56 protein-coding genes and 1 pseudogene (1 of these 57 only partly in view) are annotated in these 55,863 nt (G+C 65.2%); 22 read left to right on the top strand and 35 right to left on the bottom strand.

The window, feature by feature from the left end; translation table 11 throughout:
• Nucleotides 1-1,030: the 5' portion of a glycosyltransferase 87 family protein gene (locus tag J2T23_RS18460; protein WP_307362386.1), read on the bottom strand. The gene continues 227 nt to the left of window position 1, outside the view; only the first 1,030 of its 1,257 coding nucleotides appear in the window; its start codon is at nt 1,028-1,030; its stop codon lies beyond the left edge, outside the window.
• A gap of 28 nt (nt 1,031-1,058) precedes the next feature.
• Nucleotides 1,059-2,312 carry a glycosyltransferase family 87 protein gene (locus J2T23_RS18455; protein ID WP_307362383.1) on the bottom strand — a complete coding sequence of 418 codons (1,254 nt, stop codon included), beginning with the start codon at nt 2,310-2,312 and terminating at the stop codon, nt 1,059-1,061.
• A gap of 397 nt (nt 2,313-2,709) precedes the next feature.
• On the opposite strand from J2T23_RS18455, the gene J2T23_RS18450 reads away from it, so the two are divergent.
• Nucleotides 2,710-2,910, top strand: a complete 201-nt coding sequence (locus tag J2T23_RS18450; protein WP_141182887.1) for a hypothetical protein — start codon at nt 2,710-2,712, stop codon at nt 2,908-2,910.
• A gap of 100 nt (nt 2,911-3,010) precedes the next feature.
• Here J2T23_RS18450 and J2T23_RS18445 read toward each other — a convergent pair whose 3' ends face one another.
• Complete coding sequence (locus J2T23_RS18445; protein WP_141158746.1) at nt 3,011-3,271, bottom strand: DUF3072 domain-containing protein; 261 nt, start codon at nt 3,269-3,271, stop codon at nt 3,011-3,013.
• A gap of 137 nt (nt 3,272-3,408) precedes the next feature.
• Here J2T23_RS18445 and J2T23_RS18440 point away from each other — a divergent pair, with 137 nt between their 5' ends.
• On the top strand, nt 3,409-4,281 hold the full coding sequence (locus J2T23_RS18440; protein WP_307362380.1) for an NAD(P)-dependent oxidoreductase: 873 nt from the start codon (nt 3,409-3,411) through the stop codon (nt 4,279-4,281).
• A gap of 201 nt (nt 4,282-4,482) precedes the next feature.
• Entirely contained in the window at nt 4,483-5,859 is a 1,377-nt protein-coding gene (locus J2T23_RS18435; RefSeq protein WP_307362377.1) for an MFS transporter, read from the top strand.
• Between the two features lie 67 nt (nt 5,860-5,926).
• Here J2T23_RS18435 and J2T23_RS18430 read toward each other — a convergent pair whose 3' ends face one another.
• The gene (locus tag J2T23_RS18430) at nt 5,927-6,895 is read right to left on the bottom strand and encodes an IS481 family transposase (RefSeq protein WP_307362374.1); all 969 of its coding nucleotides are present in this window, start codon (nt 6,893-6,895) and stop codon (nt 5,927-5,929) included.
• Between the two features lie 173 nt (nt 6,896-7,068).
• Here J2T23_RS18430 and J2T23_RS18425 point away from each other — a divergent pair, with 173 nt between their 5' ends.
• Both J2T23_RS18425 and J2T23_RS18420 read left to right on the top strand, forming a co-directional pair.
• Nucleotides 7,069-7,734 carry a GntR family transcriptional regulator gene (locus tag J2T23_RS18425; protein ID WP_307362371.1) on the top strand — a complete coding sequence of 222 codons (666 nt, stop codon included), beginning with the start codon at nt 7,069-7,071 and terminating at the stop codon, nt 7,732-7,734.
• Nucleotides 7,731-8,900 (top strand): MFS transporter, encoded by a 1,170-nt coding sequence (locus tag J2T23_RS18420; RefSeq protein ID WP_307362369.1) that lies wholly within the window; start codon nt 7,731-7,733, stop codon nt 8,898-8,900. The genes J2T23_RS18425 and J2T23_RS18420 overlap by 4 nt, the downstream gene beginning before the upstream one ends.
• Before the next feature lie 148 nt (nt 8,901-9,048).
• On the opposite strand, the gene J2T23_RS18415 is transcribed toward J2T23_RS18420, so the two are convergent.
• Nucleotides 9,049-9,849 (bottom strand): IclR family transcriptional regulator, encoded by an 801-nt coding sequence (locus J2T23_RS18415; protein ID WP_141158741.1) that lies wholly within the window; start codon nt 9,847-9,849, stop codon nt 9,049-9,051.
• A gap of 120 nt (nt 9,850-9,969) precedes the next feature.
• Here J2T23_RS18415 and J2T23_RS18410 point away from each other — a divergent pair, with 120 nt between their 5' ends.
• From J2T23_RS18410 to J2T23_RS18375, 8 genes are all read left to right on the top strand, one after another.
• Complete coding sequence (locus J2T23_RS18410; protein WP_141158740.1) at nt 9,970-10,473, top strand: tripartite tricarboxylate transporter TctB family protein; 504 nt, start codon at nt 9,970-9,972, stop codon at nt 10,471-10,473.
• Nucleotides 10,474-10,475: 2 nt separating this feature from the next.
• The gene (locus J2T23_RS18405) at nt 10,476-11,978 is read left to right on the top strand and encodes a tripartite tricarboxylate transporter permease (RefSeq protein WP_307362365.1); all 1,503 of its coding nucleotides are present in this window, start codon (nt 10,476-10,478) and stop codon (nt 11,976-11,978) included.
• Between the two features lie 51 nt (nt 11,979-12,029).
• Nucleotides 12,030-13,037: a tripartite tricarboxylate transporter substrate binding protein gene (locus J2T23_RS18400; protein WP_141158738.1), complete on the top strand. Its 1,008-nt coding sequence runs from the start codon at nt 12,030-12,032 to the stop codon at nt 13,035-13,037.
• A gap of 25 nt (nt 13,038-13,062) precedes the next feature.
• On the top strand, nt 13,063-13,689 hold the full coding sequence (locus J2T23_RS18395; protein WP_307362361.1) for an RraA family protein: 627 nt from the start codon (nt 13,063-13,065) through the stop codon (nt 13,687-13,689).
• Between the two features lie 55 nt (nt 13,690-13,744).
• Complete coding sequence (locus J2T23_RS18390; protein WP_307362359.1) at nt 13,745-14,524, top strand: NAD(P)-dependent oxidoreductase; 780 nt, start codon at nt 13,745-13,747, stop codon at nt 14,522-14,524.
• 79 nt (nt 14,525-14,603) lie between these two features.
• Nucleotides 14,604-15,941, top strand: coding sequence for a TRAP transporter large permease subunit (locus tag J2T23_RS18385; protein WP_307362357.1), 1,338 nt, complete (start codon nt 14,604-14,606; stop codon nt 15,939-15,941).
• Between the two features lie 9 nt (nt 15,942-15,950).
• Nucleotides 15,951-16,208, top strand: a complete 258-nt coding sequence (locus tag J2T23_RS18380) for a hypothetical protein (RefSeq protein WP_307362355.1) — start codon at nt 15,951-15,953, stop codon at nt 16,206-16,208.
• The gene (locus J2T23_RS18375; protein ID WP_307362353.1) at nt 16,205-17,185 is read left to right on the top strand and encodes a cyclase family protein; all 981 of its coding nucleotides are present in this window, start codon (nt 16,205-16,207) and stop codon (nt 17,183-17,185) included. The genes J2T23_RS18380 and J2T23_RS18375 overlap by 4 nt, the downstream gene beginning before the upstream one ends.
• 182 nt (nt 17,186-17,367) lie before the next feature.
• On the opposite strand, the gene J2T23_RS18370 is transcribed toward J2T23_RS18375, so the two are convergent.
• Entirely contained in the window at nt 17,368-17,940 is a 573-nt protein-coding gene (locus tag J2T23_RS18370; RefSeq protein ID WP_307362422.1) for an MOSC domain-containing protein, read from the bottom strand.
• Between the two features lie 61 nt (nt 17,941-18,001).
• On the opposite strand from J2T23_RS18370, the gene J2T23_RS18365 reads away from it, so the two are divergent.
• Entirely contained in the window at nt 18,002-18,976 is a 975-nt protein-coding gene (locus J2T23_RS18365) for an alpha/beta hydrolase (RefSeq protein WP_307362351.1), read from the top strand.
• 19 nt (nt 18,977-18,995) lie between these two features.
• Here J2T23_RS18365 and J2T23_RS18360 read toward each other — a convergent pair whose 3' ends face one another.
• The 3 genes from J2T23_RS18360 to J2T23_RS18350 all read right to left on the bottom strand — a co-directional run bounded on the left by J2T23_RS18360 (nt 18,996) and on the right by J2T23_RS18350 (nt 22,342).
• Entirely contained in the window at nt 18,996-21,365 is a 2,370-nt protein-coding gene (locus J2T23_RS18360) for an ATP-binding cassette domain-containing protein (RefSeq protein WP_307362420.1), read from the bottom strand.
• Nucleotides 21,366-21,476: 111 nt separating this feature from the next.
• The gene (locus J2T23_RS18355; protein ID WP_141158731.1) at nt 21,477-21,896 is read right to left on the bottom strand and encodes a VOC family protein; all 420 of its coding nucleotides are present in this window, start codon (nt 21,894-21,896) and stop codon (nt 21,477-21,479) included.
• Entirely contained in the window at nt 21,893-22,342 is a 450-nt protein-coding gene (locus J2T23_RS18350; RefSeq protein WP_307362347.1) for a helix-turn-helix transcriptional regulator, read from the bottom strand. The genes J2T23_RS18355 and J2T23_RS18350 overlap by 4 nt, the downstream gene beginning before the upstream one ends.
• Before the next feature lie 221 nt (nt 22,343-22,563).
• On the opposite strand from J2T23_RS18350, the gene J2T23_RS18345 reads away from it, so the two are divergent.
• On the top strand, nt 22,564-22,953 hold the full coding sequence (locus J2T23_RS18345) for a CBU_0592 family membrane protein (RefSeq protein ID WP_307362345.1): 390 nt from the start codon (nt 22,564-22,566) through the stop codon (nt 22,951-22,953).
• A gap of 7 nt (nt 22,954-22,960) precedes the next feature.
• Here J2T23_RS18345 and J2T23_RS18340 read toward each other — a convergent pair whose 3' ends face one another.
• The 17 genes and pseudogenes from J2T23_RS18340 to J2T23_RS18260 form a co-directional block, all read right to left on the bottom strand.
• On the bottom strand, nt 22,961-23,596 hold the full coding sequence (locus J2T23_RS18340; protein ID WP_307362342.1) for a PAS and ANTAR domain-containing protein: 636 nt from the start codon (nt 23,594-23,596) through the stop codon (nt 22,961-22,963).
• Between the two features lie 74 nt (nt 23,597-23,670).
• Nucleotides 23,671-24,612: an NAD(P)-dependent oxidoreductase gene (locus J2T23_RS18335; RefSeq protein ID WP_307362340.1), complete on the bottom strand. Its 942-nt coding sequence runs from the start codon at nt 24,610-24,612 to the stop codon at nt 23,671-23,673.
• Nucleotides 24,609-25,958, bottom strand: coding sequence for an MFS transporter (locus J2T23_RS18330; RefSeq protein WP_307362338.1), 1,350 nt, complete (start codon nt 25,956-25,958; stop codon nt 24,609-24,611). Before J2T23_RS18330 ends, J2T23_RS18335 begins: the two co-directional genes overlap by 4 nt.
• A 158-nt stretch (nt 25,959-26,116) precedes the next feature.
• A complete protein-coding gene (locus J2T23_RS18325) occupies nt 26,117-26,914 on the bottom strand; it encodes an IclR family transcriptional regulator (RefSeq protein WP_307362335.1) in 798 nt (265 codons plus the stop codon).
• A 91-nt stretch (nt 26,915-27,005) separates the two neighbouring features.
• Nucleotides 27,006-27,743 (bottom strand): fumarylacetoacetate hydrolase family protein, encoded by a 738-nt coding sequence (locus J2T23_RS18320; protein WP_307362332.1) that lies wholly within the window; start codon nt 27,741-27,743, stop codon nt 27,006-27,008.
• A gap of 14 nt (nt 27,744-27,757) precedes the next feature.
• Nucleotides 27,758-28,810: a D-2-hydroxyacid dehydrogenase gene (locus tag J2T23_RS18315; RefSeq protein ID WP_307362328.1), complete on the bottom strand. Its 1,053-nt coding sequence runs from the start codon at nt 28,808-28,810 to the stop codon at nt 27,758-27,760.
• Nucleotides 28,811-29,840: 1,030 nt separating this feature from the next.
• On the bottom strand, nt 29,841-30,515 hold the full coding sequence (locus J2T23_RS18310; protein ID WP_307362326.1) for a haloacid dehalogenase type II: 675 nt from the start codon (nt 30,513-30,515) through the stop codon (nt 29,841-29,843).
• 769 nt (nt 30,516-31,284) lie between these two features.
• A complete protein-coding gene (locus tag J2T23_RS18305) occupies nt 31,285-31,482 on the bottom strand; it encodes a zinc transporter permease (RefSeq protein WP_307362324.1) in 198 nt (65 codons plus the stop codon).
• 880 nt (nt 31,483-32,362) lie between these two features.
• Nucleotides 32,363-32,527: pseudogene (locus tag J2T23_RS18300) on the bottom strand (NAD(P)-binding protein); the annotation flags it as partial.
• Nucleotides 32,524-34,377: a glycoside hydrolase family 15 protein gene (locus J2T23_RS18295; RefSeq protein WP_307362322.1), complete on the bottom strand. Its 1,854-nt coding sequence runs from the start codon at nt 34,375-34,377 to the stop codon at nt 32,524-32,526. The pseudogene J2T23_RS18300 and the gene J2T23_RS18295, both read right to left, overlap by 4 nt.
• Nucleotides 34,370-35,002 carry a hypothetical protein gene (locus J2T23_RS18290; RefSeq protein ID WP_307362320.1) on the bottom strand — a complete coding sequence of 211 codons (633 nt, stop codon included), beginning with the start codon at nt 35,000-35,002 and terminating at the stop codon, nt 34,370-34,372. The genes J2T23_RS18295 and J2T23_RS18290 overlap by 8 nt, the downstream gene beginning before the upstream one ends.
• Before the next feature lie 21 nt (nt 35,003-35,023).
• On the bottom strand, nt 35,024-35,779 hold the full coding sequence (locus J2T23_RS18285; protein WP_307362317.1) for a ZIP family metal transporter: 756 nt from the start codon (nt 35,777-35,779) through the stop codon (nt 35,024-35,026).
• A gap of 84 nt (nt 35,780-35,863) precedes the next feature.
• A complete protein-coding gene (locus tag J2T23_RS18280) occupies nt 35,864-36,970 on the bottom strand; it encodes an enolase C-terminal domain-like protein (RefSeq protein WP_307362315.1) in 1,107 nt (368 codons plus the stop codon).
• Nucleotides 36,971-36,973: 3 nt separating this feature from the next.
• Nucleotides 36,974-38,764, bottom strand: a complete 1,791-nt coding sequence (locus J2T23_RS18275) for a thiamine pyrophosphate-requiring protein (RefSeq protein WP_307362312.1) — start codon at nt 38,762-38,764, stop codon at nt 36,974-36,976.
• Nucleotides 38,765-38,766: 2 nt separating this feature from the next.
• Nucleotides 38,767-40,422 (bottom strand): GMC oxidoreductase, encoded by a 1,656-nt coding sequence (locus J2T23_RS18270; RefSeq protein ID WP_307362309.1) that lies wholly within the window; start codon nt 40,420-40,422, stop codon nt 38,767-38,769.
• Nucleotides 40,419-41,060 (bottom strand): gluconate 2-dehydrogenase subunit 3 family protein, encoded by a 642-nt coding sequence (locus J2T23_RS18265; protein WP_307362307.1) that lies wholly within the window; start codon nt 41,058-41,060, stop codon nt 40,419-40,421. The genes J2T23_RS18270 and J2T23_RS18265 overlap by 4 nt, the downstream gene beginning before the upstream one ends.
• A complete protein-coding gene (locus J2T23_RS18260; protein WP_307362306.1) occupies nt 41,057-41,524 on the bottom strand; it encodes a hypothetical protein in 468 nt (155 codons plus the stop codon). The genes J2T23_RS18265 and J2T23_RS18260 overlap by 4 nt, the downstream gene beginning before the upstream one ends.
• Nucleotides 41,525-41,613: 89 nt before the next feature.
• On the opposite strand from J2T23_RS18260, the gene J2T23_RS18255 reads away from it, so the two are divergent.
• Nucleotides 41,614-42,114 carry a MarR family winged helix-turn-helix transcriptional regulator gene (locus J2T23_RS18255; RefSeq protein WP_307362304.1) on the top strand — a complete coding sequence of 167 codons (501 nt, stop codon included), beginning with the start codon at nt 41,614-41,616 and terminating at the stop codon, nt 42,112-42,114.
• 123 nt (nt 42,115-42,237) lie between these two features.
• Here the strand turns inward: J2T23_RS18255 and J2T23_RS18250 are convergent, their stop codons facing one another.
• Nucleotides 42,238-43,200: an aldose 1-epimerase family protein gene (locus J2T23_RS18250; RefSeq protein WP_307362301.1), complete on the bottom strand. Its 963-nt coding sequence runs from the start codon at nt 43,198-43,200 to the stop codon at nt 42,238-42,240.
• Nucleotides 43,193-44,269, bottom strand: a complete 1,077-nt coding sequence (locus J2T23_RS18245) for a glucose 1-dehydrogenase (protein ID WP_307362299.1) — start codon at nt 44,267-44,269, stop codon at nt 43,193-43,195. Before J2T23_RS18245 ends, J2T23_RS18250 begins: the two co-directional genes overlap by 8 nt.
• A 274-nt stretch (nt 44,270-44,543) precedes the next feature.
• Here J2T23_RS18245 and J2T23_RS18240 point away from each other — a divergent pair, with 274 nt between their 5' ends.
• A complete protein-coding gene (locus J2T23_RS18240) occupies nt 44,544-45,611 on the top strand; it encodes a YihY/virulence factor BrkB family protein (RefSeq protein ID WP_307362418.1) in 1,068 nt (355 codons plus the stop codon).
• A gap of 24 nt (nt 45,612-45,635) precedes the next feature.
• Here the strand turns inward: J2T23_RS18240 and J2T23_RS18235 are convergent, their stop codons facing one another.
• The 5 genes from J2T23_RS18235 to J2T23_RS18215 form a co-directional block, all read right to left on the bottom strand.
• The gene (locus J2T23_RS18235) at nt 45,636-46,502 is read right to left on the bottom strand and encodes a phosphatase PAP2 family protein (protein WP_307362296.1); all 867 of its coding nucleotides are present in this window, start codon (nt 46,500-46,502) and stop codon (nt 45,636-45,638) included.
• Between the two features lie 99 nt (nt 46,503-46,601).
• Nucleotides 46,602-46,901 carry a DUF4193 domain-containing protein gene (locus tag J2T23_RS18230; protein ID WP_236821878.1) on the bottom strand — a complete coding sequence of 100 codons (300 nt, stop codon included), beginning with the start codon at nt 46,899-46,901 and terminating at the stop codon, nt 46,602-46,604.
• A gap of 32 nt (nt 46,902-46,933) precedes the next feature.
• Nucleotides 46,934-47,344, bottom strand: coding sequence for a low affinity iron permease family protein (locus tag J2T23_RS18225; RefSeq protein WP_307362293.1), 411 nt, complete (start codon nt 47,342-47,344; stop codon nt 46,934-46,936).
• Between the two features lie 104 nt (nt 47,345-47,448).
• Nucleotides 47,449-47,796: a hypothetical protein gene (locus J2T23_RS18220; protein ID WP_307362291.1), complete on the bottom strand. Its 348-nt coding sequence runs from the start codon at nt 47,794-47,796 to the stop codon at nt 47,449-47,451.
• Nucleotides 47,793-48,812: an SDR family oxidoreductase gene (locus J2T23_RS18215; protein ID WP_307362289.1), complete on the bottom strand. Its 1,020-nt coding sequence runs from the start codon at nt 48,810-48,812 to the stop codon at nt 47,793-47,795. The genes J2T23_RS18220 and J2T23_RS18215 overlap by 4 nt, the downstream gene beginning before the upstream one ends.
• 279 nt (nt 48,813-49,091) lie before the next feature.
• Between J2T23_RS18215 and J2T23_RS18210 the strand changes: the two genes are divergently transcribed.
• The gene (locus J2T23_RS18210) at nt 49,092-49,811 is read left to right on the top strand and encodes a DUF6789 family protein (RefSeq protein WP_307362288.1); all 720 of its coding nucleotides are present in this window, start codon (nt 49,092-49,094) and stop codon (nt 49,809-49,811) included.
• A gap of 166 nt (nt 49,812-49,977) precedes the next feature.
• Here the strand turns inward: J2T23_RS18210 and J2T23_RS18205 are convergent, their stop codons facing one another.
• Entirely contained in the window at nt 49,978-52,086 is a 2,109-nt protein-coding gene (locus J2T23_RS18205) for a transglycosylase domain-containing protein (protein ID WP_307362285.1), read from the bottom strand.
• A gap of 332 nt (nt 52,087-52,418) precedes the next feature.
• Here J2T23_RS18205 and J2T23_RS18200 point away from each other — a divergent pair, with 332 nt between their 5' ends.
• The 4 genes from J2T23_RS18200 to J2T23_RS18185 all read left to right on the top strand — a co-directional run bounded on the left by J2T23_RS18200 (nt 52,419) and on the right by J2T23_RS18185 (nt 55,200).
• Nucleotides 52,419-52,802 (top strand): DUF1622 domain-containing protein, encoded by a 384-nt coding sequence (locus tag J2T23_RS18200; protein WP_307362283.1) that lies wholly within the window; start codon nt 52,419-52,421, stop codon nt 52,800-52,802.
• Between the two features lie 118 nt (nt 52,803-52,920).
• Nucleotides 52,921-53,658, top strand: a complete 738-nt coding sequence (locus J2T23_RS18195) for a GAF and ANTAR domain-containing protein (protein ID WP_307362281.1) — start codon at nt 52,921-52,923, stop codon at nt 53,656-53,658.
• Between the two features lie 844 nt (nt 53,659-54,502).
• Nucleotides 54,503-54,733 (top strand): hypothetical protein, encoded by a 231-nt coding sequence (locus tag J2T23_RS18190; RefSeq protein ID WP_307362279.1) that lies wholly within the window; start codon nt 54,503-54,505, stop codon nt 54,731-54,733.
• A complete protein-coding gene (locus J2T23_RS18185) occupies nt 54,730-55,200 on the top strand; it encodes a hypothetical protein (protein ID WP_307362277.1) in 471 nt (156 codons plus the stop codon). The genes J2T23_RS18190 and J2T23_RS18185 overlap by 4 nt, the downstream gene beginning before the upstream one ends.
• A 170-nt stretch (nt 55,201-55,370) precedes the next feature.
• Here J2T23_RS18185 and J2T23_RS18180 read toward each other — a convergent pair whose 3' ends face one another.
• Nucleotides 55,371-55,805: a hypothetical protein gene (locus tag J2T23_RS18180; protein WP_307362275.1), complete on the bottom strand. Its 435-nt coding sequence runs from the start codon at nt 55,803-55,805 to the stop codon at nt 55,371-55,373.
• Nucleotides 55,806-55,863: the final 58 nt, after the last annotated feature.

The raw sequence follows: 55,863 nt of genomic DNA, 5'->3' as shown, positions 1-55,863 counted from the left end.
GGGTCAGGCCGGCGATGATCACCGGTGCCAGCCAGATGATGAACTGCGGCGAGCCCACCTTGTTGAACACAATGAACGCCGTGACCATCATGAGGGAGCCCTCGAGGAACAGCTCCTCACGTTCGGCGCCCCGCCGCATGGCGCGCACCAGCAGGATGGCTGCAATCACGGCGGCCAGGACCAGCAACGGCTGCATCAGGAAAGCTGCGGTACTGGCTCCCGGACCGTAAACCTCGGTGGAGTTGATGGCCGTGTTGTCCGCCATCTTCGAGCCGGCAATGTGGAACACGCTCAGCCAGACCCACGGTGTGGAGAACGTGGCCTCAAGCTGCATGCCGCGCTCGCCCTGGTTCAACAGGAAGTCCATGATGTGCGGCAGGCCGCCGGTCAGCCAGGTCCCCAGGCCCACGACGGCGGTCACGGCGGCGCCGGCGAGCACCACTTGGACGCGCTTGTGGCTGGCGATGGCGATGGGTACCAGCACCGCTGCCGGCCACACCTTGATCCACGTGGCGATGCTGAGCAGGACGCCCGCCACCACGGGCCGCTCCGCGGCGTAGATCAGCGCGATCAGCACGATCGGTGCGGTGATGCCTTCCACCCTGGCGAAGCTCAGGTAGCCCATGAAGACGGTGAAGAACAGCCACCACCACGCCGGGGCCACGCCCGTCACCCTCCGCTGGCCGCGGGTCAGGTAGAGCAGGCCGACGGCATTGAGTGCCGCGATAATCAGGAACCACACCAGCAGGTAGAGGCTGGGCCCGGCGATGTTGGCGAGGAAAATGGGGATCTGCGCCAGCACCGGGTAAACCCACGGGCTGATCTTCCCGGTGAGGTCCGCCGGGTTGTACCCGGCCGTGGCCCACTGCCGGTACTGCTCGGTGTCGCTGAACGTTTCGCCGTTCAGGAAGAAGGACGCCATCCAGCCCAGGAAGTACAGATGGACGACGGCGAAGCCCCACCACACGCTGGACGGGCGGGCGAACCAATCCACTGCTTTGGCCGGCAGGACCTTGCTGCGGACCGTCACCAAACGGTCAAAGAACCTTGTGGAAATCTCAGGTCTCCTTGAGTGCGGGGGCGGGTGCGGCAGTCTTCTTGCCCAGCGAATACAGGCGCCGGACGCTCCACAGGAACAGGACCACCACCAGGATGTTGCGGATGGTCAGCACCAGCGCCATCCACGGGTTGTTGTGGCTGAGGGCATCGTAGAAGAGCGGGTAGATGAAGTAGGTGGCCACAGCGATGGCGATCAGCATCAATGCCGGGACGCGCCATTCGCGCCAGCTGTGCGCGAGGCCGACGGCGACGGCAGGGCCCAGCCACACCATGAACTGGGGCGAACCCACCTTGTTGAACACCACGAAGGCGGCTGCCAGGGCGAGGGCGCCGGCCAGAAGCAATTCAGTCCGATCCACGCCGCCGGCCACCTTGTGCTGCTTGCCGTTGTGGAGCGCCCAGAAAGCCAGGCCAGCCACCAGCAGGGCGGCCAGGACCAGGAGCGGCTGCATCAGCACGGACATGGTGGCGGTGCCCGGACCGTCCACCTGCATGGAGTTGATGTCCGTGTTCATGTACATCCGGGAGCCGCCCACGTTCAGGACGGAAAGCCACAGCCACGGGGTGGTGAAGGTGGCTTCGAGCTGCATGCCGCGGTCGCCCTGCTGGGTGAGGAAGTTAAGGAGCTTGGGGACGCTGCCCAGGGCTGCCGCCACCGCAATGACGCCCGCCGTCGCCGCGATTCCAGCCAGTACCACCAGCAGGCGGTTCTTTACGACGGCGAAGAGGGCCAGCATGATGGCCGCCGGCCACACCTTCACCCAGGTGCCGATGGCCAGCAGGACCGAGGCAATGAACGGGCGCTGGACGCCGTATGCCAGCGCCACGAGGACCAGGGGGGCGGTGAGGCCGTCAACGCGGGCGAATCCCAGCCAGCCCATAAGGAACGTAAAGGCCAGCCACCACCAGCCCGCGGGGATGGCGTTGGCGTTGCGGCCCCGTGCGGTGAGTTTCAGCAGCGCCCAGCCGTTGAGCAGTGTTGTCATGAGGACCCAGAGGAAGAAGAACGGTCCTGGACCTGCGAGGCCCGCAATGGCCATGGGGAACAGGGCCAGGATGGGGTATACCCAGGGGCTGGGCCCGCCCCTCAAGTTCGCGTCGTTGAAGCCGGCCATGGCCCAGTCACGGTAGATGAACGTGTCGCTGAAGGCTTCCCCGCGCAGGGAGAGGGAAGCGGCGAAGACCAGGAAGACAAGGTGCACTACGATGAAGCCGCCCAGCAGTCCGCGCCCGGAATTCAGTGCGCTGCGCACGGGGGTGGGGAGGATGACGTTGCGGATCCTGGTCAGGTTGCCGAAGAGGGCGTCGGTGGAAATGGCGGATCCTTGTCAGGTCGTGGCACACGTGTGGTGTCGTGCTGGTGGCTGGGTTCTGCCGCAGGGCTGGGTCAGGGCAGCGGAGCCGTTCGGAAACAGCTTCCACTCCTGTCCAACTCTAATTCACGGTGCTTTGGCGCCCGTAATTGCCGAGGCAGGCTCCAGCCGTCATGCCTTGACCTGCGGCGACTTATTACTTGATTTTTCAAGTTGCTGGTGATCCATCACTCGGGCATCATGAGCTGGGCACAAAGGTTCCCAACTTCGCCTGCAGCCTTGGGGAGCGCAGGCGTTGGATATCACCCCCTACCCCCAACACACAAAGGCTAGACCCATGAACTTCCCGCTGACCCTCACCGTGTCCGACCGCCAGAGCATGGACACCGAGCTCGACGCCGCCGTCACAGCCGCCAAGGCACATGCACTCATCGGCCGGCGCGGCATTTTGGTGACCCGCCATGGCGCGGATAAGTTCACGGTGGACCTCAGCGACGCCGTCCCCTTCGGCCTCACCCGCGAACACCAGGTCTGGTAAGCCATTGGCTGGCGCCTGATCCAGCCAGCCCCAACGCAGCCAGCCCCTGAGGGGGTTCCTTTGGAACCGCCGTCACTTCCGGCGTCGACCGTAAATGCGCCTAACTGCCGGCGTTGTTGTCCCCATCGCCGCCCACGCGGTTGCTGCGCTGCTGCAGCCGGTCGATGTGCTTTGACGCGTCCGCCTTGCTCAGGTCCGCGGGAAGTTCCTCGCCCGCCTCGCGTGCGAGGGTATCGAGGTAGCTTCGCTGCGCCGCCGTCATGGGCTCATCCCCGGTCACCCAGTCTTCCGGGTCCCTGTTGAGTCCTGCATTCGGTTCCGGTTCGGGGCTGCCGATTGTTTCCTGGTTGCTGTCGCTCATGGGTACGAGTCTAGGTCGGGGCGCCGCCATTCTGCCGGAGCGTGCGTGCCGAAATGCATTGGCATGAATAAGTCGGGAAATCATGGAGACGTTGAGTAGGTAGACGCAGACCCCAACGCAGCCAGGAGAAGGACTCGATGGATACCAAGCTCAAAGTCGCAGTGCTCGGGACGGGAATCATGGGAGCGGCCATGGCCCGGAACCTCCTGCGGGCCGGCCATGAAGTCTCGGTATGGAACCGGGACAGGGCCAAAACGGAACCCCTGGCTGCTGACGGCGCCCGGCGTGCCGCCAACCCTTCCGACGCCGTCAAGGCGGCCGACGTGGTCCTGACCATGCTCTTCGACGCGGCCGCGGTGGAAGATGTCATGCGGGCTGCGGCCCCCGGCGTCCGGCCCGGCATGGCCTGGGTGCAGTCCACCACGGTGGGCGTCCAGGACGTTCCCGTTTTGGCCAAACTGGCCGCGGAGCTCGGCCTGGACCTGGTGGAGGCGCCCGTTTCCGGCACCCGGGCCCCGGCCGAAGCCGGCCAGCTCCTGGTGCTTGCCGCCGGACCCGATTCGGTGCGCCGGCGGGTGGCGCCGGTGCTGGATGCCATCGGGGCCCGGACCATCTGGACGGGGCAGGACCCTGCCGAAGGTTCCGCTACCCGGCTGAAACTCGTGGTGAACAGCTGGGTCATTGCTGCCTCCAATGCCGCCGGTGAGGTGGTTGCCCTGGCGGAGGCGCTGGGCGTCGATCCGCAGCAGTTCCTCAACGTGATCGACGGCGGCGGCCTGGACCTTCCCTACCTGCGGACCAAGATGGGGCTCATCCTGGACGGGGGACTTGAGCCGGCGTCCTTCGCCGTAGACACCGCCTGCAAGGACGCCCACCTGATTGTCGATGCCGCCGCCGAGCAGGGCTTGAAGCTTGACGGTGCCGAAGCGTTCGCCGCAAGGCTGGACCGGGCAGCCGGGCAGGGCCGCAGCAAGCAGGACATGGCCGCGGCTTACTACTCCAGCCGGTAGCAGTGGTGTCCCGGAGGCTTCCGCAGCAGGCCGGATAGCGCTTGCCCATTGACGTAACGAAGGTCACCTTCTATATTGGGTGAATCGATTCAAGAGCTGCGCGCCATCCTCTGTCCGGGGGATGCGGCCCAGTCACCGCCCGGCCCCAACTGCGGCCAGCGGTCCGGTTCCTTGCCAATGAAGACGAAGGACAAAAGCATCATGAGCACCACCCCAACCCGCGTCGTCCATGCAGGCCAGGAAGGCGCAACCGGTCCCCGGGACCCGCGGAAAGCGGCGATGAGCGGCTGGATTGGAAGTGCCCTTGAGTACTACGACTTCGCGCTGTACTCGCTGGCCGCCACGCTTATCTTCCCCACCATCTTCTTCCCGGTCGAAAACCCGACCGTGGGGATCATTGCTTCCCTGGCAACCTATGCGGTGGGCTACGTCTCCCGCCCGGTAGGCGCCGTCGTCCTGGGGGCATACGGGGACAGGCATGGGCGCAAGAAGGTGCTTGTGTTCGCCATGCTGCTCATGGGCTTCGCGACCTTCGCCGTCGGGCTCCTGCCCACGTACGGGCAGGTGGGCCTCCTCGCCCCCGCCCTGCTGGTGATCCTCCGGCTGATCCAGGGCTTCGCGGTGGCCGGAGAACTGGGCGGCGCCAGCGCCATGATCGTCGAACACGCGCCGGACGCCCGGCGCGGATTCTTCGCCAGCTTCAGCCTGCAGGGCACGCAGGTGGGGTCAATCCTTGCCACCGCCGTCCTGCTGCCGCTCGCCGCCCTCCTTCCGGCTGACCAGTTCGGTGCCTGGGGCTGGCGCATCCCATTCCTGCTCAGCGCCGTCGTCATTTTCGCCGGCTACCTCATCCGCCGCCGGGTGACCGAACCCCCTGCGTACGCCGCGCAGTCCGGGCCGGCCCAGGCGCGGCAGCGCTTTCCGCTGGCCGAACTCCTGCGCACCCGGCCGGGCGCACTGCTCCGCTGCATCCTGATGACCTTCACCAACGTCATCGGCATGGCCACCCTGATCTTCGGCGTCTCCTTTGCCACCCAGAAGGGCTACGGTAACGGCTTCTCCAGCAGCGAGTTCCTGTGGGTGACGCTGGTGGCCAATATCGCGGCAGTGGCCACCATTCCGGTGTTCGGCGCACTGTCCGACAGGATTGGCCGGCGGATGCTGATGGCGGCCGGCGGCGTCATCGGTGGCGTACTGGTGACCGGATACCTCTGGGCCATCGAGCAGGGGAGCCTGCCGCTGGTCTTCGTCTGCGTGGTGATCGTGCAGGGCATCTTTTTCCAGATGTGGAACGCAACCTTCGCCACGTTCTTCCAGGAGCAGTTCCCCATGCGGATCAGGGTCACCGGCTTCGCGGTGTCGCAGAACATCGGACTCATGATTGCGTCGTTCTTCCCGAGCATCTTCACGGCGATCGCCCCTCCTGGCTCCGCCGACATCCCGCTGACCATCGGGCTGGCCACGCTCGGCATCTGCCTGGTCTCGGCCGTGGCCACCCTGATGTCCTCCGATACCCGGGGCACCACCCTGGAGGACCTCGAGGGACGGAAGGCCGGGCGGACCGCGGAGCCCGCTTAGTCCCAATAGGAAACGAAGAAGGGGCAGCACTTGCTGCCCCTTCTTCGTGTGCCTGCACGCGGCCCCGCTAGCTGTATTGACCTGAGAGGTTGATGACGCGGCTGGCCGGTGTCTTACCTTTGAGTGCAGTGTGGGCTCGATGGTGATTGTAAGCATGGAGCCAGTCGGGGAAAGCAGCAACTCGCTCGGCTTCTGAGCGGTAGGGGCGGATGTAGGCCCATTCCTCAAGCATGGTGCGGTTGAACCGTTCGACTTTGCCGTTGGTTTGTGGTCTGTAGGGGCGGGTGCGTTTGTGTTTGATATTCGGACCCAGCGCTTCGGCGAAAGCATGGGACCGGTAGCAGTTCCCGTTGTCAGTCAGAACACGTTGGACGGTAACTCCGTGTTCTTTGAACCAGGCGTTTGCCCGCACCCAGAAGCCTGCTGCCATTTCCTTGGTTTCGTCAGTGAGGATCTCGGTGTAAGCCAGTCGTGAGTGGTCATCCACGGCATTGTGGAGGTAGTGGTAGCCGGGCCGGCGGTTGGCCTTGGTGCCGGTCTTGTTCTTCCAGCCAGCGGTCCTGCCCACGACTCGATGTCCGCCGCCATCGGGGATCCGGCCCAGCTTCTTGATGTCCACGTGGACCAAATCCCCCGGCCTGTCGTGTTCATAACGGCGGATCACTCGTCCTGTGCCGCGATCGAGCCAGGTTAGTTTCGCCAGCCGGTAGCGGGACAGTACCCGGTGGACGGTCGAGGGGTGCAGACCCAGCAGATAGCCGATCCTGGCAGGGCCCCACCGGCGGTTCACACGCACGGCGATGATCCTCCGTTCGGTACGCGTAGCAGTCCTGCGGGGCGAGGAATGTGGCCGACTCGAACGGTCCACCATTCCTTCGGGTCCCTCCTGGCGGTAGCGCTTCGCCCAACGTTCAGCAGTCGGGACCGAAACCTGAAACCGCTCCGCGGCACGGCGCAGGCTCCAGCACTGATCAACAACACACTGCGCGAGCTGTAACCGGCCACGAGGAGTGAGGAAAGCATTAGGGTGGGACACGAAGACCTCCGTGTGTGGAAAAAGGACTCTAGACAAGCCCCACTCCACCCGGAGGTCTTCTTCATGTCACCAAACCACGCCGGGCGTCACTAACGTCTGTGGTCAATACAGCTAGCCGGGGAGGTCACGTGTATAGATGTATACAAGTATGATGGCTGCTGGAGGTCTAATCGATGCCAGAGTCACCCACCCGGAACACCGGGGCCCATCTTGTCTACGCCGAGCTGAAACGCCGCATCCTGAGCCTTGAGCTGAAACCTGGGGAACGCATCTACGAACCGGCGATGGCGTCGGCGCTGCAGGTGAGCCGAACGCCGCTGCGCGAGGCCATCCGGCGCCTCATCTCCGAGGGCCTCCTGGAGCAGCAGCCCACCGGCGGGGTGCTGGTGCCGGCGCTGGACGAAGGCGCCATCTCGGAACTGTACGAGGTCCGCGCGGCAATGGAATCACTGATGGCACGCAACGCCTGCCTGAAAGCAACGCCGGGCGACGTCGAAGACCTCAAGGGCATCCTGGAACGCAACGCAGCCATGGTGACGTTCGCCGACGACGCCATGCGGCAGGGCATGGCGCTGCACGCCAAAATCGCCGCGATCGCCGGCAACTCCTGGGCCCGCCGCTTCCACGGCCAGATCTCGAGCCACATGGAACGGTACCGGCACTTCACCAACAGCACGCAGGAGCGCCGGGACCAGGCCCTCGCCCAGCACCGGATCCTGGTGGATGCAGTGGCCAGTGGCGATCCGGAGAAGGCCGCCGCCATCGCGTTCGAGCACGTGATGGGCGCCCGGGACGCTGCGGTGCGGGCCATCTCCGGCGCCACCGGCGCCGGCGCATGATCGGCGAACTGGGGCGGCGCACGTCCACCGCCCTGCTGGTCCATTCGGCGCTGATCCAGGCCGTCACCTTCCTGGTCCGCCCGGCAGCCACCTACCGTGCGCTTGAGCTCGATGTCCCCGGGTTCGCCCTGGGACTGCTGGCCGCCAGCTACGCCGTCTTTCCGCTGCTGCTCGCCGTGCCCACGGGCGGCCTGGTGGACCGACTGGGTGAGCGCCGGCTCATGGCGACCGGTTCCGCCGTCGTCCTCTCCTGCTCTGCCTTCCTGCTGCTGTGGGGCTCCTCGATCGTGGCCCTGGTCATCGGAACCGCGCTGCTGGGGGCCGGGCAACTGGCGTGCGTCGTGGGGCAGCAGGCGGTGGTGGCCAACAATGCCGCTTCGTCCCGGATGGACTCCGCGTTCGGATACCTGACCTTTGCCGCGTCCCTGGGGCAGGCCCTGGGGCCGTTGGCGATTTCCCTGGTGGGAGGCGCTTCCATCCGTCCCGACACCCAGGCGATCTTCCTTCTTTCGGTCGTCATGGGCCTGGTGCTGTTCGCCACCACCTTTGTTGTCCCGGCCCATGTCAGCGCCCGGAGGAAGAAGGCGGTTTCCGCCGGGACGGGCAGCGCGGTATCGCTGCTGAAGTCACCCGGCGTGGCCCGTGCCCTCGCCACCAGCGCCACCGTCCTGGCCGTGGTGGACCTGACCATGGTCTACCTGCCGGCCCTCGGCGACGATCGCGGACTCACCGCTGCAACGGTGGGTGCGATGCTGACCGTCCGCGCCGTCTTCTCCATGGTGTCGCGGATCCTGCTGGGCCGGGTGTCCCGGAGGATCGGCCGGATGCGGCTGCTGGTGGTGAGCCTGGCCCTGTCCACCGCGGCGTTGGCGGCTGCGGCCCTTCCCATGCCGGCGTGGCTGCTCTTTGTGGTGATGGCCATACTGGGGCTGGGCCTGGGCATCGGCCAGCCGCTGACCATGTCGTGGCTTTCCGCGCAGGCACCGGCAGGGCAGCGCGGGCGGGCACTTGCCCTGCGGCTCGCCGGCAATCGGATGGGGCAGGTGGTCCTGCCCAGTGCCATCGGCGTCGTTGCCGCCGGGCTGGGCGCGGGCGGCGTGTTCCTGGCGTCGGCCGTCGTGGTGGGCGGGACGCTCCTGCTGCTCCGCGGGGTGCAGCTGGATTAGCGGTCCTCGCGTCACGCCGGGCAGGCTTTCAGGCAGCGCACGACGGCGGGTCCCCGGGTTTCCGGGGCTCTCCCGCCCCGTGTGGGCCGAAAGCGTGCCGTGCGTGACGCCGTCGTCCGCCTTGTTGTTGGGGTAGGCGGTCAGGGGCTCAGTAAACGGAGCCCTCGAGCAGCTCGGAGAGCCGGCTGGCGGCACGGCGCAGTTCCGGAACGTTGGCTTTGATTTTCTCCTCTGTCGTCGCTTCCGCAGGGCAGTTCAACGCCATTGATTCGTTGGCGCGGCCGGCTCTGTTCGTCAATGCCACCCCTACGGAGAGCACGCCAAGCACGCGCTCATTCGCTGAATAGGCGTAGTCACAGCCGGGCTCGGGCAGCCGCGACTTCAGTTCCTCTATCGTGAATCCCTGCTCCTCGTGACCGGAGGCAATTGCGGCCGCTACCACCTGTTTGAGCTCAGCGTCGGTGGCACCCGCGATCAGGATCTTTCCCGCCGCGCCGCGCGTCAGCGGGAGGCGCTTACCCAGCGGCAGGTCATACTGCATGGGCGCTTCACCTTGGACCCTTGCCACCAGAATCCGCTCAAACCCGAGCCGGGTGTGCAGGGAAACAGACATTCCCGTCTGGGTCGCGAGTTGCTGCAGAACCGGGCGGCCCGCGACCGCCAGGGGATCGTTCTCCAGAAAGCTCTTTGCCGCCGGGAGTACGGCCGGGCCGATCCGGTAGGACTTGTCCTTCTGGCTCACCATGCCGAAATCCTGCAGCACCCGCAGGATCCGCAGCGTGGTGGGCAGGCTCATGCCGCAGTTCCGGGCCAGGTCACTGAGCCGCTGCGGCCGCTCGGCCCGCTGCAACTCGGCAAAGACCTCCATGGCCCTCGAAAGGGAGCGCATGTTCGAGGACTTGGGGCCCTCTTCTGCCGTGCCGGCCGTGGTGGAAGTCGTCGTCGCCATTCTTTCATTCTATGTAAGTTCTTTGCGCTTGACAGTCCCTGTGTCTCCTGTCACTATTTCTCAGTACGCAATATAGTTTCATTCTGTGAAACGCAATGACGCGCAGTGAAAAGGAAACTCATGACAACGGAGTCAGTCACGACGAAAGCAGGGAGCACCATTCGGGTTGCCCCCGGTGTGCTGGCGGGGATCGGCGCCTTCGCCGCCGTCGGCATCTATGTCCTGGTCAGCTCGGTGAGCCTTGGCCTGTGGACGTCCCTCGGGCCGGGTGCCGGCCTGTTCCCCTTTGCGATGGGGGCTCTCCTGGTGGCGATGTCGGCAGTCTGGCTCCTCCAGGAACTCCGCCGGCCCAGCGCCAAGGGCGAGGGCGTGGATAAGGGGGTGGTCATCTCCGTCGTGGCCAGCCTGGTCATCCTGGCAGCGGTCATGGACCTGTTGGGCTTCCAGCTGAGCATGTTCGCGTTCCTGCTCTACCACCTGAAAATCCGCGGACGCCGGGCATGGGTGCCCTCACTGATCATCGCCCTGGCGGGGAGCGTCGGCGCCTTTTACGCCTTCAACTACGGCCTCAACGTGGCCCTTCCCGTCTCGGCATTTACTCCGCTGAACCTGATCGGACTCTAGGCATGGAAACCCTCAATGAACTGCTTGGCGGCTTTGCCACCGCCATGACCTGGCAGAACCTGCTGTTTGCCTTCCTCGGCTGCCTGCTCGGCACCATCATCGGCGTCCTGCCCGGCGTCGGACCCGTCGCGGGCGTGGCCCTGCTGATTCCGCTGACGCTCAACCTGGACCCCGCAGGGTCCATCATCATGCTGTGTGCCATCTTCTACGGCACCCAGTACGGCGGCACCATCACCAGCGTCCTGCTGAACACCCCCGGCGAAGCCTCCTCGGCCATCACCACCATCGACGGCTATGCCATGACAAAAATGGGGAGGGCCGGAGCGGCACTGACGCTGGCCGCCGTCGGTTCCTTCATTGGCGGCACCATTGCGACCGTCGGCCTGGTGGCCGCCGCCAAGCCGCTTGGTGAGATGGGCCTGCTGGTGGGGCCGCCCGAATTCTTCGCGCTCATGGTGGTGGGCATCTCGCTGCTGGTCGCCCTGGCCGGAAAGTCCATGGTCAAGGCACTGATCTCCGGCGCCCTGGGCCTGCTGATCTCCATGGTGGGCATCGATCCCGTGGCCGGAGCACCGCGCTTCACCTTCGGGATCGACAACCTGATGGACGGGGTCAGCTTCGTTGCCGTCATCGTCGGCGTCTTCGGGCTCTCCGAAATCCTCTCCTTCCGCCGGAACGAGCCCACCCCGGTGGTGCATGCCCCCGGTTTCCGGCAGCTGTTCCCGTCACGGACGGAATGGCGCCGCAGTGCACCCGCCATGGCCCGCGGCACCGGCGTCGGCTTCGGCCTGGGCCTCATTCCCGGCATGACCGGGTCTGTGTCCTCGCTCCTTTCCTACGCCACGGAGAAAAGGTTCTCCCGGTTCCGCCACGAGCTCGGCAAGGGGGCCGTCGAAGGCGTCGCCGGTCCGGAGACCGCCAACAACGCCCACGCCAATGCTGCCCTCATCCCGCTGTTCACCCTTGGCATTCCCGCCTCGCCCACCATCGCCGTGCTGATGGGCGCATTCCTGCAGCAGGGCCTCACCCCCGGACCCAGCCTTTTCACGGAGCACTCGGAGATCGCCTGGGCCATCATCGCCAGCCTCTTCATCGGCAACGTCCTCCTGCTGCTGCTGAACGTCCCGCTCGTGGGGCTCTGGACGTCCATCCTCCGCGTGCCCACCCCGATCCTGACGGCAGTGATCCTCGTGTTCATGGTCATCGGGGCCTACACCATCAACTTCAGCGTCTTTGATGTCTACGTCATGATCGGCTTCGGCCTCCTTGGCCTGGCACTGCGGAACCTCGACGTCCCCCTGGCTCCGATGGTGCTCACCCTGGTGCTCGGGCCGCTGATGGAACGCTCCCTGCGCGAATCGCTGGAAATCTCCCAGGGCGACTTCACCGTCTTCACCAGCCGTCCCATCTCCGCCGTCCTGATCGGCATCGGCCTGCTCATCATCTGCAGTCCGCTGCTCAAACTCCGCAAGCCGAAGGCCCTCATGGAGGACCCGGAGGCCTGACTCCCAACCCCGTAACCCCCTACACCCGCACCCCTTCAAAGGAGAAGAACCATGTCACGCAAGAAGATCTTCGCAGCGGTCGCAGCCGCGTCCCTGCTCGCCCTCACCGGCTGCGGCGCCAACGCCGGAGCCAGCAATTCCGGTGCGGCCGCCGGCGACTTCCCCAAGAAAGGCAAGTCCATCGACCTGATCGTGGCCTTCTCGTCGGGCGGCGCCGTGGACACCGCCGCCCGGCTCATCCAGCCGGTCCTCGAAAAGGAACTCGGCACCAACGTCGAGGTCATCAACAAGCCCGGTGCCGGCGGCCAGATCGGCTATACAGCCCTGACCGGTGCCAAGCCGGACGGCTACACCATCGGTGCCACCGGATCACCCTCGGTGGTGGTCTCACCCCTGGATCCGGCCCGCGGCGCGAAGTACACCAGGGACAGTTTCCAGCCGCTGGGCCGGCAGGTGATCGACCCCACCGTCATCGCCGTCCAGCCGGACAGCCCGTACCAGACCCTGAAAGAGCTGCTGGACGCGGTCAAGGCCAAGCCGAAGTCACTCACCGCCAGCACCACGGGCATCCAGACCGGCGAACACTTTGCCCTGGCCCAGATCCAGGAAAGTACCGGCTCGGAGTTCGCGCCGGTCCACTTCTCCGAGGGCGCCTCGCAGGCCACTACCGCGTTCCTGGGCAAGCACGTTGACGTCCTGGTGGCCAACGTCAGCGACGTAAACGACCTCAGCAAGCAGGGCAAGGCACGCGTGCTGGGCGTCATGTCCGGGGACCGCGCCCCATCGCTGCCCGAGATCCCCACATTCAAGGAGTCCGGCTACGACCTGACCGCGGGGACCGCCCGCGGCTACTCCGCTCCCGCCGGGCTCCCGGCTGACGTGGCCAAAAAGCTCGAAGCCGCCATCGAGAAGGCCATCGAAGACCCGGCAGTGGTGCAGAAGATGAAGGACCTGGGCCTGCAGACCAGCTACCTCAACGGCACCGACTACCAGAAGTTCTGGGCAGGCCAGGAAGACGACTTCAAGAAAGTCCTTCCCCTGGTCCAGAAAAAAGACTGATCCACACCTCTGAAGGAACCCCACCATGACAACTCCAGCTATCGACACCAGCGCCGACTTTGCCCGCCCCGACCAGGGCATCGTGGACCGGCTCGCCAAGCTGCCCGCCGCCAATATCGGCGACGCCATGGACCGGCTCGGGGTCGCGGACTCCGCCATCCAGGCGGTCTGGCCCGGTGCGAAGCTTGCCGGACCCGCGTTCACCGTGTGGACCCGTCCCGGCGACAACAAGGGCATCCACGCCGCCCTGCAGCTGGCCCGTCCAGGTGACGTCATTGTGGTCGCCGGCGGCGCCGATCAATCCCGCGCCCTCCTTGGCGAACTGATCGGGGAGCGCGCCATCAACCTCGGCCTCGCGGGCTTCGCGCTGGACGGAGCAGCGCGCGACGCCGAGGCGCTGGGCGAGATCGGCATGCCCGTCTTCGCCCGGGCTACTTCGCCCGCCGGTCCCTACAAAGACGGCCCCTTCAGGCTGGGAACCGCCGTCGCCTTCGGCGGTGTCCCCGTCCTGCCCGGCGATGTCATCGTCGGTGACTCCGACGGCGTGGTGGTCATCCCACGGGACCAGGCCGCCGCCGTCGCCGAAGCCGCCGAAGCAGTGTTCGCGGACGAGACCGGCCGACGCCAGGCAATCGTCGCCGCCCGCAACTGAACCGCCCCGCCACCAGAACGTCAGCAGAACGTCACCAGAAGGAACAGAGCAAACCATGACAGCGTGCACCGTCATTGGCCTCGGCGAAGCCGGAGCCACCTACGCCGCAGCGCTCGCAGCTGCGGGCCACCAGGTCACCGGGTTCGACCCCGTGGCCCCCACCACGCCGGAGGGCGTCACCCGGAGGGCCACCGCGGCCGAAGCATGTACAGGGGCTGAGATCGTCCTGGTGATGACCGGAGCCGCCGCCGCACGCAGTGTGGCACAGGAATGCCTGCCGGTCCTTGGCGACGGCAGCGTCTACGCCGACTTCACATCATCGTCCCCTGGCGTCATGCAGGAACTCGGACAGCTGCCCGGCAAAGCCCGCTTTGCCGACGTCGCCATCCTTGGACCCGTCTCCGCGCTGGGGGAAAAGACCCCGCTCATGGTGAGCGGTCCAGGCGCCCAGGCCGTTGCGGGCCTGTTGCGACCCCTCGGCGTGCAGGTGGAAATCGCTGACGGCGAGCCAGGTGCAGCGATGGCCCACAAACTGCTCAGGAGCGTGCTCATGAAGGGCATGGCGTCCGTCGTGGTCGAAGCGGTCACGGCCGGCCAGGCGGCCGGCCTGGAGGATTGGATCCGCGGCCAGATCGCGAACCAGCTGGCGGGGGATGGCCAGGCTGTCATTGACAGGTTCCTCACCGGAACCGCCAAACACGCCGTCCGCCGCTCCAAGGAGATGCAGGACACCGCCAGCTATCTTTCGGACCTCGGCGTCCCGGCCGAGATGACCACCGCCTCCGCCGCCGCCCTCGCCCGGATGGCGCAGGCCACGGAACCGGCCTTGCGCTGACCGCACAGCAGGGCACAATCAGGAACGGGAAAAACGTGATTTCAACATCAACCGGCATTCCGCCGACAGGAGCAGCAGCATGATTGGCATCTGGGCACTGGGCGCCTACCTTGCCGTCATCCTGCTCTGGACGACAGCAATCAAGCGCAGCGTGGGGGAGGCCATGATCCTGGGCTTCCTGGTGGTCCTGCCGTTTACCGGGGCCGCCGCGGCACAGGTGGGTTGGTCGGCACTCTCTTCGGCAGCGACCGACGAGATCGTCTACGCCACCATGGCCTTCGTCTTCATGGGCTACCTGCTGGACAAGGGCGGCGTCCTGGACCGGCTGATCGACCTGCTGAACTCGCTCATCGGCGGAGTCAAGGGCGGCCCGGCCTGGGTCTCCACGGTAGCCTCCGCAGGCCTGGGCGGAGTGGTCCACAACCAGGCTGCCATCGCCGCGACGGTAGGCTCGGTGACCATTCCCTGGATGGAAAAGTCCAAGCTCGACAAGCCTGCCGCAGCAACCCTCGTGGCCGGGAACGCGGGAATGGGAATCACCTTCCCGTTCAGCGCCTCCATGTTCGTCCTGGTCGGCTCCGCCACGGTAGGGCCCCTGCTGAACATCAACGCCCTCGTCCTTCCCCTGCTGTTCGGCGGCCTGTGGTGTTTCCTCCACCGGCTCATCGTCACCTGGATGCTCATCAGGAAAAGCGGGATGGCACCTCTCGACGCCGCCCACCGCCTGTCCGTCCGGACCGCGTTCGGCCAGGGCTGGGCCACGCTCCTGCTGTTCGTCGTCGTCGCCATCCCCCTTGCCATCACTTCCGGGTTCCTCACCTCGGCCCTCTCCGACTGGACCGGCGGCGACGTCAGCAAGTCCGTCAGCGTGATCGTCTGGATCCCGGTGGTCCTCCTCATCACTGGTGCGCTGCTGGGCAGGAAGCAGCTGCCCCGCACCGGCCGGGACTGGGGAACCTTGCTGCAGGGCTCGGCCCCGCGGTTCGGCATCGTCGGCGTCACGGTGCTCTTCGCTTTCGCCGGCGCCAACGCGCTCGCCGCCACCGGCCTGCCCAAGCAAATGACCGCCCTGCTGAACGGGCTTAACCTTCCCCTCTGGCTGCTCGCCATCCTGATCGGGCTGATCGTCATCGCGGTCGCGGCCCCGCTTTCCGCCACCGCCACGATGGCCGCCGTGGGAACGGTGGGCGTTGCCGCCCTCGTGGCTGCCGGGGTGCCCGCCACCACTGCCGCCGTCGCCGTCCTTATTTTCTCCTCCTGCGAGGCCGCGGTCCCGCCCGGTGGTGCACCGCTCTATGTGGCCTGCGGCATCGCGGACGTCAATCCAATCAAGACCTTCGCCCGCCTGCTCACGCACTATGCGCTGCCCCTGCTGGTCATCGGCGTGCTGATCATCCTCGGCATCCTGCCCATCTAAGGAACCACCATGAACACACCCCGAAGGTTCATCCAAACCGTCTTCACCCTCACCCTTGGTGTCCTCCTCGTAGGCGGCGTCCTGTTCGTTGCCGGGCAGGCCGCGGGCCTCGTGGCCGGGCAGAACGCCTGGCTCGAGTTCTTCAACACCTACGTCAAACCGCCCGTGTGCATTGCCGCATCGGTGTGCGCCGTGGCCGGGTTCCTGCTCAGCTACCAGCGCCCCCGGAAACACGCCACGCAACAGCAGGAAGCCACCACGCGATGACCGTACCCGGAACATTTCCCACCTTCGCGGAGCTCCTGGCGAGGGAGGGCAACCTGGCGGGTACATCGTGGGGGCTGTTCCCGGAACCGGGCAGGGGCACGCCGTCCTTCATCACGCCGGCTGCCCTCCTTGAGGCCAGGAACAGCATCCGGTCCGGGACCGTGTTCGGGCTGGACTATCCCGCAGATGCCTTTGACCCGGGGATGTCGCTCAAACGCAGCGCGCCCCGGCACACCATCTACTCCTCCCACCCTGCCCACCGGGATGACTACCTGGACGGGTATTACCTCCAGGGGTCGACGCAGATTGACGGGCTCCGGCACCGCCGTGCCGATGATGTTGGCTTCTACGACGGCGTCCCGGACCACCGGATCACCGAGGGCACGCCGGACCTTGGCATCCAGGAATGGGCTGAACACCCCATCGCCGGGCGGGGAGTCCTGGTGGACCTCGACGGCTTCCGGAACAGCGTGGGGGAGCCCATCGACCATGCAGGCGGGGAACCCCTGGGCCTGGACCTGCTCCAGGCGGCCATGGAGTCCCAGTCCCTGACCACCCGCCCCGGCGACATCCTCCTGCTCCACACCGGGTGGTGCGAATGGTTCCTCGCGCTGGACCCGGAAGAGAAACAGCGCCTCCGTGAGAGCCGGAAGGCAACAGGCGTGGCGCAGTCGCAGGAGTTCGTCGCCTGGGCCTGGGACAGCCGGTTTGCCGTCATCGCCGCCGACACCTTCGCCGTCGAATGCCTCCCCGCCGTCCCGGACAGCCCCTACCGGGAGTCCGCCTTCAACGACCACGGCATGATGCACCAGCAGCTCCTGGCCAAGCTCGGCATGCCCCTCGGCGAGCTGTGGCGGCTCGGCCCCCTGGCGCGGCACATGCGCAGCACGGCCACGTGGGATGCGTTCATCAGCATCAAGCCGCTAAACATCACCGGCGGCACCGGCTCCCCGGCCAACGCCACCGCCATCATGTGAGCTGAGGCCGCACCCGCGTCACGCGGAGCACGCTTTCAGGCAGCGTACGACGGCGGTACCCCGGGTTTCCGGGGCTTCCCCACCTATGGTGGGGCGAAAGCGTGCCGTGCGTGACACCGTCGTCCGTCCTAGTCCTGCCGGGGCGTCCCACCAGGGCAGGGGCTCCCTTTGCCCCGCGAGTGCTACGGCAGCCGCGACGGCCGCAGGACGCTCGCCCCGCCCGCCTGGGCAGTGTCCAGCGGCACCGGGCTGACCAGCACGGCAGGACCCCGGTGCAGGAAACCGCCGGACACCGCGCGGCAGCGGATGCCGCCCCGGCCGCGCATGGCCGGATGCGCGCCGGGGGCGAGCATCTCGTTCATCCACGCGCAGGGCTGGGCGTGCCGGCCGCCGTGCAGGGTCACCGGGGAGCCGCCGGATTCCAGTACGAAGTCCTGCCCCAGCAGTGGGGCGAGCTGGGCTCCGCGCAGCACCACATTCCTGCGGGTCAGCAGGGGATCGAACGGCGCCGCGCCCAGCGCGGCGGCGATGGCTTCGAGGGATTCGACGGCGAACAGGGTCACCGCAGCATCCATGTGTGCGGCCTTGCCGAAGAAGCGGTCGCCCACGATGCCCTTGCCGGCCACCACCTCAGCCTGCAAAGCATCAGAAGTAGGAACGTCGGCGGCGCCGTCACGGGCACGGCCAAAATACGCGTGCGCGGGGGAGACCAGCAGGTGCAGGATCTCGACGTCGTACCGGAACATTTCGGGCATACGGCCAGCGTAGGCCAGCCCGGCATTGAAATCCTGCCGCCGGATGGAAGGATCAGGAACCATGGAGACCTCACCTGCCGGCCAAGCCAGCGCGATGCCCAGGAAACGGACTGCCCTTTTCTGGGCATCCGTGGCATGTGCTGCCGGCTTGATCGGTGTGGCGCTGTGGATGCTGGCCGGGAATCCCGCTGTGCCGGTCGGCCACCCGCTGCTGCCGGGCATCCTGCTGTGCGCGGTTGCCGCCGGTGCCGCCTGGGCAGTCCTGATCTGGCGACGCCGCGATGTCCCGCGGCCACGGTCCCGTGTCCGCGCCAGCGGAGCGTGGGCCGGCCGGCTGGCCGTCCTGGCGCTCGCCGCCGGGCTCGTCTGGCTCACCCCCTTCGCCTACCAGCCGGGACCGACCGCGGAGGCCGGGCCGGCGTCGGACCTCACCGTCACCGAAACCAGCACCGCCATCACCATGTCGCCCGACGGAGCCAGGACCACCCGGGGGCTGGTCTTCTACCCGGGCGCGCGGGTGGACGCCAGGGCCTACCAGGACATCCTGGGCCCCGTGGTGGCCGCCGGGTACCGGGTGGTCATCCTGAAGGAGCCGCTCGGGCTCAGCCTCCTGGACGGCAACCAGGCCCGCAGTGCCATCCAGGTCAACCCGGACATCACCAGCTGGGCGGTGGGCGGCCACTCCCTGGGCGGGGTGGCGGCCTCATCGTTCGCCCTCCACAACACAGATATCTCGGGGCTGGTCCTGTACGCCTCCTATCCCGTGGAATCACTGCGGGGACGGACCGGACTGGCAGTCCTTTCCGTCTCCGGGACCAAGGATGGCCTCAGCACGCCGGAGAAGATCCAGGCTTCCAGGGAACTCCTGCCGGCGGATACTGAGTTCATCGCCGTACAGGGCGGAGTGCACGCTTTCTTCGGTGACTACGGCGCGCAACCGGGCGACGGCGAGCCCGGCATCGGCCGCGGCGCCGCACAACAGCAGATCGGCACCGCCACCGTCAGCTTCCTGGGTCAGCTGCCGGGCGGACGTTAAAGAAGGGTTTCCGGCGGCTTTACGCCCCGACGTACGCCGCCAGGTGCTGGCCGGTGAGCGTGGCCCGCCCGGCCACCAGGTCAGCCGGGGTGCCCTCGAAGACAATCCTGCCGCCGTCGTGCCCTGCTCCCGGGCCGATGTCGATGATCCAGTCGCCGTGCGCCATCACTGCCTGGTGGTGCTCGATGACGATGACCGACTTCCCGGAGTCGACCAGCCGGTCCAGCAGGCCCAGCAGCTGTTGCACGTCCGCCAGGTGGAGCCCCACGGTGGGCTCATCCAGGATGTAGACGTCCCCGGACTCCGCCATCTGGGTGGCCAGCTTGAGCCGCTGGCGTTCGCCGCCGGACAGGGTGGTCAGCGGCTGGCCCAGTGAAATGTAGCCCAGGCCCACGTCCGCCAGGCGTTCCAGGACCTTGTGCGCGGCGGGCGTTTTAGCCTCGCCACCGGCAAAATACGCCAGCGCCGCCTCCACGGACATGTCCAGGACGTCCGCAATGTTCTGTCCGCCCAGGGTGTAGTCGAGGACGGCGGGCTGGAAGCGGCGGCCTTCGCAGTCCTCACAGGTGGATTCCACGGTGGCCATGACGCCGAGCTCGGTGAAGATCACGCCGGCGCCGTTGCAGGTGGGGCAGGCGCCCTCGGAGTTTGAGCTGAAGAGCGCCGGTTTGACGCCGTTGGCCTTGGCGAACGCCTTCCGGATGGGCTCCAGCAGCCCGGTGTAGGTGGCCGGGTTGCTGCGCCGGGAGCCCTTGATGGCCCCTTGGTCGATGACGATCACGCCCTCGCGCTTCGCCAGCGAGCCGTGGATCAGGGAGCTCTTTCCGGAGCCGGCCACGCCTGTCACCACGCAGAGAACGCCGAGCGGCACATCGACGTCGACGTCCTGCAGGTTGTTGGTTGCGGCGCCGCGGACCTCAAGCGCGCCGGCGGCCTTCCGGACGGAGTCCTTCAGGCGGGCACGGTCGTCCAGGTGGCGCCCGGTGATGGTGCCGCTGGAACGCAGACCGTCCACGTCGCCCTCGTACACGATCTCACCGCCGCCGGTGCCGGCCTTGGGACCGAGGTCGACGACGTGGTCGGCGATGGCGATCATCTCCGGTTTGTGCTCCACCACCAGGACTGTGTTGCCTTTGTCCCGCAGCTGCAGCAGGAGCGTGTTCATCCGCTCGATGTCGTGCGGGTGCAGGCCGATGCTGGGCTCATCGAAAACGTAGGTGACGTCCGTGAGGGAGGAGCCCAGGTGCCGGATCATCTTGGTCCGCTGCGCCTCGCCGCCGGAGAGTGTGCCGGCGGGACGGTCCAGGGAGAGGTAGCCCAGACCGATCTCGGCGAAGGAATCCAGCAGGTCCCGCAGCCCGATGAGCAGCGGCCGCACGGAGGGCTCGTCCAGCCCGCGGATCCACTGCGCCAGGTCGCTGATCTGCATGGTGCACAGCTCGGCGATGTTCTTGCCGTTGATCCTGGAGTTGAGCACCTCAGGGGTAAGGCGGGTGCCGCCGCAGTCCGGGCAGGTGGCGAACGTGACGGCGCGCTCAACGAACCGCTTCACGTGCGGCTGCATGGCCTCCACGTCCTTGGAGAGCATGGACTTCTGGATCCTGGGGATGACCCCTTCGAACGTCAGGTTCACGCCTTCCACCTTGATCTTGGTGGGCTCGGCGTACAGCATCGTGTCCAGCTGCTTCGCCGTGAACTTGGCGATCGGTTTGTCCATGGGCAGGCCCATGCCCTCGAACAGGCGGCCGTACCAGCCGTCCATGGAGTAGCCGGGAACGGTGAGCGCGCCTTCGGATAGGGACTTTGTCTCGTCGTAGAGGGCGGTCCGGTCGATGTCGCTGATGTTGCCCATGCCTTCACAGCGCGGGCACATGCCGCCCAGGTAGGTCACCTGGCGCACCACGTTCTTCTCCACCCGGCCGCCCTTCTCGGTGCTCATGATGCCGCTGGCCTTGCGGGTGGGCACGTTGAAGGAGAAGGCCGTGGGGGGCCCGACATAGGGCTTCCCCAGGCGGCTGAACAGGATCCGCAGCATGGCGTTGGCGTCGGTGGCCGTGCCCACGGTGGAGCGCGGGTTGGCACCCATCCGCTCCTGGTCCACGATGATGGCAGTGGTCAGGCCTTCCAGCCGGTCCACGTCCGGCCGGGCGAGGCTGGGCATGAATCCCTGGACAAAGGCGCTGTAGGTTTCGTTGATCATCCGCTGTGATTCGGCGGCGATGGTGGCGAACACCAGGGAGCTCTTGCCCGAGCCGGATACTCCCGTGAACGCGGTGAGCCGCCGCTTGGGCAGCTCAAGGCTGACGTCCTTCAGGTTGTTTTCCCGTGCGCCCTGGACCCGGATCAGGTCGTGGCTGTCGGCAACATGCGCGCCCTGCCTGGTTTCCATGTCTGCTTCCGTGCTCAAGGTGTCCCCCTTCGTCCTGGAGTGGCGCCGAAGCGGAGCTGCGCTGGCAGACCGTTCCGGCGTCGTCCGTTATATACGTGCTTGTTTATATGCCTAAGGCTGCTGGTTGATGCGGACCGTGTTGCCGGCGGGGTCGCGGAAGGCGCAGTCCCGTATGCCGTAGGGCTGGTCAATGGGTTCCTGGACGACGTCCGCGCCGGTTGCCTCCACCTTGGCGAACGCGGCGTCCACGTTGGGGGAGGACAGGACGATGGTGGCGTAGGTCCCCTTGGCCATCATCTCGGTGATGGTGCGGCGCTCGTCCTCGGTGATGCCAGGGTCCACTGCCGGTGGGTGCAGGACGATGGAGACGTCCTTCTGGCCGGCAGGGCCTACGGTGATCCAACGCATGGTGCCGCGGCCCACGTCGTTGCGGATTTCGAAGCCGAGCGCGTCCCGGTAGAAGGCGAGGGAAGCGTCCGGATCGGTGGCGGGAAGGAAGGTGGAAGAGATGTTGATGTCCATGTCAGTCATGCTAGTGACGGCTCAGGGGCCGGCGCTTCTCGATTCCTGACCGGTCTGGTGACCTGTTTCGCCACGCAGGCCGGGATCCCCGCCGTCGATTCCGCTGCCTCCTGTTTGTAGACGCTCGGCGGCATGCCCACCAGTTCGCTGAAGCGGGTGCTGAATGTGCCCAGCGAGGAACAGCCGACGGCGAAGCACACGTCGGTGACGCTGAGGTCGCCTTTGCGGAGCAGCGCCATGGCCCGTTCGATCCGGCGGGTCATGAGGTAGCTGTACGGGGATTCACCGTAGGCCAGCTTGAAGCGGCGGCTGAAGTGGCCTGCGGACATATGGACATCTTTGGCGAGGGATTCGACGTCCAGCGGCTGCGCATATTCGCGGTCCATCCGGTCCTTGACGCGCCTCAGCTCGGTGAGTTCGCGCAGGTAGGGATCGGAGCCGGAACTGTTGGTCACAGCTTGATCGTGCTACGCCGCGCGGGCCTTGTCCAGACGTGGGGAGAATCACGTTTTGCGGGTAAAAGCGGTGTCCTGGCGCGGGATATGATTATGCCGCCGGCCAGCATGAGGTCCTCGCCCGAACAGGGCTCGAGTAATCAGGCCCCGGCAAAACCAACCCCGTTCTACCCCTCCTGAACCCTGCCCGAATACTGCTCGGGAACCCTTGAAAGGACGCCATGAATCTGCTGTGGGAACTCGCCGGCTGGGCAGGCGCTGTTGCGATCCTCAGTGCGTACCTCGCCGTGTCCATGGGGTGGCTGAAGGCTGGCAAAGGCTTCCAGACCGCCAACCTGTTCGGCTCTGTGGCCTTCATCATCAACGGCACGCTGCACAGCGCGTGGCCGTCCGTGGTCACCAACGTGGCCTGGTTCCTGATCTCCGCGGTGGCGCTGGTCCGGATGCGGTCGGTGGAAACCCCGGCTGAGCCGGTGGAGGCGGCCCATCTCCAGTACCCGGGCGTTCCCGACTCCACCGGCCAAATGGCCGTCGTCGAGGCCTTCAACGATGCGCTCCCCGCGGTCGGTTCGGGACCTGTCCTGTCGGACGGCCCGCGCTTGGCGCTCTAGGCGGCAGTTAAAGCAGGGGTTGGCCCTGGTTCTCCGGATCTCCGGCGCGGACGGTGGCCCGGTCCACGATGTCCTGGGCAACTGCGTAGACCTTGCGGTTCGTATCCTGGCTCAGTTGGTTGATGAGTTCGTAGGCCTGGTCGGCGGTGACTCCGGTGCGGCCCATCAGGACGCCCTTGGCCTGTTCGATGACCGCCCGGTTGAGCGCCGACCTCGCCACCGCCTCGGTGGCGAGCTGGTGCCGGTCCGTGTGGATTGATGTCGTGAGGTCCACCACCACGCCCCAAACGCCGATCGGGGTGTCCCCGTCCATGATGTAGTCGGCGGAGTAGAGCAGCTTGTGCTGGTGGTCCTTGCGGTCCCGGATGGACAGGTAGATGGATGACGGTCCGCCCTGGGTGGACACATGGTCCCAGTAGGCCTGCACCCTTGGCCGGTCTTCGGGCTCGACGTGGGGAAGAACCATCTCCATGGTCGGGACCACCTCGCCCCGTTCGTACCCGTAGATGCGGTACAGTCCGTCCGACCAGCGGAAGACGCCGTCCGCGAAGTAGTACTCAACGAATCCGGTGGGGCAGTTGAGGAAATCGGTGTGCTGGACGTTACCCTGCGCGGAGTCTGTGTGCCTGCTGCTTGGTTTCAATAAAGGGCCGTTCGACGTTCCGTGGCCCGGCTCCCCTGCGCCGGGCCTGAAAGCACCAGAATATCCCAGCGGACTTACTGCCCGGGGTCCCCGGAGGCGGCCCCCAGGTTGGCGATCGCCTGCCGGACCACAGCCAGGTCCTGGTCGCCCAACCCCTGCGCCACCAGTTCCGCGTACAGGTCGACGCCGGCGGAGGCCATGGGCGTGGCGGTCCGGGCGGTGGCGGCGCTTTCCAGCACGAAGGACAGGTCCTTGTGCATGAACTTCGCCGACCCCGTCGGCGTGTAATCCTTTGCCACGAGCCGGGGGCCCACCAGCTCCAGCACCCTGCTGGCAGCGAGGCCGCCGGCCAGGACTTCGAAGAGGGCGCTGACGTCCAGCCCGGAGCGTTCGGCAAGCTCGGCAGCTTCGGCGAGTGCCGCCGTCGTGGTTCCCACGATCAGCTGGTTGCATGCCTTGGCCAGCGAGCCGGCACCCAGGTCACCCAGCCGGCGGACGGATGTCCCCATTGCTTCCAAAGCCGGTAGGGCGCGGCTGAAGTCCTCGGGAGATCCGCCGGCCATGATGGCCAGGGTTCCCCGTTGCGCTCCGTCCGTTCCGTCGCTGACCGGGGCGTCGAGCACCGAGGCGTTCCCGCCGCTCGCGCCGGCCACAGTGAGCCCGAAGGCCCGCACCGCGACCGGGGACACGCTGCTCATCACCACCACGAGTGTTCCCGGTGCGGGCGGCACGGCCCGCCACGCTTCCAGGAGCCCCGCCGCAGCGTCCTCGATGAAGGGGAGATCGGGGAGCATGAAGATGATGACGGGATCGTCCCGAAGGTCCGCAACGTCGCTGGCGCCGTTTCCGCCCAGCGCCTCCAGGTCGCGGACCGCGGTGGCTGAGCGGTTCCATCCCGTGACCTGCCACCCTGCCTTGAGCAGGTTGGCGGCCATTGGCGCTCCCATCAGCCCCAGCCCGACGAATCCCGCGCGTTTGGGCGCGGGGTCCGCGGGGGCGGCGTTGCCGATGGTCACCTGGCGTCCTCCACGAGGACCAGGTCGCGGCCGTTGGTTTCCGGGGTGAAGAACGTGGTGGCGAACGAGATTGCCGCCAGGACCAGCGAGTACAGGGCGGGTACGAGCCACGAGTGGTTGGTGGCGGCCAGCAGGGCCACGCCGATCATTGGGGCGAAGCCACCGGCGAGTACTGCGGAAAGTTCACGGCTGAGGGCGACGCCGGTGAAGCGGTGCTGCGATCCGAAGAGTTCGGGGAGCAGGGCGCACTGCGGGCCAAGCATGGACTGCACGCCCAGGGCGATGCCCACCACCATGACCACCCAGACCAGGGCCACATTGCCGAGCGTCACCAGGTAGAAGGCCGGCACGGCGATGACGGCCTGGAACAGCGCGCCGTAGCGGTACACGGGAACCCGGCCAAAACGGTCGGACAGGGCGCCGAAGGCAACAACCAGGACCGCTGCGAAGCCGGCGGCAATCAGCAGGCCGGTGGGGCCGATGAATTTGTCGCCGGGGAAGACGCCGGCCGGCATGCTGATGAAGGACACCAGCAGCGCGGAGTAGATGGACGAGTTGCCGTTTTCGCCCATGCGGAGGCCGATGCCCACCAGCACGTTCTTCTTCGAGTGCTTCCAGATCTGGCCCACCGGGTTCTTGACCACGGCCTTGTGCTTCTCCAGTTCCTGGAAGACCGGGGTCTCCTTGAGGCGGAGTCGGATGAAGACGGCAATCACGATCAGGATGATGCTGGCCAGGAACGGAACGCGCCACAGCCAGCCCTGCAGGACCTGCTTGTCCGCCAGGGCCATCAGGGCAAAGGTGCCGGCGCCCAGGAGGGTTCCCAGCTGGATGCCTACGAACGGCAGCGAGGCAAAGAATCCACGACGACGGCGCGGGGCCACCTCGGAGATGAGGGTGGTGGCGCCTGCCTGCTCGGCGCCGGCGCCCAGGCCCTGCAGGATGCGCAGCGTCACCAGCAGCACCGCTCCCAGCATCCCCGCCTGGTCGAAGGTGGGCAGGAGGCCGATGGCGCAGCTGGACAGGCCCATCAGGCCAATGGTCAGGATGAGCACCATCTTGCGGCCGAAGCGGTCTCCGATGTGGCCGAAGACAACCCCGCCGAAGGGCCGTGCTGCGAAACCGACGCCGTAGGTGGCGAAGGAGGCGATGACGGCTCCGCTCTCGCCGAGCGGGGCGAAGAACAGCGGGCCGAAGATCAGGGCCGAGGCCAGGCCGTAGATGTAGAAGTCGTAGTACTCCAGGGCGGACCCTACGGAGCTGGCAAGTGTTGCCCTTCGCAGCTGGTCCGGATCGACGACGGCGCCGTCCGTAGTGGCCTGCGGTGAGTTAGTACGAGTTGTCACGAGAACTCCCTCTAATGCACTCCAGGCCCCCGTTGGCCTGGTGGGATAGCGGCAACACCTGTTGTGTCGATCACTATGCTGAACACAATACAGCAAGCTGAACAACGAGCAACAGTTTTGTTTTTGTTTTTCGGACGACACCGTGGGCGGCGCGGACCCTAGCCCATCGGATTGCCCAGGGAGTGGGCGAGTTCCTGCAGTTCCTTGACCATCTGGGAGCCCTGCTCCGGCGTGTAGGTGGCCTTGAGGGCCGTCACGGACAGACCGAGGCTGGGGCCGTGGGCGCCACGGGTGGGGACGGAGACGGCGAGGCACACCACGCCGGTGGTGGATTCCTCATCCTCGAAGGCGAAGCCCTGCGCGCGGATCTCCTTCAGCTGTGCCTTGAGCTCCGCGCCGGTGCGCAAAGATTTGGGCGTGAGGACCGGCAGTTCGGCGTCGTCCGGAAACATTTCCTCCAGGTCATGGTCACGCAGCCGCGCGATCAGGGCCTTGCCCACGGCGCACAGGGACACCGGCATCTTGTCGCCGATGTTGGACGTGAGCCGCACGGCAGGGTGCCCTTCATACCGGGCCAGGTAGATGACGTTGGTGCCGTCCAGCATGGCGATCCGCACCGTTTCGCGGGAAAGGACGGAGGCCTGCTCGCAGTAACGGTAGAACTCCTGCACCTCGTCCATCCGGCCCAGGTAAGCGGCGCCCAGTTCCACCAGCTTGCGGCCCAGGGTGAACTCCGAGCCCTGCCGGCTGATCAGGCGGGCTTCCTCAAGGGCCAGCAGGAGGTTGGAGGTGGAGGACTTGGGAATTCCCACTTCGCGGGAGAGGTCGCTCAAGGTGAGACGGCCGGTGGCAGAGGCGGCGAGGGCGTCCAGGACCGCTGCTGCCCGGGTAACGGCCGGCGCCGGCGAGGTGGCTCCCGACTTGTCGGAGGACGCGGGGATGTGGGAATCGGCCATGATTCTCCTTAGGTCGCCAAGGCGGAGTGCGATTGCGTTCAGTCAACTGAACGCAATCCATCATAAGTGCCGCTTTGGCACGCTGCTGCCGTCAGGCCACGAGATTGATGAGGGTGCCGATGCCCTCCACCCTGATGTCCACCCGGTCCCCGGGCTCGACGGGTACCACTGTGGCGGGCGCTCCGGTCATCACCACGTCGCCGGGTTCCAGGGTCAGCCATGAAGTGACATAGATGAGGCAATCCACCACCGAGGAGGGGAGGTTGAAGGTCCCGGACGTGGCCTTTGCTGCCCCATTGACGTAGACGTCGATGGCCACCCTTTCGGGATCCGGGAGTCGGGTTTCTATCCAGGGGCCCATGGGTGTGTAGTTGACGCCGGCCTTGCCCTGGAAGTTCCGCTCGTCCACCGCGTTTTGGTCCACGTTGGTGACATCGTTGACGCAGGTGTAGCCGAAGACGTGCTCCAGGGCGTTGTCCGCGGTCAGGTTGGCGGCGGTCCTGCCCATCACGACGGCGAGTTCACCCTCGGCATTGACCGTGCCTTGTCCACGGACCGCGGTGATGGCGTCGCCCGGGCCGGCGATGGTGTGGACGGACTTGTGCCACGCCTGGATGGGCAAGGGATGGTCATTCAAAGTACGGTTATGGCCAATGCCCAGGACGACGGCGGGCCTCACCGGGGCGAGGAATACTGCCTCGCTGTGGGTGGTGGCACCGCCGGTGTAGCGGAGGCTTTCCTCAAACGGGTCGACGATGTGGTCCCAGCCGCCGTCGCCCCCAACGGCGTATTGCGGACCAGCTGCTGTCTGTAGTCTTGCGATGCGCACTTCCCTGCCCCGTCCTAGTAGAAGTGGACCGTGTCCACGAGGTGGGGGAGGTCCCCGCCGTCGAGGAACGTCCGGAGATTGCTGCAGAACCGTTCCGTGATGAGCCGGTTCTCGGCCGCGCTGAGGGCTGAGGTGTGCGGCGAGACCATGACCTTGGGGTGCTGCCACAGGGGGCTCTCCTGCGGCAGCGGCTCCACGGCGAAGACGTCCAGGCACGCGTAGCCCACTTGGCCGTTGTCCAGGGCCTCCAGCAGCGCATCCTCGTCCACCACGGTCCCGCGGCCCACGTTGACGAAGGTGGTCCCGGGCTTCATTGCGGCGAACATCCCGCGGTTGAACAGCTTTTCCGTGTAGGCAGTGCCGGGCAGGGTGTTGACGACGGCGTCTGCCGTGGCCAGGAGGGCAGGAAGGCCGGCGTTGTCCGCAACCTGGTCGATCCCGTCGATGGGCTCCACGGTCCGCTTGGTGCCGCTGACCCTCATTCCCAGCGCCCGGGCGATGCGGGCGGTTTCCAGCCCGATTTCACCGAGGCCGCTGATGACCAGGTTTGATCCGTTGACCAGACGGGTGGGGACACGGAGGCTGGGCCAGGCCTTCGCGGCCTGGTCCTGGGCAAGTTCGGCGCTGCGCTTGAAGCCGTTCAGGATTCCCATCGCTGCGAACTCGGCCAGAGGCAGGGCGTGGACTCCGGCGGACGTGGTGATCTTGAACTTCTGCAGGCGATCCTGGCTCAGGCCCGATGCCTTGACGGCTCCGCCCGCCCCGGCCGCCATCGCGTGGACCCACTCCAGCCTGGGATTTTCGCTGGCAACGCGTGCCAGCCCGGCAGGGCTCTCGTTGGGGAAGCCATACAGGACCTCTGCACTGTTGAGCATCGCCCAATAGCGCTCTTCCTGTTCATCCGTCCGTTGGAAGGCCGGGTCCCCTGCGTGGTCGGCCGGGAAGCGCTCCGGCGGCAGGAGATCGGGCTCGTACAGAACGGTGACGGAGGGGTCGACGGCACGGATGTGGTCCACAAGTTCTGCTTCAAGCGGGACGGCAATGGCCACGGTCTTGATGGAAGTCATGCGTACAGCATACTGGTCACAGTCCTGCATATTGAACTTTTTGTTTTCCTTGCACTCTCGAGCGACCACCGTAAGCGGCTACGGAGTCGTTGCCTCTGGGCGCTTTCCGACTCCGACGGGCCCCTTTTACACATGTGTCCAGTTGAGGTCCAAGACATTCAACTGGACGTGTCAGGAAAGCTGCCTCGGGGCTTTATTCTGACGTGATTCTTGCGAGAATCTGACGTCAGGTTTGGGTGTACTCCAACCAGCGAACCCGATCCGGACTGGATCTCAAGTGCGGGACGTCGGGACTGAAGCTTGCAGGTGCGCTGCCACAACAGGCAGTGTCCGCCCCCTTGAAGAGGACGGACACTGCCTGGATACGGCGGTTCTCCACCCTGCACTGCACTGATTGTCAGACCATGTGCGTAGCGTTCTAGGCGGGAGCACCACGCTGCCACCAGGGATGAAGGGGACATACTCATGAAGCAGGAACAAAGCGTACGGACAATTTTCCGTTGCCTCACAGGTCACGAACACGAGCTCTGCGTAGAATCGCCGGAACTGCGGTGCCCTCCAGCGCAACCTCAGGGCTACGGCCCCGGCAACGGAACGGGATGCCAGGTTCCCGGGGACCTCCAAGAACAAGTACAGAGGGAGCTTCGCTACTCATTTGAAGAGAGCAAGCGCCGGGGGTATGTCCTGATTCAGGCGTGAGCCCCCTGGATCCATTCGCGGCCATAACTGGGAAAGAACAGGGCTCACGGCCGTCCCATCCAACGGCTAAATCCTCGCGCTCTTTTCAGCCCGAGCCGAGAGGGCATGACGGCGTTAATGAAGATTTTCCGTAAGCTAAAGCAAGAAAGGGGCTTATTCAGTCAGCCAGCCACGTCAGGCTGGGTGTCTGGGAAGGCCCTTGATCTCGTCGCCGAACGGAATTCCGGCACTGACGAGCCGGTCGCTCCCGTTATCGCGGCTTTCGATCAGGCAGGCCACGTCCCCTCTATGACGGCCGGTTTTGTTTTCAATTGAAGAGCCATGACCAGTCTCACTTCCCTCCGGCCAGTGCCGGGGCCAGATCGGGCAGGGCGGCGAGGACATGATTAGGGGCCTGGAAATAGTTGGGGTACGGTGTCCCGCTACGGTTGATCCAGGCGGTGGCGAGGCCGGCACGGGATGCGCCGTGGATATCCCAGGGGTGGACGGCGACCAGCAGCATCTGCCCGGGACTTGTCCCGCAAATGGTCGCGGCGTAGTCGTAGGAGGACTTACCGGGCTTCCACAATGGCGCGTCCTCCACGGAGAGCAGCTTGTCAAAGTTGTCCCGGATGCCCGCGTCGGTGAACAGTTTCTCGGCAACTTGGGTTGAGCCGTTGGTCAGCGTTACGAGCCGGTGCCCTGCACTGTGCAGGGCTTTAACGCCACCTACGACGTCCGGGTGCAGCCCAAGTCCGGCGAACCCGGCCATAATGTGCTGGACGGCGGACTCGACGTTCCGGTTCAGTTCCATGCCAGTGAACAGGCCGTGCAGGACTTCGGCGCCGATGCCGGCGAAGGCACTGTTGTCACCGGCAGCGGTAAGGGCAAAGCCATCCCTCAACAAGGTCGCGAACCACAACTGGGCCATGTGCGCCGGCGCACCGACATCAACGAAGCGTCGCGCCATGGGCGACATGTCCGACAATGTCTCGTTGACATCGAAAACTATGACTGAGGGTTTCATGCGGGTTTCTCCTTCATCTGTTCACCCTGGGGCTGGGGCATCCCCGTTTGGGTATGAATGGGCCGTACCCCTTCTTGCTGCGGCCTGTCGCCTGCCCGAACCTTTCCCGATAGAACCCTGGCCGTCTCCCAGTCGAACTCGGCTCCGGCCACCCCGTCCTCCGGGCACGTAATTCACTTAGGCCCGGTTCTGGAAAGGTTCCAGCAACTTCTACAGGAGAAGAGTGACTGCATGAAACTGGACAAAGTGTCGCACTAATTAGCCCGGTACAATGCCGGTACCGGGCGCGCCCATTAAACCTGCGCAACCGATAGACCTGTGCGCAGGAATGCAGAGATGGCAGCTTTTGATCTTCCGGCTTCTTACGGTCCGGATCCTGGTCAACCCGGTGGATCGGCAGGCAGCCGAACGGAGGAGACACACAGCCGCAGCGCTGCCCGCACGGGCCTACGACCACCGGCGCTTGTAGTGGACACCATTGGAAAGTTGAAGTCCTTCAAGTACTAGAGAGCAACCGTCAGAGGGTAACGACAAGGCTCAGCCAGATTAGGGACGCAGCACATGAGGAATGCTTCCTCGACCGTTCAGGAGGGGATTTGAGTCGTCGTACTCGTCCGCGTCCCGGAACACATTAGGCCTCAGCGACGGGGATGGCGTCCGCCGCCAGCACAGTCGCCGCTACAGCAGATGAAACCCGGTGTGCTTCAGACTCGAGACTGGGGGCGCAGGGACAGAGCGTCCCGGTCCTGAAAGCTGTCATTGATCCGAGTCAATGCTCATCATAGTGATCGTCGTGGGCCGCGTGGCGATGCCCGTCGTGTAGGTAGTCCAAATGACCGTCATGCTCGGTGGTCTCATGGCCGCAGCCAGGGCCGTGCTCATGGTCGTGTTGATGATCAATGGGCGTGTGATCGGCCCTGGAATCATCGGGGTCGACCGGCGAAGCATGTTCTGGGCTGATAGACATGTTCTCCTCCTCGTCTTGTTCAATTTTTTGCTGAGAGCAGTACTCCTGCCGGCGCAAGAGAACTGTCTTCTGAGGCAAGCGAGTCTACGCTCCCAGCACGGCCTCAGGTAAGGGTGGGCATCGACTCTTGAAAGCCCCGCTTGGTCTCATTCAGTGCTTCAGTTGCGCACCTCTACGGTGCGACCAACGCGAGCCTGGCACAGCACATCCACGCATTCCCATGGCCTTGTTTGTCAGTGGCGGCGAGATTGGTTTGGTGAATGGGCGGGCACACCGCTGCGGTACTTTCTGCTAGGGCCCAGCTGCCGTGCCTGTCATCCCTCACTTATCGTTTGATTGGTCACCATCCCCTCGCCGCTTATGGTGGCGGACCAGTCTCATCGCCAGCAGAAGCGCGCAAACGCCCGCCCCCAATTCGAAGACGTATGCGGCGAAGCGAATGGAGAGGCCTTCGGACAGAAGCAGACCGGCAATCACGAGGTCAAATGCCCCGCCGATGAGTTGGCCCCATTGGTGCCCGTCCAAGTCCTTCACCCACTACCCTAGGTCATCCAGCGCCGGCCTCCCCTCCGGACGTGCCCGGCAGATGAGTTCTGGTGAGGCAGGCCATTCTCCTTTATCCGCAGATCGGGCGGCGTACCAACCGCAGAGGCCATGGACCGGGGAGCCGGGCGCGGTTGAGGAGGAACACAGATAGACCCCCTTTGGCCGGCGTCCGCCAGGGGCCGCGGTGGTCCTGGACGTTTGATGAGTTGGCGGGCGGAAAGGGCGCCAGCGCAGAAGTCCCCGCCAGTGTAAGGTCGTATTGGCTGAATTGCCATGCCGTGATCGAGTGTGTGGCAAGGATGACGTCGCGGAATTTCGGCGCATGTTCTTCTATCAGGTCGTGGCGGAACCCTGGCAACGTCAGTTCCGTCGTCCGGGTTCCACTGCCGATTCTCTGTGCTCCCTCAATCATCCGCATTTTGAGTCCGGACCGCGCCAAGGTGACGGCCGCGGCTAGACCGTTGGGTCCCGCCCCCACGACCACGGCGTCAGCGTTCACGGGACCTTTCCAGTGACGGATTCCTCGCGCCCCCCTGACCGGACGTGGTCTCCGTTTTTTGGACTCTGCAGGGGCGTGTCGCTCTGCTTGGAGTGGCCTTGGTGGAGTTGGAGGGCGCAGTGGATGAGGGGGAAGTGGCTGAAGGCCTGTGGGGTGTTGCCCAGTTGCCGATTGTTTTTGGGGTCCCATTCTTCGCTGAGGAGGCCGACGTCGTTGCGGAGGCTGAGGAGGCGTTCGAAGAGTTCCTCGGCCTCGCTTCGCCGGTTGATCCCCAGCAGGGCGTCGATCAGCCAGAAGGAGCAGGCGAGGAAAACTCCTTCGGTTCCGGGCAGCCCGTCATTGCTGGCCTGGGGGTGGTAGCGGAGGACGAAGCCGTCTTCGGTCAGGTGCTTCTGTATCGCGTCCACAGTTCCAACCACCCGGGGGTGGTCGTGGGGCAGGAATCCTACGCGAGGTATCAGCAGGAGGCTTGCGTCCAGTTCTTTGCTTCCGTAGGACTGGACGAAGGTGTTCCGTTCGCTGTCGAAGCCGTGGGTCATGACGTCTTTGTGAATGGTGTCGCGCAGCGCAGCCCACCGGTCTTCCGGGCCGGGCAATCCCGATTGCTGGATGCCCTTGACCATGCGGTCCGCGGCTACCCAGCACATGACTTTCGAGTGGGTGTTGTGGCGGCGGGGGCCGCGCATCTCCCACAGCCCGTTATCGGGTTTGTCCCAGTTGCCTTCGAGGTATTCCATGAGGGCGACCTGGATGTCCCAGGAATCATCGACGGTGTCGGGGAACGCAGCGCGGGTGAGGGAGAGCCCGTCCAGGACTTCGCCCCACACATCCAATTGCAGTTGGGGTGCGGCTGCGTTTCCAATCCTGACCGGTTTGGAACCTTCGAACCCTGCAAGCCACGGCAGTTCCGTTTCCGGGAGGCGGCGGGTGCCGTCGATGCCGTACATGATCTGCAGGTCGGCGGGGTCGCCCGCGACGGCGCGCAGCAGCCATTCCCGCCACGCCGCCGCTTCCTCGGTGTAGCCTCCGGCAAGCAGCGACTGCAGGGTCAGGGTCGCATCGCGAAGCCAGCAGAACCGGTAATCCCAGTTCCTGGATCCACCGGGGTCTTCCGGCAGGGAAGTTGTGGGAGCTGCGACGATGCCACCCGTGGGGGAGTAGATAAGCCCCTTGAGGGTGATCAACGAACGTTCAACCGCATCCTTGTACTTTCCCTCCATCCGGCTGCGGCCGATCCAGTTCAGCCAGAAGTTCTCCGTTGTTTCCAGCGCCTTGTCCGGGTCGGTTTCCGGCGGGGCAGGCTTGCTGCTGGGAACCCACCGCAGCACGAAAGGCACTTTTTCACCCGCCTGCACTGTGAAGTCACTGACCGTGCGCATGTCCCGGCCCTTGAGCGGGGCGGGGGTGGTGAGGTAGGCGGCGTCCGGGCCCGCGATGGCGGTCAGGCGATGGTCTTTGCGCCTCACCCAGGGAACGATGTGGCCGTAATCGAAGCGCAGGCAGAGTTCTCCGTACATTTTCACGCTGCCGCTAAGTCCCTCGACGATACGCACGACATCAGCTGCGTCATCACGGATGGGCATGAAGTCGGTGACCCTGACGCTTCCCTCGGAAGTTTCCCACTCGGTTTCGAGGATGAGGGTGCCGGGACGGTACCGGCGTCGGGTGCATGTCTTTGCTCCGGCTGGTGCCAGGAGCCAGCGCCCCGCTGCGGGGGTGTCCAGTAACGCTGCGAAGCAGGCCGGGGAGTCAAAGTTTGGCAGGCACATCCAGTCGATTGAGCCGCTGGTGCTGATCATAGCGGCTGTGTGCAGGTCCCCGATCATCGCGTAATCACTGATTTCAGGCATTGCCGTCCTTCCTGGCCGTAGCGTTGAGTGATTGAACAGGCAGGGACGCGCGGCGGCCGGACCCCCGCGCCGCCCGAATGACCATTAGCACGGCCATGACTGCTGCGACAGCAACCAGGACGGTGCGGGTCCCGCTGCGTGTCCGGGATACGGCGACGGGGTGGACGTGGCTGGATCTGCGGGCAGGGGTGATCGCGCTGGCGGGTACTTCCCATTCGGCAGGGGATGGGAAGGTTCCGGCTGGCAGTTTCTCCTGGCGCAGCTGCCGGCGGTAGGCGAGCCGCTCCCGGGCGTTTTTGTTCGGGGCGGGCACGGCATCGTCTGCCGCGATCGCTGCCGGGAAGTCGATGACGTAAGACTCGCCGTAGAAGGCCGAGGAGGCCACCGACTCGAGCCAGGTGTTCGGTGGGGCCTCGACGCCACGGGCGGCGAACGCAGCCCGCAGACCTTCCTGGATCTCGTCGAGGCTTTTGCCCTGCGCATCCCTGGTGACGTCGAAGATGGCCAGCTGAAGCTGCAGTTTGGCGTCCGCGCCAGGGTCTGTGGCGCTGGGGTCCTGCCCTGTCAGGTCTGGGTTCAGCGGCTCAGGGTCGGGGCGGGCGGCTTTGTCTGGATTGGAGCTCATGAGGATCCTTTCGGTCGTGTTTCAGCCGCCGACCTGGTCAACGGTGAAGGCTGCCAGGAATCCGACGGCGGCGATGAGGCCGGTGAGCAGGTGGTGCTCCTCGAAGGCTTCGGGGATCATCGTGTCGGCGAGCATGGCCAGGATGGCGCCGGCGGCTACCGCGGTGATGAAGGCGACTACTTCGGCTGGTGCGTCCTGCAGGACCAGGAATCCGACCAGGGCCGCAATCCCTGAAAGCACGGCAATGCCCACCCAGACACCGAAGACGTATTTCGCGCTGCGGCCGGCCTTCTTCATGCCGGCAGTACTGGAGAGGCCTTCGGGGACGTTGGAGATGAAGACGGCGGCCAGCATCGCAGGGCTGACTGCACCGGCCGTCACCAGGCCGACACCCAGGACCACTGACTCGGGGATACCGTCCAGCAGTGCGCCCACGGCGATGGCGGTCCCGCTGCCTGGCTTTTGCTGTTCCGATGGCTGCTTCCCGCCCGAACGTTTACGGTGTTTGGCCCCTTTGCGGGCCAGCAGGGCGTTGGCGGCAACGTAAACGACGGCGCCGGTGGCGAAGCCTCCGATGGTGGGCCAGAGGCCGCCGCCGTTGACTGCTTCTTCCACCAGTTCGAAGGCGAGGGCTGAGATCAGCACGCCGGCGCCGAAGGACATCACCGAGGACACAACTTTTGAGGGGATCTTCCATTTCCATGCCAGGGCGCAACCGACCACCAGAGCGCCGCCGGCGATGGTGCCCCACATCCAGGCCAGCAACCATGCCGGCATCAGATGCCCCCTGCTTGGGGGCATCTGCTCGGCTGGTTTCGCAGGTTCTTCATCGGAGGAGTCCTTTCCGGTTGGTGGGCAGCGTTAGCGGACCCGGTATGTGTCGCTCTCGGTTGTGCGCAGTGATAAACCGTTGCCCGGTTCGTCCCCGAGCGTTAGCGTTCCGCCGTCGGGGTCGAGCGTTCCGTCGAAGAAGAGGTTCTCGATGCGGACGTGGTCGTGGAACCATTCCAAGTGGCGGAAGTTGGGAGTGGCGGCGGCGACGGCGGCGCTCAGGTGGGGTGCGCAGTGCCCGGAGACTTGGAGGCCGTGGGCAGCAGCGACGGCGGCAATCCTCAGCCATTCAGTAATACCACCGCACCTGCTGACATCTGCCTGCAGGCAGTCGACGGCATCCGCGGCGCACAGGCGCTGGAAGTAGGGGAGACCCGTCCCGTATTCACCGGCCGCCACGTCAGCGTCGACGGCGTCCCGCACCACCCGGAGGCCGGCCAGGTGGTCGCTCGAGACGGGCTCCTCGAACCACGTCACGTTCTCCGCTGCAACCTCGCGCATGACGCGGACAGCCTGTTTGTCGGTATAGGCGCCGTTGGCGTCAACGAACAGTTCCACGCCAGGGCCGACGGCGGCACGCGCCTGGCGGATGCGCTCCAGGTCCCGGGGAACGTTGCTTCCATTGTCCTGGCCAATCTTGATCTTCACCCGCGGGATGTGCTGTCCCTGGGACCAGCCCTCCAGCTGGCTTCGCAGCTGATCTTCCGAGTAGGTGGTAAACCCGCCGCTGCCGTAGACAGCAACCCTGTCCCTGGCCGCACCGAGCAGTTTATGCAGCGGAACATCCAGGAGGCGGGCCTTCAGGTCCCAGAGCGCGCAGTCGACGGCGGACACGGCGTAGGACGCCAGCCCCGTGCTGCCGGGGTTGCGCACCGTCCGGGCCATCGCTGCCGCAGCGGCGGGGACGTCCAGGGCGTCAACGCCGTGAACGGCCGGGCCAAGAAGCCCTTCCACCAGACCCGCGGCGGCGGCCGGCGCGTACGTCCACCCCATGCCCGTCTTCCCGCCGGCCGCGGCCTGGACCAGCACCATGGTGGTGGAGTCCCAGCTGTAGGTGCCGTCCGCTTCGGGCGCGTCAGTGGGCACCGTGTAGGCCGCTGCCTGGACGACGGTGACGGGAGCCTCAGCGGGTGCCACCGGTCAGCCCTCCTTGTGCGGCAGGAATTCCTGGATCTTGGTCTTGACGCCCTCCTTCACCACGCCCCAGGCGCTGTCATCGCCCTTGATCATGGCCTCGGCGGTCTTCCGTGCCTGTTCCAGGGTGGCATGCGGCGGGATGGGCGGAATGTCGGGGTCGGTGCGGACGTCCAGGAGTGTGGGCCTGTCCGCGGCGAGGGCTTTCTCCCAGGCCGGTCCGACGTCGTCGGGATTGTCCACGTGGATGCCCTGCAGTCCCAGGCTTTCGGCGAACCCGGCGTAGTCCACGTCCGGGAGCGCCTGGGATTCGCGGAAGGCGGGCACACCGCCCATGGCCCGCATTTCCCAGGTGACCTGGTTGAGGTCGTTGTTGTGCAGGACGGCCACCACCAGGCGGGGATCATCCCATTCGTGCCAGTAGTGCTTGATGGTGATCAGCTCGGCGAGCCCGTTCATTTGCATGGCACCGTCACCGGCGAAGGCGATCGCCGGCCGGCCGGGGTGGGCAAACTTGGCACCGATAGCGTAGGGAACCCCGGGCCCCATGGTGGCCAGGTTGCCCGACAAGGAGCCCCGGACCTCTCCCCGGAACTTCAGCTGCCGGGCGTACCAGTTGGCTGAAGAGCCGGAATCGGCGCTGAGCATGGCGTTGGCCGGAAGCCGGGTGGAGAGCTCGGCGAACAGCCGCATGGGATTGACGGGATCGGCGCTGACCATGGCCTCATCGTGCATGGTTTCCCACCAACGGCTGATGGACGATTCCAGGTTTTCCTGCCAGGACCGGTCCGGCTTGCGCTCCAGGTGTGGGATCAGGGCCCGCAATGCGGTGCCGGCGTCGGCCACGATGTTGAACTCGTTCGTGTAGCGCAGCCCGATCATCTTCGGGTCCACGTCGATCTGCACCCCGCGGGCCTGGCCGGGTTCGGGCAGGAACTGGGTATAGGGAAAACTGGAGCCCACCGTCAGCAGCGTGTCGCAGTCGCGCATCATCTCGTAGCTCGGCCGGGTGCCCAGGAGACCGATGGAACCCGTGACGTACGGGAGGTCATCGGGCAGCGAATCCTTGCCCAGGAGCGCCTTCGCCACTCCCGCGCCCAGCAGCTCTGCCACTTCCCGGACCTCGGCCGCTGCGCCCCGCGCACCCTGGCCAATGAGGATGGCCACCTTGGAGCCTTCATTCAGGAGCTGGGCGGCACCGCGGATTGACTCACTGTCCGGCTGGATATCCGGCCAGCGGATTCCCACGCTGGAGGGGACCATTTTGAATTCGTGCGTGGGTGCCGCGTATTCGAGCTCCTGGACGTCGGAGGGGATGATGACGGCAGTAGGAGCCCGCTGCGCCTCCGCGATCCGGATGGCGCGGTCGATGACGTTGGGCAGCTGCTCTGGAACCGTAACCATCTGGACGTAGTCCGAGGCGACGTCCTTGAACAGGGTCAGCAGGTCGACTTCCTGCTGGTAGGACCCTCCCATGGCGCTGCGTGCCGTCTGGCCGACGATGGCCACCACGGGAACATGGTCCAGCTTGGCGTCGTACAGCCCGTTGAGGAGGTGGATTGCGCCGGGGCCGGAGGTGGCCATGCAGATGGCGGCACGGCCACCGAACTTGGCATAGCCCACGGCTTCGAACGCTGCCATCTCCTCGTGCCGGGCCTGGATGAATTTTGGCTGGTTGCCCGCCTTGCCGAAGGCGGCCAGGATGCCGTTGATGCCGTCTCCGGGGAAACCGAAAACCTTGTCCACGCCCCACTCGCCCAGGCGGGAGAGCAGGTAGTCAGCCACTGTAGTTGCCATGATCAGTCTTCCTTCATGCTCATCGTGACGCCCCTGCGGGCGCCTTGGACCAGGACGCGGGCGGCGCGGGCCGCAAGCGCCATGATGGTCAGGGCAGGGTTCGCGCTTCCCTGCGTGGGCAGGACGCTGCCGTCAGTCACCAGCAGGTTTGGTACTGCAAAGCTCCGCAGGTTCCGGTCCACCACTCCTTCCTGCTCGACGGCGGCCATGCGGGCACCGCCCACCAAATGCGCATAGCGGTTGATGGTGATGACCTCCTCCGCTCCCGCCGCAGTGAGTATCCGCTCCATGACCTGCTGCGCTGCAGACATCAGCTGCCGGTCGTTGTCGCACTGGCTGTAGCTGAAGGAAGCGATGGGGATGCCGTTGCGGTCCGTTTCATCCGCGAGGGTTACCCTGTTCCCTTCAAGGGGAAGGAATTCGCAGAGTGCACCCAGGCACGCCCAGTGCGGATAGTCGCTCATGTACCGGCGGAGAGCCGCGCCCCAGTGTCCCTGGGCGGCGACATGCTCCGCCCAGGTGATCGGAAGCGGGGACACGCACTGGATGGAGAAGCCTCGTTTGTACGGCTTAGCGGGGTCTGTTTCGTAGAAGTCCTCGGTGCTGACCTCCGGGGGCGGAGCCTTCCACATCCGCACCTCCGCCTGGAACCGTCCAGCGGTCTGGGGCGCGCCCTGCACCATCAGGTACCGGCCCACCTGGTCGAAGTCGTTGCACATCCCGTGCGGGAAGCGCGCCGACGTGGAGTTCAGCAGCAGCCGGGGCGTTTCGATTGAGTAGCCTGCCACGGCAACCAGGCGGGCGCGCTGGAACCTGCGGATGCCGCCCTGGATGTATTCGACGCCGGCTGCCAGGCCGGTGCGTTCGTCCAGCACGATCCTGGTGGCCATTGCGTCGGGCCGGATTTCGGCGCCATGCGCCAGGGCGTCGGGGACGTGCGTGATCAGCGGTGAAGCCTTGGCGTTGACTTTGCAGCCCTGGAGGCAGAAGCCCCGGTAAATGCAGTGCGGACGGTTGCCGAACCGGCCATTCGCGATGGCCACCGGCCCCACCTTTGCCGTGACGCCGCAGGCGTTTGCGCCCCTCAGGAACAGCTCGCCGTTGCCGGAGACCGGGTGCGGCCGATGGGGGTAGCCGTGCGGATCGCCCCAAGGCCAGTATTCCCCCGAAACGGGAAGTTCGGCCTCAATGTCCTCGTAGTAGGGCCGCAGTTCACCGTACTCCAGCGGCCAGTCGGCGCCCACTCCGTCAGCGCTGAGGGTATGGAAATCGCTGGGATGGAAACGGGGGGTGTAGCCGGCGAAATGGACCATCGATCCGCCCACGCCCCGGCCGGAATTATTGGAGCCCAGCGGGACAGGGTCGCTGCCGCCGATCACCCGGGGTTCGGTCCAGTAGAGGTGGTGGGAGCCGGCTTCGTCGCTGACCCAGTCCTGCTCGGGTTCCCAGAACGGCCCCGCGTCCAAGGCCACTGCCCGCCACCCGGCCCGCGCGAGGCGCTGGAGCAGGGTGGCGCCGCCGGCACCGCAGCCCACAATCACGACGTCCACCTCGTCGTCGTCGCGGTACCGGCGCATGTTTCCCCTGAGCCCCAGGTTGCTGCCGGGGCCCTTGGGCAGCAGCCAAGCGGATTCGTTGCGTTCGCGCAGGTTGCTCATCTGTCAGCCCCATGCGTGGGGTCGGCGTCAGGCCGGACGTCGCGCACTTCAAATGGTTCCAGCCGGTCCACGCCGAGGTTCTTGTAGCCACGCGGGTAGGCCGGTCCGGCGAAGCCGATTTCGTCCCAGGCCAGGGGATGGGAGTAGAACGCGGTGCAGGCATAGCGTGTCCAGAGGCTCCACACTCGGTCCGCCGGCAGCCCACGCCATAGGTCCCGGTCCAGGTCGCAGATGTCCTGGAGCAGCTTCGCTTGGCCGTCCCAGTCGATCAAGGCAAAGCTGCAGTCCTTCCGGGACATGGCCTCCTGGTCGAGTGCGGCCAGGGAGGCCCGCCAGGCCTCGCCGTCCCGCGGCATGTTGTCGTAGTGCCAGCCGTCGGTCTCCTCCTCGGCCAGGCGGGCGTCCACCATGTTCACCACCGGCACGCGCGGTTCCGCCTGCTGGTCCAGTAACTGATCGAACAAGGCGCGTGCCGCCGCTTCCTCCGCCGGGGTGAAGAAACGCACGTCCGGGGGCAATGCCATCCTGGACCGTACGACGGCGGCCGTCACCGGGTCCCAATGCCGCGCCTGTGCGAGGGCACTGAAGCCCGGATACCGGCCCCCGCCGTCGTCCTTTTGCAGAGGGAGGCCGTTCACGGTTCCCTCCTCAGGACCGAGGCCAGCAAGCCCATGCCGCCGACGAGGGTGACCAGCAGAGGTGCGAACAGCGGCGGACCCATCTCCAGGTTGTAGCGCAGGTTGGACAGGCCTCCCGGCTTCTGCCGAATCCCCTGCAGATGCAGCCAGGTGCCCTGCAGCCCATTGGCGACAATGGCGGCACTGGCCAGCGGCAGCGCCGTCTTTGCCATGCGGCGGCTGAAAAACCCCGCCACCCCCGCAGCAGCGCCCACCGGTCCCAGGGCAACCGGCGCCCACATCCACTTGTTGCCGAAACTCGCTTTGTCGTGCTCAAGGAAGATCTCAGCGGCCGTAACCAGAGCCCCGGCCGCTGTCAGGGCCGAAAGGGACCGCTCAAACCGGCCAGTCTGAACGTTTCTGACGAGCCGGTCAATCCCATGCACCGTTGCGGCCACTGGATCTTCCGCCTGATGTGTTCTCACGATTCTCCTTATCTGGACCGGCCGCCCCCGTAGCGGTGTGGAAACTTCAAGCTTTGCGCAATAGCAACTATCGGAGGAAACTTGTGCCCATGGATACTGCTGGTGGACCTGAATCAGTCCCGGAGCCTTCTAGCCGGGAAGTTGAAGCGGTGATGCGGGCCGCCGACACGCTTTTGCGCGTCGTGTCCCGCTCGGTCGCGGAAGTGGAGGACGTGGTGAACACCCCGCAGCTGCGGGTCCTGGTCCTGATCCACACCCGGGGACCCCAGAACCTTGGTGGAGTCGCCGCCGAACTGGGCGTGCACGCCTCCAACGCCACGCGCATTTGCGACCGGTTGGTGGCTGCCGCCCTGCTGGAGCGGCGGGAGGACCCGGCAGACCGGCGATACGTCCGGCTCGAGCTGACGGCAAAAGGAAAAGCGCTGGTGAACTCCGTGCTCGAGCACCGGCGGCAGGCCATTGCGGAAGTCATTTCGAGGATGCCATCGGGCCGCCGGCCAGCACTGGCCGCGGCACTGGAGGCTTTCGCGGCCGCCGCGGGTGTCCAAGGCACCACTGACGGCCGCTTTACCCTGGGAGCCAGCACGTGAAGTGACGGGGTCCTGGTGCAGCAAGCCATGTTTTCATTGAACCTTAGTAGTTGCGTATCCGCAATAGTTGGCAGCCTGGTCGGCTCAGTCTTTGCAGGCCGCATGGACTTCGGACAGGAGTGTTCATAGCGGTGTGATGCCCCATTCGCCGGTGTGGGATTGCCCGGGCTCAAGGGTGATGAGCCCTTCGCCGGAGTTAAAGGCGTCCGGGGCGCAGGTCATGGGTTCCACGCCCAGCCCGGTCCGCCGCCGGTCGGGCTGGGGGAGGGTGTCGCCGGTGAAGATCTCCAGGTACGGATAGGATGCGTCCACCCACAGCTCCACGCCTCCAGACTGGTCCGGACGCACCAGCTTTACCCGGGCGCGCCCGTCGGCGTCCCGGATTAGGTCGGAGTAGGCAACGTCGATGTGCCGCCCGCCCAGCTGCTGGAGTTCCCGCAGGTCGTACTCGGTGCCCTCCACACGTTCATGTCCGGTGGGGATACCGCGCTCATCCACGGGCAGGAAGGTCCGGCCCGGCACCTGGACGAGCGCGGCATCGATGGCCCAGGGAGTGGGGACACCCGTGCTGAGGTAAGGGTGTGCCCCTGTTCCGTACGGGCAGCGTGATGCGCTTCGGTTCGTTACCGCGGTCCGCACGGTCAGGCCTCCCGGGCCCAGGTGGTAGTCCAGGCGGCAGTCAAGGATCCAGGGCCAGCCCTGGCAGGCGTGCAAGGTGTAAGTGAAGGCTATGGAGCCGTCCGTGTACTCCACGGCGGGCGCGTTCCAGTTTCGCCAGCGGGTGAGCCCATGGATGGCACCGCCTTTGTCCGGTTCGCTCAAGTCAAGCTGCAGCCTCTGGCCTTCCCACTCGTAGCTGCCGCCCTTGATGCGGTTTGGCCAGGGAATCAACGATTGGCCCCGCGCGCCAGTGCACATCTCAGCGGGACCGTACCCGTCCAGCAGGGGCCTGCCGTCCAGCAGGTAATCCCGCAGGGCTCCGCCGACCTCGGTGACCAGGACTGTTTGCCCCTCGAAGGAGATTTCATATTGGCGGCCCGAGGGCAGGCAATGGCGGGTGTCCGCGAATGAGGCTGCTTCAGTCATGGCTGCTGCCTCCGTCAGTGTCAGCGGTGAGGTCGAGGACGACTTTGACGTCGTCGGTCCGGCGTTTGAAGGCCTCGGCGAAGTTCTCCAGGGGGACGCGTCGGCTGATGAGGCGGCCGAGCCATGCCTTGTCCGCTTTGGCAAGTGCCTGGGCGCCGGCGTCGTAGTGGCGGCGGTTCGCGTTGACGCTGCCAAAGATCACGCCGTTCATGAGCACCTCCTCGCGGTTGATCGCTCCGACGTCCACTGGTGTTTGTTTTCCGGTTCCGGAAACGCCGGTCAGGCAGGTGACGGCGTCCTGGGCCCGACACGTGAGGGCGTCCAGCACCACGGGAGTGACACCGGTGCATTCAACCAGGAGGTTGGGCTTGATGCCTGACTCGGGCAGGGGTTCGCTGTGGTACGTGGCGCCTAGGTCGCGGACCAGGTCCGGCTTTGGCCCGTCCGTGACGATGTCGAAGACGTGCACGTCCAGGCCTTGCTGGACGCCAAGCAGCGCCGCCAGCAGGCCAACGGGGCCCGCGCCGGTTACAACGGCGGTATGGGGGTCGAAAAATGCCCGCTGCCCGATCCTGTTGATTTGTTCCCACGCCTTGGCCACGATGGTGGTGGGTTCCAGCAGGACGCCCACATCCTCGAGGCCGGAGTCCAGTTTCACCATCGCTTGGGCGTCGGCCCGCCAGTGTTCCCGGGCGAACCCGTGAAGGCCCTTGATCCCGTGTTCTGTGTAGTTGCCGTTGAGGCACATGTCCCATTCCCCGGCGGCGCAGGCCTTGCATGGCTCGGGGTCGGGCCGGCGGACAATGCCCACCACCAGGTCGCCTTTGGCCAAGCCGGAATCCTGGGGAGCGTCGATCACGCGGCCCAGGTTCTCGTGGCCCAGCACCAGGTAGTCCTGGCCCGGAGGCGCTTCCCCGTAGTCGGCGGCGATGATTTCGCTGTCGGTGCCACACAGGCCCACGGCCAGGGCCTCCACCTGTACTTCGCCGTCGCCCGCAGGGGGCTCCGGAACGTCGAGCAGGTTGAGTGAATCTTTTTCCCCGGGAATAACGGTGAGCGCACGCATCATTTCTCCTCAGAACGAAAACCCGTCCTTACCAAGCTTCCCGCACTAGTTGCGTCTACGCAATAATAAGGGATGATGCCATCTGCGGACCAGCGGCAGACGCCGGCCTGACAGCCACGGGAGATCGTCCGGGCAGTGAAGCGAACCAGGGCAACAGTGCAAAATGCGGGGCGGACCGGACAGGCCCTTGCCACACGCACTATCAGCCAGACCCGACTGCGGGTGGGATTCTGGCTTAGCAAGGAGAACCAGACATGGCTTCAGATGACTCTTCGACATCCGGTGGCGGCACGGACGGCATGCTCCCGCCCCGGATGACGACCGCAAACCGGAGAGCCCAACGGATCTCGCCAAGCCGTTCTGGAAATACATTGCCAGGAGGACCCTTCGGGAGTTCAGCCAGGATCAGTGTCCCGACCTCGCAGCAGGGCTGACATATTATGCCGTGCTGTCTCTCTTCCCTGCGCTGCTTGCCATGGTTTCCTTGCTGGGCATCTTCGGCCAGGCCGGTAAGACCACGGCGGCGCTTTTCGATATTCTGCGCAGCATCGCCCCCGCCTCCACATTGGACATGATCCGCGGGCCCCTTGAGGAGCTGACGACATCACAGACCGCCGGCTTCACACTCGCTATTGGCGTCGTAGGCGCCTTCTGGACCGCGTCAGGCTACGTGAGCGCTTTCGCCCGCGCGATGAACCGGATCTACGAAATCGACGAAGGCAGGGGCTTGATCAGGTTACGGGCAACAATGCTGGCCGTGACAATTCTTGCCGTGGTGGTCGTCGGGATGCTTGCGGCCCTGCTCGTGCTTAGCGGACCTGTTGCCGCGGCCATCGGCCGCCTCCTCGGACTTGGCGGATTGTTCGTCACGGTGTGGGACATCGCTAAATGGCCGGTGATCATCGTGCTGGTGATCGTCATCGTCGCCGTGCTTTACTACGTCACCCCCAACGTCCGCCAGCCCCGGTTCCGATGGTTGAGTCCTGGCTCTTTCATCGCTTTGGTGGCCTTCGTGCTGGCATCTCTGGGCTTTAGTGCCTATGTCGCCAACTTCGGCCATTACAACAAAACCTACGGTGCCATCGGAGGCGTGGTCATCATGCTGCTCTGGCTGTGGATTTTGAATGTTTCACTGCTTTTCGGTGCGGAGTTCGATGCCGAGACAGAGCGGGGCAGGGAACTGCAGGGCGGCTTCAAGGCGGAGGTGTCTATTCAATTGCCGCCAAGGGACACGAAGAAGAGCGACAAACTGCACGAGCAGGAGGAAGAGGAAATCCGGCGCGGACGCGAGCTCCGGGAAAAACACAGCTCCCCTCATGGGCATGCAGCAGATGAAAGGTCCTAGACGGGACCGGATTCGCCACCGCATTCACTTGGGGTCCGGTAATCTCCGGGAAGGCAATGGGGATCCACTGGTCCAACAGGTACCGATCCCGGTCTCCCACGATGCGACCGGGCCCGGGGCATCTGAGGGCGTTTCAGTGCCCGGGGAACTTACCCGTTGTGCACGCCGTCGCGGCGCACTGCGGCTGAGGTCCAGAAGGATCACGACTGCGAGAAGAACGATCGAGAGCGACGTGGAGGCCACCGTGTCAGTGAACCAGTGGTAGCCGAGGTAGACACGGGATGCTGCTTCCACGCACATGCCAACCGCAGCGGCACCGAAGGCAGTGATCATCGTGATTCTGGAGGGGGAGCGTGAAAAGACCAGGTAAGCGCCGATGAGCAGGAAGTTCGAGGCGCCAACGACGTGACCTGAGGGAAAAGAGGATGTCGCGTCGGCACCAAGCATCATGATGTCGGCCGGGGGCCGGGAACGTCCAACCAGGTGGGCGATGACCTCCGTCAGCACTACGCCGGTGACCATCGCCCCGGCCAGCAGTATCGGGCGCCACAATCGGCGGGTCGCCAGGGCCCAACCGACGACGGCCACCAGGGTGATCACGGGAAGCGCCAGGGGCCCGAAAACGAAGGCGAGTCCGGCCAGAACCACTGTGGCTGCACCAGTCCGGTGGTCGACGAACCAGTCAGTCACGGGTCCGTCAATGGTGGCGATCCCGCTGCCCTTCAGCACGTCCCCGAGGGTGAGCAAAAACGATGACATGCCTGCCAGGACCAGGCATAGGGACACGGCATAAAGAATCAGGAACCGGCCCGTGGAGACCCTGGGGCCGCCGCCTAAGCGGAAATGCTTCTGCACGTCCTGCCCGGCAACAGGTCGCCGATCACTGCTCATCGGCCGCTTCATATGAGGGACCGGGCAGTCCGGGGTGGCCGGCGAAGGCCGCTGCAGGACCGGCGGTTCGGATCCTGTGCTGACTCGGCCCCCACGGCTTTATCCCTCGCATTCGAGGCAGTAGGCATGTCCGCCTTTCTCCTTGGCCAGTTGGGACCGGTGGTGGACCAGGAAGCAGGACGAGCAGACGAATTCATCCTTCTTTGGGGGGACGACTTCGACGATGAGCTCTTCGGCGATGTAATCCCCTGGCAGGTCGACGCCGTCGACGGTGTCGGCTTCGTCGAGTTCTTTCACGACGCTGCGCGCGTCGGGGGTGTTTTCTGTCCGCAGTGCCTCCAGGGAACTTTCCTGGGACTCTTTGACATCAGGGCGGACTTCGTCGTAATCGCTGGCCATGACGCTTCTCGTTTCTCCTCGAACTTGCTCTCCTAATTCACGTGCTGCTCTTCTGTGGCGGGCTGTTCTTCTGACTGCGCTTCGATATGTTTGCGCTGCCGCTCGAGTTCGTCTTCGCCCTCATCTTCAGCTTCGTAAAGTTTGGAGTTGGTAACACGAAGCTCCTGCATGATGGCGTCGAGTTTGAGGTGCAACGCTGCGGAGTCCCGGTTCTGGGTGTTCTGAATGATGAAGACCATCAGGAACGTCACGATCGTCGTACCCGTATTGATCACGAGCTGCCAGGTGTTGGAGAAGCCCAGCAGCGGCCCGGTGCAGGCCCACACGACGAGGATGGCTACGGCCGCGGCGAAGACCCAGGCATGGCCCAGGACCTTGGCCGTTTTGGAGGTGAACCTGGTGAAGAAGCCGGGCCTGTCGCCGGTGTTTTTATCGGTAGTCATAATCCCATCCTGTACAGCTGGTTCCTCTCACGATCCATCTCCTGTACGGTCGCCCATCCGTTACCGGTAAGGCCGCCCGGGCCGCCCCACGTGCAATGTCGCGGTTAGGGTAAAGCGCCGGAGTTCCCTGATCGAAGTTCCCCCGTGGCCAAGGCCAGGGCGATGGCCGCATTGGCGACCGCGGGGTACCGCCGCGGCCGGTCAACCGCGGCCAGGACCAACATGGTCAAGGCATGAAGGGCATCGACTCCGGCGCTGATGCGATGCAGGGCAGCGCCACCACCAAAGGCGGTGATGGATGCGGCCTGCAGCAGGTGCCGGGCCCCCAGGACACGGATGAACGTGCGGGCGTGCGCATCGGAGGAGCGTCCGGTCAGGAAACTTTCAGCCGCCCCGGGGGCCAGGAACTCCGCGGTACCGTAGGCGGCCCGGACTATTTCGAGCGGTTTCACCGGTGATCCTTTCCACTCAGGACCGCGACGGCGCCTGCGGCCGCAGCGAGGGCTGCCCCGATCCCGGCCGCGACGATCCCTTTGTGCTGGGATGCCATGAGCTGGTAGCTGCGGGCTGTAGCCCTTTTATCGAAGATCCCGTGGGTGCCGAAGTCACGGGTGGAGTCGGCCGGCTTCCAGAGGTTCGCCGGCTGGTCGGGACTGCGGGGATCAGAGGTCTGTTGGGAGGTGAATCCGGTTTTGGCCAGGTAACGGTCCAGGAGCCCGGGAAGGATGGCGTTCACGATGAGGGTCCCCGCGGTGCTTCCCCCGACCCAGTACTCCCGACGTCCAGGGTGCGCGGCCGCGTAGACAACGGCCCGTGCTGCGACTTCGGGCTGGTAGATCGGCGGTACCGGCTGCGCCTGGTGCGGGAGACGGGAGAGGACCCAGGAGAACTGCGGGGTATTCACGGCGGGCATCTGCACCATGGTGTTCCGGATACCGCTGCGCTCGTGCAGCAACTCGGTCCTCAGCGCTTCATTGAAACCCTGAATCGCATGCTTCGCCCCGCAGTACGCCGTCTGCAGCGGAATTCCCCGGTAAGCCAAGGCGGACCCGACCTGAACGATCGTCCCACGGCCCCTGCGGCGCATGCGCTTCAGCGCGCTCATGGTTCCATAGACGAAGCCCAAATAGCTGACCTCGGTGACGCGTTTGAACTCCTCCGGTTCGATGTCCTCGAAGCGGGCGAAAACCGACGTGAACGCGACATTGACCCAAACCTCGATGGGACCAAGCTCCCGTTCGACCCGCTCAGCGGCAGCATCAAGTTCCTGTGGGTCTGCTACATCCACCTGGATGGGCAACGCCTTCCCGCCGGCGGCCTCAACCTCTACCGCCACCCCGGCAAGTCCAGATTCCCCCCTCGCCAGGAGGGCAACAGCATCGCCCTGCCGCGCGAAGGCGACGGCCGACGCCCGGCCGATCCCCCCGCTGGCTCCTGTCACGACAACAACCCTGCGTGCTGTTCCCATGTGGATCTCTCCTTTGGCATTCAGCGGACGTGGTAGGAAGCATACTGCAACAGTTGCTCTATCGCAATTGTCAGTGTCTGTTACCACTCCCTCGCCCGCGGCTGCCACTCGGGCACCTTTTTGCGCGCATGCATCCCAACGCATCTCTTCCCATCCGCATGCCGCTTACCTTTGGCGCAGTCAACGGGACGCGTTTCGCAGGTCTTCATTTCCAAGGGAAACGTGCAAAACATGCGGGCAGTGGTTGCGCTTGGCCAAATATCCCGGTTTCATGAAGGGATGGATACCGAGAGCGGTGGATCAACACCTGAAAAGCTGGCCGGCGGCGGGTTGGCGGGGCTTGCGGCCACGGGAGCGATGAGTGCACTGCTCGTTGCCGCCGACGCCACGGGCGTAATGAACTACGAGCCACCCCGGAAGATCATCGACAAGTTCTTTCCCCGGCTGCCGCTGCCGCTCCGGGACGGTGCGGCCGTGCTCGCCCATTTTGGCTACGGAGTGGCCGGTGGCTGCCTGTACGTTTTGACCCGAAGGAAGCAGTCCACCCCCGGGGCGGGGCTCGCCTATGGTGCGCTTGTATGGGTGGCGGGATACGAGGGGTGGCTGCCTGCCATGGGGATATTGCCCCCTGCGCACCGGGACAAGACGGGCAGGGCAGTGACGATGCTGGCAGCCCATCTGCTCTACGGCGCCGTCCTGGGGAAAGTTCTTGAAGGGCCAAAGCAGGGGCGCTTCGATCGCGCCCCTGCTGTACCTGGTGACCCATCCAGATCTTCAAAGGATGAGGACACCACTGACCGTCCGTCCCAGTTGCCGGAATCATACGCCAGGTACCTCGCAGGCAAGGATCCCGGGTTCACCGCGACAGTGCTGCCGGTCCTGGAACAATCCGCGGCAGCCCAGGAGCACGGGGTTCACGTACGCTTCATCCCCGGCGGGGTCCAGGCACTCGTGGATCCGGCCGTTCCCTATCCGCAGGTCTCCGAAGGCGTTGACTAGGACCTTCGCCCGAACTGGCCGGCCGCCCCGTCGACCGGCCTGGTGCTGCTCGCGTAGCCAAGGGCAGAAGGGTAAGCGGGAACGCTGAGCGGCCACGACTTAAGGAGCAGCACTATGTGCGGCATATGGCCTCCGCCTTCGTCCCCACGCTGTCCGCTCCGGGCTGTTACCGCAGCATCGATGGCGGCGGCGGTGGGAACCGGTGGCCGGGGTATTGCTCGGCGGCGGCGTTCATGAGACGGGCCCATTGCGTGCCGGCAATGTTGGCACCGTCCAGTCCGATGTAGTACTTCCCGTTGATAGTGATGTTCTCGTTCGCCCACTCGGGTCCGAATCCCTTGTAGCTGCCGAACCAGGAGGCGGTGGCGATACCCGTGGTCGCGCCCACCGTCCATGTTTGGGTGTGTCCGTCGGTGGTGCCGGTTTTGGCGAAAATGTCCTGTTCCTTGTTGACGGGAATGTTGTAACCCGAGCCCTTGGTCAGCACAGGTTTGAGGGCGTAGGTGACGCCGGCGGCGACGTCCGGGTCGATGGCCTGGTGGCAGTCCGGAACGGGCACCGGGTAGGTGTGGCCGTCCGGGCCCGTGACCGACTCCAGCGCGATCGGGGCGCAGTGGACCCCGTGTGCGGCGAAGGTGGCGTAGGCGGTGGCCATGTCCAGTGGTGCGACGTCCTGGGTGCCGATCAGGCTTGCGATGCTGGAGAGGTCGTAGGGCTTGTTGGTATGGCCGTTCTTGATTCCTGCGGCCGTGGCCATTTTTTGGATGTTGCAGAAGTCCAGCCGCGCCGCTGATTGGAACGTGATGGTGTTGATGGAGTGGTAGAGGCCTTTAAGGACGGTCATCGGATAGTAGTGGTTCGGATCGTCGTTGGGCAGGGGAGTCTGGCCGAGGGCGGGATCGTAGGTTCCGGTTGTCGCGCCGCAGCTGTTTTTCCAGGGGTACCCGGCTTTGTAGATCCGGACTGAGCCGTCCAGGACCGTGGCCATGGACCGGCCGGAGTTCAGCCATTGGGCGAAGACGAAGGGTTTCATCGTGGAGCCGATCTGGAAGCCGCCGGCCCCGTTGAGCGGGTGGCCGTTGCTGTCCTTCTCGGGAAGGGTGAGGTTCCCGGTGTAGTGTCCGGGCCCGGGCGCCGGGTTGTAAATAGTGTTTTGGGCCATCGTCAGGATCCTTCCGGTGCCGGGCTGGACGCTGACGAGGGCGGCTCCGCGTTGCAGGGGGTCTGTTGCGGGCAGGGTGGCCTTGACCTGTTCCCGGGCCGTTTGTTGCAGGTCCGGGTCGAGTGTGGTGTGGATGGTTAGTCCGCCCTGGTAAAGGAGTGTGCGGCGGGATGCCTCGTCGGCTCCGAAAGTGGGGTCGTTCAGGATCAGCCGCTGAACGTAGTCGCAGAAATAGGGGGCGGTGGCTTCGGTGCAGCCGTGCGGCGTGTTCCGGACGTCAAGGGTCAGGGGGGAGGCAACGGCTTTTTCATGCTGGGCGGGGGAGATGTATCCCTGCTGGAGCATTTTGTCCAGGACTTCATTTCGGCGGCCCACCACATGTTCTGGTTCGGTGAGTGGATCGTAATAGGCCGGCCGGTTGACCACCCCTGCCAGTGCCGCGGCCTGGGGCAGGGTCAGGTCGCTGGCGGGGATACCGAAGTACGTTGTGGCTGCCGCCTGGATCCCGTAGGCCCCGTTGCCGAAATAGACCAGGTTCAGGTACCCCTGCAGGATTTGCTCTTTGGAGTATTTTTCCTCAAGCGCGATCGCGAGTTTCATTTCCCGAAGTTTGTCCCCGATGGTCCGGGAAGCGTCGGTCTTGGTGTTGTCTGCGGTGTTGGCCCTGGTTGGCGGTGAGAGGAGGAGTACGTTCTTGACGTACTGCTGGGTGATCGTGGATGCGCCCTGCCGGCCGCCCTGGGCATTGACGTAGAGGGCTCGGAGGATGCCGGTGGGGTCGATCCCGCCATGGTCAAAGAAACGGGCGTCCTCGATGGCCACGATCCCGTCCCGGATGAAGACGGACATCTGCTCCAAGTCCACCGGAGTACGGTTCTGCGAGTAAAAAGTAGCGATCACCGACCCGTCCTTGGCCAGCACCTGGGATTTCCTGGCCGGCGGCTCCAAGTCCAGTTTCGAGGGGAGCTGGTCGAAGAAGCTGACGGACGCCCCCGCGACGGTCGATCCCAGCGCCGCGGCCGGCGCCAGGAGCCCGGCGACCAGGAAACCGCCAATCACGCAGGCGGCAATGAATGCCGCCCCTTTCTTCCACAAAGTGTTTTTGATCAGCATGCACAACTTCCTTGCTCCGTGTCGCCCAGCCCGGACGCGAAACAGTGTCGGTACAAGGCCGGCCCTTACCGGACCACGCCTTATGGATAGTTGGTGATTTGCAAATAATCCTAGACGCCGCCCTTTACTACGGGTGCTTCCTGCGGTTACAGGAAGACAACGATCAGGAATATGCACCTCGCAAAGCAAACTGTTTATTGCTTACACGCAATTGATGCGGGAAACTCGTGTAAAGGTCCCGGGGCTGGGGACGGAAGGTTCAGGACCAACCAAGACAGCTGCTGTTTGTGGTTTCGACGACGGGCGGCATGAACTCTGCAAGAGGGATACAAGTGGATCTTCGACTCATTATTGAAACTACCGGGCGGTACCTGGACTTCGCGGGAGTGGCCGTCATGGTCATAGGCGCCCTGGTCTCGGTACCGCTTGCCACGCGGCGCAAAAGTGCCCCGGACGGCGGCGGGCGCCCGGGACAGTCCTTATACCGGCAGTACCGGCAGCTGCTGGGGCGTTCAATTCTCCTGGGTCTTGAACTCCTCGTCGCGGCGGACATCATCCGCACCGTGGCCGTGACGCCCACGTTCACCAGTGTCGGGGTCCTGGCCGTCATCGTGGTCATCCGGACCTTCCTTAGCTTCTCCCTCGAGCTGGAAATCACAGGCCGGTGGCCCTGGCAAAAAGACACCGAACCGGCCTCAACGACCGGCTCAACCTAAGAATGAGACGCCAATGTCCGACACCACCTGTTCCTTGGCCGGGGCGACCCCATGCCCGACGCAGGCCATGAACAGAGGGCTTCCTGTGCGTCCGCAACCGTACTTTTAGGTTGGAACCATGAACGGCGAGGATCACGTAGACGACTTCCAACGGCTGTACGGACTGGTCACTGAATCAGCAGACATCAAGGACTATCTCGATGCCATGACCGGCGTCGGAGCCTCGATGATGACCCGCCTAACCGGAGAACGAATCGAGTGCGCCGTCACGCTTCGCAGGCGGAAGCGGCGCACGACGATCGCCGGGAGCAGTGATGATGCCGTCCTGCTGGACCGGGTGGAACAACGCCTCGGGAAGGGGCCCTGCGCTTTGGCGTTGGAAACCGGATCGCCCGCGCTGCTCGATGATGTCTTCAGCGATGAGCGCTGGCCCCGGTTCAGCGAGAGTCTCGCCGCCATGGGGTGCCGCAGCGTACTCGGGGTGCCGATGCCGTCGGGTTTTGATGCCGAAGCGGTACTGGACTTCTTCGCCCCCTCGGCCGGGATCTTCACGGATGAAGTGATCCAGCACGCCGGTGTCTTTGCGGACATGGCAGGGCGGGCACTGTCTTCCGTCCTGAGGATTGCCACAGCCGAAGAGGCGGCCCGGAACCTCCGGGCCGCCCTCGAAACCAGGACGGTCATCGACCTCGCGTGCGGCATGCTCATGGCTCAGAACGCTTGCGGGCAGGAAGAAGCGATCGGAATCCTTCGCCGGGTCTCCAGTATGCGCAACCAGAAACTGCATGACCTGGCCGAGGAAATCATCTCCCAAGTATCCGGCGGACACGCCATAACAACTCATTTCGAGGACTAACACCCCGGTCACGGTCACCGGTGCGGAGGTCTCGAAGAGGCAAAGATGATGGTCTGCAACCACAAGTCCGGCCTAGGGTTTACAGGGACCGGCCAGTTGAAGGAACGACGGCGATGACCAGGCGTGAAACGCTGTATCAGAACAAACTCCGCGGGCAGCTACTGCCACGGAGAATCCTGATATGGCTTTTCGTCGCTGTGGTGGCCACGGCCGCAGCGACCTTCTCCCAGGGAAGCCGATACACGCTGCTGATGGACCCGTCATCAAGCCACCCGGCCGCTACAGATTCCGTCCCGGCGGCGATGGCCGAACCCGCCGAACCCGCAGTCGATCAGCAGCTCACCGACCTTGCCGATGACCGTTCCGCCAGCCCACCGAGGATTGTTCCATCATCAGAATGCCGGGCTCCAGAGCAGAACCAGCAACCATGCTGTATCCGCTCCCACGCCCCACGCGCTGAACCCATGGCCCAGATATCGAAACAACCCGCACTGCAGGAAGCGGGCCCGCCATCGCCGCCGGCACCCGGGCAGGACACCATGCCTCAGCACGAACCCCACACGCACGGGCTCATATACGCACAGCTGTGCATCAGCCGGACCTAAACCGCTGCATCACAGTCACAACCGAACGCCGCCGCAAAACTCCCCCGGATCCAGCAACACCAGCACACCCCGGAAGCCTGCCCCGCTCCGTGACACCGATGAGGCGTTCCCTTCACGCTACCGGGACGCCTGCACCGGGCGAAGGCATGGAACCCACGGACACCACATCAGGAAAAGAGACCACCAATGACCGCACAAGCCGCCCATAACGCCCACCTCCCGGAAGGGCGTGACGCGTCATGAAACACCCCGGCCGCGCAAGTGCCACGGCACCTTCAACAGATCCGCAGCTTCTGCGGATGCTCACCACCCACACCCACTGCGGTGAGGCCATGACCACCTCCCACCCCGAACCCATGGCCGAAGACCGCACCGGCACCGCCCAGGACGTTGTCACCTACAGCTGCGCCTGCGGCTTCAGATTTGATCAGCCCACTGATTCACTGCACCACGACAAGGAGCTCCCATGAAACCGGTGAACAGCACCACCAAGCTCTTCCGCCTCATGCCGGCCCTGGCACTGTCAGCGGCCCTGCTGACAGGCTGCTACAACCATTCCGAAGGAGACCACGATCCGGTTGCCCTCGGCGCGGACCTGAATGTCTCGGGACTGCAATTGCGTAGCGTCCTGATCGTGACGTCCGGCCAAAACGAACCAGGGCGCGTCCTCGGAACGATCTTCAACACCACCGCCACAGATATACAAATGGTCCTGGCCGACTCCGACGAACAACTCGAGGTCAAGATCCCCGCACTCGGACACCTCGGGTTCGACCAATCACCCCTGATCTTCAACACCACCCAGGAACCGCCGGGTGCGCGCACAGATCTGCAGGTGAGAGTGAAAGGGCAGCAGGAGATCATCAATGTCCCCATCCAGAACGGAACCTTCGACCAGTACCGGCCCTATATCCCCTCGCCCAGCCCGTCCAGCTGACCGGCAAGACCATCCGGAGCGCACTCACGCCCCCAGGGCGCTCCGGCCAGGACAAGCACTTGGTGAAGGAAAGACGAGAACGGCGGGACGGGGCGGTTGTGACCGCGGTCCGGCTGTCCCGGCTGCTTCAGGCCCAGAAGCCACCGGTCAGAGGCATGAGGCCCGAGGGGCTAAGGATTCTCTGAACCGAAGCCGGGCTGCGGAGTGGACGGTGGTCGGCCGTCCCTGACACCATCGAGCGCCATTCGAAGCAGTATGCACTCAAAGACCGGCAGGGACCGTAAACCGCGGAGCCATTCGTCGACTTCATACGAACGCATTTCTCCACCCAAGTCGATATACCGCAGCCATAGCTCGCCCACCGTGACCTGATAGAAGCTCAAGGTGATGCTCAGATAATGGATGACACGGCGTTCCTCCCCGTCAATACTCATCGTCCCGCCGCCCGGGTACGCCCGCACCTGCGCCTGAGAAGTGCAGGCCGGCCCGGTGCCGCCTTTGGTGCTAAGGACGGAGAAACGTTGCCGCCGGACCGGCTCGTCATTTGCGTGGTCGCCGGGCGCATCTTGGGACTGTCCGATTTTCGGTGGATCCACGGTTGGCATTTAGTTGATTCTTCCGTCGAAAGTGATGGCGAAGGCGTTGAGCGCCGGCTTCCATCGT

It is taken from the genome of Pseudarthrobacter niigatensis, assembly GCF_030812615.1.
Classification (GTDB): Bacteria; Actinomycetota; Actinomycetes; order Actinomycetales; family Micrococcaceae; genus Arthrobacter; species Arthrobacter niigatensis.
This window is presented reverse-complemented; position numbering and strand designations above follow the sequence as displayed.

Coding starts and splice junctions, on each gene's coding strand:
- J2T23_RS18450 (WP_141182887.1), top strand. CDS start 2,710: ATGAACTTCCCGCTGACCCTCACCGTGTCCGACCGCCAGAGCATGGAC.
- J2T23_RS18445 (WP_141158746.1), bottom strand. CDS start 3,271: ATGAGCGACAGCAACCAGGAAACAATCGGCAGCCCCGAACCGGAACCG.
- J2T23_RS18440 (WP_307362380.1), top strand. CDS start 3,409: ATGGATACCAAGCTCAAAGTCGCAGTGCTCGGGACGGGAATCATGGGA.
- J2T23_RS18435 (WP_307362377.1), top strand. CDS start 4,483: ATGAGCACCACCCCAACCCGCGTCGTCCATGCAGGCCAGGAAGGCGCA.
- J2T23_RS18425 (WP_307362371.1), top strand. CDS start 7,069: ATGCCAGAGTCACCCACCCGGAACACCGGGGCCCATCTTGTCTACGCC.
- J2T23_RS18420 (WP_307362369.1), top strand. CDS start 7,731: ATGATCGGCGAACTGGGGCGGCGCACGTCCACCGCCCTGCTGGTCCAT.
- J2T23_RS18415 (WP_141158741.1), bottom strand. CDS start 9,849: ATGGCGACGACGACTTCCACCACGGCCGGCACGGCAGAAGAGGGCCCC.
- J2T23_RS18410 (WP_141158740.1), top strand. CDS start 9,970: ATGACAACGGAGTCAGTCACGACGAAAGCAGGGAGCACCATTCGGGTT.
- J2T23_RS18405 (WP_307362365.1), top strand. CDS start 10,476: ATGGAAACCCTCAATGAACTGCTTGGCGGCTTTGCCACCGCCATGACC.
- J2T23_RS18400 (WP_141158738.1), top strand. CDS start 12,030: ATGTCACGCAAGAAGATCTTCGCAGCGGTCGCAGCCGCGTCCCTGCTC.
- J2T23_RS18395 (WP_307362361.1), top strand. CDS start 13,063: ATGACAACTCCAGCTATCGACACCAGCGCCGACTTTGCCCGCCCCGAC.
- J2T23_RS18390 (WP_307362359.1), top strand. CDS start 13,745: ATGACAGCGTGCACCGTCATTGGCCTCGGCGAAGCCGGAGCCACCTAC.
- J2T23_RS18385 (WP_307362357.1), top strand. CDS start 14,604: ATGATTGGCATCTGGGCACTGGGCGCCTACCTTGCCGTCATCCTGCTC.
- J2T23_RS18380 (WP_307362355.1), top strand. CDS start 15,951: ATGAACACACCCCGAAGGTTCATCCAAACCGTCTTCACCCTCACCCTT.
- J2T23_RS18375 (WP_307362353.1), top strand. CDS start 16,205: ATGACCGTACCCGGAACATTTCCCACCTTCGCGGAGCTCCTGGCGAGG.
- J2T23_RS18370 (WP_307362422.1), bottom strand. CDS start 17,940: ATGCCCGAAATGTTCCGGTACGACGTCGAGATCCTGCACCTGCTGGTC.
- J2T23_RS18365 (WP_307362351.1), top strand. CDS start 18,002: ATGGAGACCTCACCTGCCGGCCAAGCCAGCGCGATGCCCAGGAAACGG.
- J2T23_RS18360 (WP_307362420.1), bottom strand. CDS start 21,365: ATGGAAACCAGGCAGGGCGCGCATGTTGCCGACAGCCACGACCTGATC.
- J2T23_RS18355 (WP_141158731.1), bottom strand. CDS start 21,896: ATGACTGACATGGACATCAACATCTCTTCCACCTTCCTTCCCGCCACC.
- J2T23_RS18345 (WP_307362345.1), top strand. CDS start 22,564: ATGAATCTGCTGTGGGAACTCGCCGGCTGGGCAGGCGCTGTTGCGATC.
- J2T23_RS18325 (WP_307362335.1), bottom strand. CDS start 26,914: ATGGCCGATTCCCACATCCCCGCGTCCTCCGACAAGTCGGGAGCCACC.
- J2T23_RS18315 (WP_307362328.1), bottom strand. CDS start 28,810: ATGACTTCCATCAAGACCGTGGCCATTGCCGTCCCGCTTGAAGCAGAA.
- J2T23_RS18310 (WP_307362326.1), bottom strand. CDS start 30,515: ATGAAACCCTCAGTCATAGTTTTCGATGTCAACGAGACATTGTCGGAC.
- J2T23_RS18305 (WP_307362324.1), bottom strand. CDS start 31,482: ATGTCTATCAGCCCAGAACATGCTTCGCCGGTCGACCCCGATGATTCC.
- J2T23_RS18295 (WP_307362322.1), bottom strand. CDS start 34,377: ATGCCTGAAATCAGTGATTACGCGATGATCGGGGACCTGCACACAGCC.
- J2T23_RS18290 (WP_307362320.1), bottom strand. CDS start 35,002: ATGAGCTCCAATCCAGACAAAGCCGCCCGCCCCGACCCTGAGCCGCTG.
- J2T23_RS18285 (WP_307362317.1), bottom strand. CDS start 35,779: ATGCCGGCATGGTTGCTGGCCTGGATGTGGGGCACCATCGCCGGCGGC.
- J2T23_RS18275 (WP_307362312.1), bottom strand. CDS start 38,764: ATGGCAACTACAGTGGCTGACTACCTGCTCTCCCGCCTGGGCGAGTGG.
- J2T23_RS18270 (WP_307362309.1), bottom strand. CDS start 40,422: ATGAGCAACCTGCGCGAACGCAACGAATCCGCTTGGCTGCTGCCCAAG.
- J2T23_RS18255 (WP_307362304.1), top strand. CDS start 41,614: ATGGATACTGCTGGTGGACCTGAATCAGTCCCGGAGCCTTCTAGCCGG.
- J2T23_RS18250 (WP_307362301.1), bottom strand. CDS start 43,200: ATGACTGAAGCAGCCTCATTCGCGGACACCCGCCATTGCCTGCCCTCG.
- J2T23_RS18245 (WP_307362299.1), bottom strand. CDS start 44,269: ATGATGCGTGCGCTCACCGTTATTCCCGGGGAAAAAGATTCACTCAAC.
- J2T23_RS18235 (WP_307362296.1), bottom strand. CDS start 46,502: ATGAGCAGTGATCGGCGACCTGTTGCCGGGCAGGACGTGCAGAAGCAT.
- J2T23_RS18230 (WP_236821878.1), bottom strand. CDS start 46,901: ATGGCCAGCGATTACGACGAAGTCCGCCCTGATGTCAAAGAGTCCCAG.
- J2T23_RS18225 (WP_307362293.1), bottom strand. CDS start 47,344: ATGACTACCGATAAAAACACCGGCGACAGGCCCGGCTTCTTCACCAGG.
- J2T23_RS18215 (WP_307362289.1), bottom strand. CDS start 48,812: ATGGGAACAGCACGCAGGGTTGTTGTCGTGACAGGAGCCAGCGGGGGG.
- J2T23_RS18210 (WP_307362288.1), top strand. CDS start 49,092: ATGGATACCGAGAGCGGTGGATCAACACCTGAAAAGCTGGCCGGCGGC.
- J2T23_RS18205 (WP_307362285.1), bottom strand. CDS start 52,086: ATGCTGATCAAAAACACTTTGTGGAAGAAAGGGGCGGCATTCATTGCC.
- J2T23_RS18195 (WP_307362281.1), top strand. CDS start 52,921: ATGAACGGCGAGGATCACGTAGACGACTTCCAACGGCTGTACGGACTG.
- J2T23_RS18190 (WP_307362279.1), top strand. CDS start 54,503: ATGAAACACCCCGGCCGCGCAAGTGCCACGGCACCTTCAACAGATCCG.
- J2T23_RS18185 (WP_307362277.1), top strand. CDS start 54,730: ATGAAACCGGTGAACAGCACCACCAAGCTCTTCCGCCTCATGCCGGCC.
- J2T23_RS18180 (WP_307362275.1), bottom strand. CDS start 55,805: ATGCCAACCGTGGATCCACCGAAAATCGGACAGTCCCAAGATGCGCCC.